This is a genomic window from Ralstonia sp. SET104 (genome assembly GCF_003851545.1).
GTDB lineage: Bacteria > Pseudomonadota > Gammaproteobacteria > Burkholderiales > Burkholderiaceae > Ralstonia.
Window position 1 is genome coordinate 1 of sequence record NZ_BHVX01000015.1, and the last position, 57428, is coordinate 57428.

Sequence of the window (57428 nt, forward strand, 5' to 3'; positions counted from 1 at the left end):
CTCGCTGTACCTGTACATGAAAACACCCCAAAAGTTGGTGTCCAACTTTTGGGGTGCAGTTCACAACAGCGTGCTTTTTTCGTTACGCCGGAAGAATAACCGTCGATCAGGCCACGCGCTCGTCACTGACGCTGGCGCTGCGCACCACCGTGCGCTCTGGCGGAAATATGGCGCGGAAGGTGCTGCCCTTGCCGTGCTCGCTGGTCACCTGCAGCTCACCGCCGTGGCGCGACAGTACGTGCTTGACGATCGCCAGACCCAGCCCGGTGCCGCCCGTATCACGCGAACGGCTGCGATCAACGCGGTAGAAACGCTCGGTCAGACGCGGAATATGCTCGGGCGCAATGCCGATCCCCGTATCGGTGACGGAGTACACCGCGTGCCCGTCCCGCACAGCCCAGTCGAGGCGAATTTCACCGCCATCTGGCGTGTAACGCACCGCGTTGGAGGCTAGATTGCTGAATGCAGAAAGCAGTTCCAGCTCGGCGCCGCAAACGCTCACAGCGGGGTCGCACGTCATGCTGACGGTGTGCCGGCCGGCGGATAGCGCCTCGATATCATGCTGGAGTTGCAGCATCATGCGCTGCATCGGCACCGGCACGACTGACGGCGGCTCGGAATTGCCTTCCAGTGTGGCGAGCGCCAGCAGGTCTTCCACCAGATGCTGCATGCGCATGGCCTGCGTATGCATCATGTCCAGGTAGCGCTTCTTGTCTTCTTCCGGCAATGGAATGTCGCGCACCGTTTCCAGAAAGCCTGAGAGCACAGTCAGCGGCGTCTTCAGCTCGTGCGAGACGTTTGCTACAAAATCGCGGCGCATCGCCTCGGTGTTCTCCAGCTTGGTGATGTCCTGCGACACCAGCAGCTTGCGGTCTTCGCCATACGGCAAGACCTGTGCGGAGATGATGCTTTGCTTGTGCGGGCCCACGTCATGCATGGTGAGCGGCTCCTCAAACTCCCCGCGCGCCAAGTAGCGCACGAACTCCGGCCGGCGGATCAGGTGGGTAATGCGTTGGCGCAGGTCACGCTTGGCAGACAAGCCGAAGTGCTCTTCAGCCACGGCGTTGCACCATTCGATCTGGTCTTCACCGTCGAGCATCAGCACGCCGTTGGGCGACGCCTGAATGGCCTGAATGAAGCGGCTGTGCTGTTGCTCAACCTGCAGCACCTGGGTGCGCCAGCCCTTCATCAGCCGATGCAGGCGGTAGTAGACCTCGCCCCACAGGCCGAGCGCGCTGGGGATCTCGCCGTAGGCCGGCGAATCCAGCACGCGCCACAAGCGTTGGATCTGATAGATGTAATACAGGAGCATCGCCAACAGCATTGCACTGAGCAAGGCCAGCGCAACGACATGGTCGACGAAGATATACAGGCATGCCGTGACGATGCCCATCAGGGCGGCGAAGACGGCAAAGCGGGTCCAGAAGACGTTCATGAGGGCATTCTAAGCGCTGGACCGCGAGGATCGTATGCGTGCGGCGTGTGAACGCGCGCCAGGCAAGACCGATGCGCGCGTTCAATCAGAAGATGTTATTGCCCAGGGTTGCGTGCTAAACGATAGCCGCTGCCGCGCACGGTTTCGATCATGTTGCTGTAGCCACCGGGAGCCAGTGCCGCGCGCAAGCGCTTGATGTGCACGTCCACCGTACGCTCTTCCACAAACACGTGGTCGCCCCACACCTGATCGAGCAACTGCGAGCGGCTGTGCACGCGCTCCGGATGCGTCATCAGGAAATGCAGCAGGCGGAACTCGGTCGGGCCGAGGTCCAGCTTGATCGGGTTTTCCGCCTCGATGTTCATCGCCGTCACGCGGTGCGTGGCCGGGTCCAGCTTCAAACCGTTGATGGCCACCACGTCATCGGTCAGCTGCGGCGCGCGCCGGCGCAGCACTGCCTTGATGCGGGCCAGCAATTCCTTGGGCGAGAATGGCTTGGTGACATAGTCGTCCGCGCCGCTGTCCAGGCCCATGATCTTGTCCTGCTCTTCGCTGCGGGCGGTCAGCATGATGATCGGAATCTGGCGCGTGCGCTCATTGGCGCGCAGCTCCTTGGCGAACATCACGCCCGACTTGCCCGGCAGCATCCAATCCAGCAGGACGAGGTCGGGCAACACGTCGCTCATCAGCGACAGCGCCTGCTCGGCGTTGTACGCGCGGATCGGGTAATGCCCCGCGTGCTGCAGGTTGACAGCGATCAGCTCAGCGATCGCCGGTTCGTCTTCCACGACCAGAATACTGCTCGGCATACTCACGTCTCCAATCCTGCCTTTTATTCGCCCTCGCCCAGGATCTCGCGCTCCAGCGTCTCGCGCGAAGCGTGCCGGACGTCGGTTCCCTTGACGATGTAGATAATAAACTCGGCGATGTTCTTGGCGTGATCGCCAATACGCTCGATAGCCTTGGCAATGAACAGCAGATCCAGCGCCACCGAGATCGTGCGCGGGTTCTCCATCATGTACGTGATGAGTTCTCGCATGAAACCGCGGAATTCCTCATCGATGGCCTTGTCTTCCTGCAGGATCGACACAGCGGCAGCCGTGTCCAGGCGCGCGAAGGCGTCCAGCGCATGGCGCAGGATGGTCGCGGCCATCTCGCCCGAGCGCTCCACGGCAGCGTAGTTCAGTGCGTGTGCCGACGGGTCCTGCATGATGCGCTTGGTGCGCTTGGCGATCTTCTCAGCTTCATCGCCGGCGCGCTCGAGGTTGGTGATGGTCTTGGAGATGGCCATCACCAGGCGCAGATCGCGTGCAGTCGGCTGACGGCGCGCGATGATGTTGTTGCAGTCGCCGTCGATCTCGATTTCGAGCGCGTTGACTTCCAGCTCCACAGCCATGACCTGATCGCACATGGCGGTGTCGAAGTTGGCCAGGGCGCGCATCGCACGGGCGATCTGTGCTTCGACCAAGCCGCCCATCTGCAGCACCTTGGTGCTGATGGAGGTCAGGTCGGTATCAAATTGCGATGACAGATGTTTCTCGGACATCGTTTTCTCCTTGTCGTTTTAGCGTGGCAGATCAGCCAGGATCAGCCAAAACGGCCGGTGATGTAGTCTTCCGTTTCTTTGCGCTGCGGCTTGATGAAGATCTTTTCGGTGTCGCCGAATTCGATCAGCTCGCCCAGGTACATGTATGCCGTGTAGTCGGAGCAACGCGCCGCCTGCTGCATGTTATGCGTCACGATGACGACCGTATAGTCATCCTTCAGTTCGGCGATCAGCTCTTCAATCTTGCCGGTCGAGATCGGATCCAGCGCCGAACACGGCTCGTCCAGCAGCAGGACTTCCGGGCGGATGGCAATGCCGCGTGCAATGCACAGACGCTGCTGCTGACCACCCGACAGGCCGTAGCCCGACTGGTTGAGCTTGTCCTTCACTTCGTTCCACAGCGCGGCCTTGGTCAGCGCCCATTCCACGCGGTCGTCCATTTCGGAACGCGACAGGCGCTCGAACAGCTTCACACCGAAGGCGATGTTGTCGTAGATCGACATCGGGAACGGCGTCGGCTTCTGGAACACCATGCCCACCTTAGCGCGCAGCAGGGCGATATCCATGTTGGACGTCAGCAGGTTCTCGCCGTCCATGTTGATCGCACCTTCTGCACGCTGCTCGGGATACAGCCCGTACATCTTGTTGAACGTACGCAGCAGCGTCGACTTGCCGCAGCCGGAAGGGCCGATAAATGCCGTTACCTGCTTCTCGGGAATCTGCAGCGAGATGTTCTTCAGCGCGTGGAACTTGCCGTAGTAGAAGTTCAAGTCGCGAACGTCGATCTTCGGGTTCTGCGTGCGCACTTCGAGGGACGTAGCAGTCATGGTCATTTCTTCGTGAACAAGGCACGCGCGAGGATATTCAGCCCCAGCACACCCAGCGTAATCAGGAACACCCCGGCCCAGGCCAATTGCTGCCACTCGGGGAACGGGCTCATCGCAAACTTGAAGATCACGGTCGGCAGCGTGGCCACCGGCTGATTCAGGTCCAGACTCCAGAACTGGTTGTTCAACGCAGTGAAGAGCAACGGCGCGGTTTCGCCGGCAATACGGGCCACGGCCAACAGCACACCGGTAATCACGCCGGCGTACGACGCCTTGAGCGTGATCGACAGCACCATCTTCCACTTGGGCGTGCCAAGCGCCATGGCCGCTTCGCGCATCGCGTTGGGCACCAGGTTCAGCATGTTCTCTGTGGTGCGCACCACGATCGGGATCTGCAGCAGCGCCAGCGCAAGCACACCGGCAATGCCCGAGAAATGCTGCACGCGCGCCACCACGACGGCATACACGAACAGGCCGATCACGATGGACGGCGCTGACAGCAGAATGTCGTTGATGAAGCGCGTGGCGCTTGCGAGCATCGACGTCTTGCCGTACTCGGCCAGATAGATGCCGGCCAGGATGCCCAGCGGCGTGCCGATCAGCGTGGCCATGCCAACCAGCAGCAACGATCCCGCGATGGCGTTGGCCAGACCGCCTCCCGGCGTATTGGGTGCCGGCGTCATCTCTGTAAAGAGCGACATCGACAGCCCGCCCACACCCAGCGAGAGCGTGGTCCACAGAATCCACGCCAGCCACACCAGGCCGAAGGCCATGGCAGCAAGCGAGAGTGCCAGCGCAATGCCGTTGACGTTGCGGCGGCGGGCCTGCAGGCGTGCCTTGATCTTCTCAGAGTCGGCGCGAACGGCAGGGATCGAAGACGTACGCATGGTGTTGGGTCTCATGGCACTGGTCGGAGCATGCGATAGGTCGCGTTGGTTCACTTCTGGCCCTCGCCCTTCTGCAAGCGCAGAAGCAGCAGCTTGGACGCCGCCAGCACGATGAACGTGATAACGAACAGGATCAAGCCCAGCTCCATGAGCGCCGCGGTGTGCAGGCCCTGACCCGCTTCCGCAAATTCATTGGCCAGCGCCGAGGTGATGCTGTTACCCGGCGAAAACAGCGATGCATCGGACAGCAGATTGGTGTTGCCGATCACGAACGTCACGGCCATGGTTTCGCCCAGCGCACGGCCCAGGCCCAGCATCACGCCGCCTATCACGCCGGCCTTGGTGTAGGGCAGCACCACGTTCCACATGACCTCCCACGTCGTGCAACCCACACCGTAGGCCGATTCCTTGAGCAGCGTCGGCGTGATTTCGAACACGTCACGCATCACGGCCGAGATGTACGGGATGATCATGATCGCCAGGATCACGCCCGCACACAGCAAGCCGATACCGATCGGCGCGCCCTGGAACAGCACCCCGATCACAGGGATCTTGCCGACGGTCGCAGCCAGGGGCTTCTGAAAGTACTCGCCGAAGATCGGCGCAAACACGAGCAGGCCCCACATGCCGTAGACGATGGACGGCACAGCAGCAAGCAGCTCGATGGCGGTACCCAGCGGTCGGCGCAGCCACGCTGGCGACAGCTCGGTCAAAAACAGGGCAATGCCGAAGCTCACAGGCACGGCAATGATGAGCGCGATCAGCGAGGTGACCAGGGTGCCGTAGACGGGCACCAGCGCGCCATAGATGTCGGAGGGCGGATCCCACTCCGTGTTCCACAGGAACGACAGGCCGAATTTCTGAATCGTGGGCCAGGAGCTGATGATGAGCGAGACGATGATGCCGCCTAGCAGCAGCAGCGTAACGATTGCGGCAAGGCGGGTCAGACCACCAAACACCAGATCGCCGAAGCGGCTGGGTGCTCGCATACGGGAAGCGCCGGAAGAATCAGAGAGCGTGGCCATGAGGGAAACCGGTCAGCCGTGAGAGAAGCTTTTGAAATGGTGCGGGCGGCCGATTCGTACCATCCGCCCGCACCTTGTGCTGCACTTACTTACGAGCCCTTATGCAGCAGGCACCAATCAGTGGTTGTAGACAACCTTGCCCGATGCATCCTTCACGCTCGACTTCCACGTTGCGCGGATCTGGTTCTTCACAGCGTCCGGCAGCGGCACGTAGTCCAGGCTCTTGGCAGCATCGTCGCCACCCTTGTAGGCCCAGTCGAAGAACTTCATGACTTCAGCGCCCTGCTCCGGCTTGGCTTGCGTCTTGTGCAGCAGGATGAACGTTGCACCAGCGATCGGCCATGCATCCTTGCCCGGCTCGTCCGTCAGGATCTGGTAGTACGTCTTGCTCCACTCGGCGCCAGCAGCAGCTGCCTTGAAGGCTTCAGCGGTCGGCTGCACAGTGGCACCCGCCTTGTTCTGCAGGTTCACGTACGTCATCTTGTTCTGCTTGGCGTAGGCGTACTCAACGTAGCCGACTGCGCCACCCAGACGCTGCACGAAGGCGGCCACGCCTTCATTGCCCTTGCCGCCCGTACCAGTCGGCCAGTTCACGGTCGTGCCTTCGCCCACCTTGCTCTTCCACTCGGTATTCACCTTCGACAGATAGTTCGTGAAGATGAACGACGTGCCCGAGCCGTCAGCACGGCGCACCACCAGGATGTCCTGGTCCGGCAGCTTTGCCTTCGGGTTCAGCTTGGCGATGGCCGGATCATTCCACTTCTTGATCTTGCCCAGGTAGATGTCGCCCAGCAGTTGACCGTTCAGGGTCAGCTCGCCCGGCTTCACGCCTGGCAGGTTGATCACGGGCACCACGCCGCCGATCACGGTCGGGAACTGGATCAGGCCATCCTTGTTCAACTCTTCGTCCTTCAGCGGCATGTCCGATGCGCCGAAGTCGACGGTCTTGGCAGTGATCTGCTTGATGCCACCCGACGAACCGATACCTTGGTAGTTCACCTTGGTATTGGTCGCCTTGTTGTAGTCGGCAGCCCACTTGTTGTAGACCGGTGCCGGGAACGTTGCGCCTGCACCAGTAATGTCAACGGCAAATGCTGCACCAGCGAAAGCCAACGCAGCCACGCCAGCGATAGCGGTTTGGACCAGTTTCATGAGTTCTCCAGAGGAGCGGTTGAGCGATGACAGATTTTTGACACCCGAACTTTAGGCCGCTCAAATGACAGTTCCGTGACAACACGAAAACTTCTCATAACTGACCTGCAAGCCACGAAAGTCGACTCGCGCGCATAAAAAAAGCGGCCCAGAGGCCGCTTTTCTGCTTTTTTTGCTTGATCTGGCAACAACTTACTGCAACGTCGAAGCGAGCCGCTCAGCATGCTGGTTGGCCAGTTCGGCGTCCTGCGCTTCGACCATCACGCGGACGACCGGCTCTGTGCCCGACGGGCGAATCAGCACACGCCCTTTGCCATCAAGCTCGGCCTCACTGGTCTTGAGCGCAGCCTGCAGGCCCGGGTGTGATTTCCAGTCGAAACCCTTTTCGACCCGCACGTTGATGAGCTTTTGCGGGAACAGGCGAACGCCGTCCAGCATCTGATCCAGCGTCTGGCCACTGCGACGCAATGCCGCCAGCACTTGCAGCGCCGAGATGATGCCGTCGCCGGTGCTGTGCTTGTCCAAGCAGAGCAAGTGGCCCGAACCTTCGCCACCCAACAGCCAGCCGTTTTTCTTCAGTTCTTCCAGCACATAGCGGTCGCCCACCTTGGCCCGGACAAACTTAACGCCCTGCGCCTTCAGCGCCAGCTCCACGGCCAGATTGGTCATGAGCGTGCCGACTGCGCCCTGCACCGGCTGGCCCGCAGCGCGGCGCGCCTGCACCATCACGTAGAGCAGCTCGTCGCCGTTATACAGGCGGCCGTTGCGGTCCACCACCTGCAGACGATCGGCATCGCCATCGAAGGCCAGGCCGATATCGGCACCATGTTCGCGCGTGGCTTCGACCAGCTTACCTGGCGCGGTCGCGCCATAGCCATCGTTGATGTTGCGGCCGTTCGGCTGGTTACCGATCGACACCACGTCAGCACCCAGTTCATGGAAGACGTGCGGCGCAATGTGATAAGCCGCGCCATGCGCACTATCCAGCACAACCTTCATGCCGAACAGATTCAGGTCGCTCGGGAATGTGCTCTTGCAGAATTCGATATAGCGGCCGGCAGCATCCTCAATGCGGCGGGCACGACCCAGCGCGTCGGAGGCAGCGTACTCCATTGGCTTTTCCAACTCAGCTTCGATCTGGAGTTCGGTCTCATCCGGCAGCTTGTCGCCGGTAGCCGAGAAGAACTTGATACCGTTGTCGTAATACGGATTGTGCGACGCCGAGATCACCACACCCGCCGAAAGCCGCAGCGCGCGCGTGAGGTACGCGACGCCAGGCGTAGGTAGCGGCCCGCTCATCAACACGTCAACGCCAGCAGCAGTAAAGCCTGCTTCCAGCGCGGCTTCCAGCATATAGCCCGACAGGCGCGTGTCTTTGCCGATCAGCACAGTGGGCCGGCCATGGCCGTGCGCTTCACCGCCGTGAGCCAACACCCGGCCGGCAGCATAACCAAGGCGCAACACGAAATCCGGCGTGATCGGGCTTTCACCAACACGCCCGCGGATACCGTCAGTGCCGAAATACTTCCTGGACATTGGGAGTCTCTCCTGGAGAATGTTTCTTTCTTTGTTTGTAAGGCGACGGCCACTGCCGGGCAATCGTCTGTTCGCTCGACCCCCGGCCGCGTGAGGCCCGGCTGTGTGAGAGTGCTATGGCCGTCACGCCAGTGGCGGATTCACGCGTTCGTGGCGCATCGCCCACCAGATTTGAATCGCCTCCACGGTCGGCTGCACATCGTGCACCCGCACGATGAAAGCACCCCGTTCCGCTGCCAGCAGCGCTGCCGCCACACTGGCAGTAACGCGCTCGGCCGGCGGTTTGCCACCCAGCACCGCGCCCAGCGTCGACTTGCGCGACAAGCCAGCCAGCAGCGGCAAACCGAGCCGCTCGAACTGGGCTAACCGGTTGAGCATGGTCAGATTGTGATCCGGCGTCTTGCCAAAGCCAAACCCCGGATCGAGCGAGATACGCTCGACTCCCACGCCAGCGGACATCAGCGCCTCTGTCTGCTTGCGCAGGAAAGCTTCCACTTCGCCCATCAGGTCCGTATAGCTCGGCGCTTCCTGCATCGTTTCGGGGTCGCGCTGCATGTGCATCACGCACAGACCTGCGTTTCCCTCGACCACCGCCTCAATGGCACCCGGACGACGGAAACCCCAGATGTCGTTGATCAGGTCAGCGCCAGCATTCAGCGTGGCGCGCATTACCTCGGGCTTGTAAGTATCGATCGACAGCGCTTTGCCGCAATCGCGCAGCGCCTCGACGATCGGCATCACGCGGTCCAGCTCGGCCTGCAGACTCAGCGGCTCGGCGCCGGGGCGGCTCGATTCGCCACCGATGTCGATCATGTCGACGCCTTCAGCGATCAGCTGCTCGGCGTGACGCAATGCTGCATCGCGGGTGACGTGCTTGCCGCCGTCGGAAAACGAATCGGGCGTGACGTTGAGAATGCCCATGACCAATGGGCGCTGATTACGTGCGTAGCGGAAACGTCCGCACTGGAAATGCGTAGTGGTAGGGATGGAGGCAGACACGATAGCTTGATGAGAATGCAGCGCGGGACCGGAATGTTACGCCAGACGTGCAAAAAAAGGCGCCCACAAAAAAGCCGGTGCGTTTGCACCGGCTCCTCTGCGTTGCCGCCCAAGCGACAAATCAAGCAGTCATCAGGCCGTAGCCGGAACGTTGCCCGGGTTCGCGCCGGCCGGAGTACCGCCGCCCGGCGGGGTGCTGCCACCGCCGGTCGAACCGTAACGCGGCGGGCGCGGCGGCTTGCCATCCATGATGTCGTTGACCTGGTCGGCGTCGATGGTTTCCCATTCGAGCAGCGCGGCAGTCATGGCTTCCACCTTGTCGCGATTCGATTCCAGCAGGCCCTTGGCCAGCGCGTACTGCTCGTCCACGATGCGGCGGATTTCCGCGTCAACCTTCTGCTGGGTCGCCTCAGACACCGTCTTGGATGCCATACGGCCGAAGAAACCGTCCTGCTCGGTATCGACGTACACCATGGTGCCGAGCGTGTCGCTCATGCCGTAGCGCGTCACCATGTCGCGGGCCATCTTGGTGGCACGCTCAAAGTCATTGGACGCCCCAGTGCTCATCGCGCCCAGGAACACCTCTTCCGCAGCACGACCGCCAAACAGAATCGCGACCTCTTCAAGCATCGTGTCCTTATAGGCGTAATGCTTATCGTGCTCCGGCAACTGCCAGGTCAGGCCACCAGCCCAGCCGCGCGGCATGATCGTGACCTTATGCACCGGATCGGCCTTCGGCAGCAGCTTGGCGACCACCGCATGGCCTGACTCGTGATATGCCGTCGCCTTGCGCTCTTCCTCACGAATAACCGCCGACTTGCGCTCCGGCCCCATGTAGATTTTGTCCTTCGCGTCTTCGAAGTCCTGCATGTCGACCACGCGCTTGTTGCGGCGTGCGGCAAACAGCGCAGCTTCGTTGACCAGGTTGGCCAGATCCGCACCCGAGAAGCCCGGCGTGCCGCGTGCCAGCACCGATGCATCCACATCGTTGCCAATCGGCACCTTGCGCATGTGAACCTTGAGGATCTGCTCACGGCCGCGGATGTCCGGCAGGCCCACATAGACTTGGCGGTCAAAACGGCCCGGACGCAGCAGCGCCTTGTCGAGCACATCAGCGCGGTTGGTTGCCGCAATCACGATGACGCCGGAGTTGGCCTCGAAGCCATCCATCTCGACCAGCATCTGGTTCAGGGTCTGTTCGCGCTCGTCGTTGCCGCCACCCATGCCGGCGCCACGATGGCGGCCGACCGCATCGATTTCGTCGATGAATACGATGCAGGGGGCTTGCTTCTTGGCATTCTCGAACATGTCGCGCACGCGGGCTGCACCCACGCCAACGAACATTTCAACGAAGTCCGAGCCGGAGATGCTGAAGAACGGCACTTTGGCTTCACCCGCAATGGCACGTGCCAGCAGCGTCTTACCCGTACCTGGAGGGCCGACCAGCAGTACGCCGCGCGGGATACGCCCACCCAATTTCTGGAATTTCTGCGGGTCTTTCAGGAAGTCGACCAGCTCGACAACTTCCTCCTTCGATTCGTCACACCCTGCCACGTCAGCAAACGTGACGCTATTGTTGTTCTCGTCGATCAGACGTGCGCGGGATTTGCCGAAGGAGAAGGCACCACCTTTCCCGCCACCTTGCATCTGCCGCATCATGTAGAACCAGAACACGATGATCAACAGCGTGGGACCGAGGTAGTAAAGCGCAGTGAGGAGCACACCTTGCTCTTCTTCCGCCTTGCCGGTCACTTGCACACCGTACTTCATCAGATCGCCGACCATCCAGATGTCGCCCGGCGAGATGATGGAATACTTGTTGCCCTCGTTGGGCGTGACCAACAGCGTACGACCCTGGACCTCGACACGCTTGACCTTGCCGCCCTTCGCGTCATCCATGAATTGCGAGTACGTCACGCCCTCTTGGGCGCGCGGCTTGTCGAACTGCTTGAAGACGGTGAACAGCACCAAGGCAATCACCAGCCAGATGGCCGCCTTCTGAAACCAGTTGTTATTCAAGGCGAGACTCCTTTAGAAATGCCTTGACGGGATGCTTGGCATTGTAATGCACGGACACCGCCGCGGGTTGATTGCCCGCAAGACCGCAAGACCACCGCTTCACCCGGGGGCCCCTTCCTGGGTATCGTCCGTCAGCCGGGATGCTTGAGCTGGCGGCCCAGCAGAAACGTTTCGGACGATTTGTCGCGGGAGGCTTTAGGCTTGCGCGGCGCCACGATCTTGAAATGGCGCTTGAACATCTCGACGATCTGACTATAGCCGCTGCCGTGAAAACATTTGATCAGCAGCGCGCCTTCAGGTTTCAGGTGCGCCATGGCAAATTCCACAGCCAGCTCGGCGATGTGCTCCATGCGCGCGGCGTCTGCCGACGCCACACCTGAGAGGTTGGGGGCCATATCGGACAAAACAAGGTCCACTTTGCCCCCACCGGTGGCCTCTAGCACGATTTCTTCCAATTGGCGGAAAACATCGTCCTCGCGAAAGTCACCCTGGATGAACTCGACGTCCGCAATGGCTTCCATGGGGAGAATGTCAATGGCAACGATGGCGCCATCAATGCGACCGTCCTTGGCGCGCGGTGAGGCGGCCAGCTTGTTGCGCACATACTGACTCCAACTGCCCGGCGCAGCGCCCAAATCAACGATGACTTGACCCGGCTTGATCAGCTTGTCCTGCTCGTCGATCTCTTTGAGCTTGTAGGCAGCGCGCGCGCGATAACCCTCGCGCTGCGCCAGCTTTACATATGGATCGTTGATATGGTCGTGCAGCCACGACTGATTGAACTTGTTCTTTGCCATCGAATTGGTTGCACGAATTGGTTGCAATTTCGCCCAAATGCAGCGCCAAACATGGCGGCCAGGACTGATTTTGGCGGATAATACGCGCCGTTTGTCTTTTTGCGCGATCCCGCCCTTATTTATGCCCGCCCTTATCCTCACCCCTGCCCAACGATCGGAACTGCGCTCGGAAGCGCACGCGTTGAACCCGGTCGTCATCATCGGTGCGGAGGGCCTGACCAAGGCCGTTCTGGCCGAAATCGACCGCTCGCTGGCGGCCCACGGGCTGATCAAGATTCGCGTCTTTGGCGATGACCGCGAAGCACGTATCGAACTCTATGACACCATCTGCGCCCGCCTGCAGGCCGCACCCGTGCAGCACATCGGCAAGCTGCTGGTGATCTGGCGTGAAGGTCCGGCCTACCTGAAGGAAAACCAGCCGCGAGACCTCAAGCCGCCGCGCAAGACCACCATTGGCGCAGGCCCGCGTTCGGTCACCGTGCGCAAGCCGAACCCGAACAGTGCTCGCCGCCCGAAGCCGGTTCGCCTGAGCGTGCTCGGCAACGAACGTGTCACGGCCGGTGGCAACGTCAAGCGTGCCAAACCCCGTCAAGCCAGCCAGAAGAAGAAGGCGCTGTCCTGATCTGACTCAGAGCCCGTACAGAAAACGACCGGCTTTTCAGCCGGTCTTTTTTTTCGCCCTCAAGCGGTTTGCCGTACACCTGCTGTCTTCCAGATCAGCGCCAAGCCAAGCAGGCTTTGCGCCAGATAAAACACGCTCGACACACCATGCAGCAGGCCAAACTGCGCACGGTAAGGCGAATCCCCCACCGCTACGCCGAGCGCATCGGCCTGTTGGCGCAGCGAAGCCATGAACGGCTGCAGGCCGAAATACCCCACTAGCACGCACAACAGCATCGCCAGCACCAGCCAGCGTAGCCGCTTGTAACCCGCCTGCCCGCGCCGCACCAGCGCTGTGGCCGCCAGCAGCAACAAACAGCCAGTCGCAAGGCCGATCCATGCCTCGGCATGAAACAACCGGCCGGCAATCGCGCCGGCCAACTGGCGATCATCGAGCGTGGCAAACAGCGTCGGCGCGACGATGTAGCCAATGGTCCAGAGCGATCCGCACCATACCGTGGCAAGCAACTGGAAGAAGCGCTGCGGCATGGCGGTCGTCTCGGCTTGGGTTAAAGGTACTTGACGGCCAGGACTTCGTATTCGCGCTCACCGCCAGGGGCGACCACGGTGGCGACGTCGCCTTCGAACTTGCCGATCAGCGCACGGGCGATCGGAGAGCTGATGGAGATCTTGCCGGTTTCCAAGTCCGCCTCGTCATCGCCGACGATCTGATAAGTGACAGGCTTGCCCGAATCGAGGTCTTCCAGGTCAATGGTGGCACCAAAGACCACGCGGCCTTCGGCATCGAGTTCGGACGGATCGATGATATTCGCGGCCGACAACTTGCCTTCGATTTCCTGGATGCGGCCTTCGATGAAACCCTGGCGCTCCTTGGCGGCATCGTAATCGGCGTTTTCAGACAGGTCGCCTTGGGCACGTGCCTCGGCGATGGCGTTGACGACGGCCGGACGCTCCTTGGTCTTCAGACGTTGGAGTTCGTCTTTCAGCATCTCGGCACCGCGCTTGGTGATCGGAATGGTGCTCATGTTGAATAATTCAGAATCACAAAAAAATCAGCCGCTGCGAAGCGGGAGGGCGCGTAGCGCACACCCGCCTGACGGCGGCTGTCGTTGTTTTGACACGGACGCTCTAGTGTAGGCGAACCGCCCGGAGGCGGCAACTGCCTCACTCCGGGCGGTTCAGCGCGACGCTATGCCGCGTCGCGGGGCCCTGATGATGGGCTTACAGCGTCGCGTGCAGGCCCTGCAGGTCATACACATCCAGGTGTTGCATGTGCTTCAGACCTTCCACTGCGGCGCGCGCGCCAGCAATGGTCGTGTAGTACGTCACACGCTGGGCCAGCGCGGCCTGACGGATGGAACGCGAGTCGGCAATTGCGGCACGCGTCTCGTCAACGGTCGTGAACACGAGGGCGATCTCGCTGTTCTTGATCATATCGACGATATGCGGACGGCCGTCCTTCACCTTGTTGACCACACGCACCGGAATGCCTGCGGCTTCGATGGCCGAGGCCGTGCCGCGCGTCGCCACGATCGGGTAGCCCAGCGTGTGCAGCGCACGGGCGACTTCCACCGCTTGCGGCTTGTCGCTGTCCTTGACCGTCATCAGCACGGTGCCCTTCTCGGGCAGGCGCGAACCAGCGGCGAGCTGGCTCTTGAACAGCGCCTCGCCGAAGGTCTTGCCGACGCCCATCACTTCACCGGTCGAGCGCATCTCCGGTCCAAGCACCGGGTCCACGCCCGGGAACTTGTTGAACGGGAACACGGCCTCCTTGACGCTGTAGTACGACGGCACGACTTCCGTTTCGATGCCTTGCGAATCGAGCGACTGGCCAGCCATGCAGCGCGCGGCCACCTTGGCCAGCGAGATGCCGGTTGCCTTCGACACGTACGGCACCGTGCGCGAGGCGCGCGGGTTCACTTCGAGCACGTAGACAATGTCTTCGCCGCCCTTCTGCTGGATGGCGAACTGCACGTTCATCAGGCCAACCACGTTCAGGGCCTTGGCCATCGCGGCGGTCTGGCGCTTGAGTTCGTCAACCGTGGCTTGCGACAGCGAGTACGGCGGCAACGAGCAAGCGGAGTCGCCCGAGTGCACGCCCGCCTGTTCGATGTGCTCCATCACGCCGCCGATAAACACGCGCTTGCCGTCAGAGAGGCAATCCACGTCGCATTCGATGGCGTCGTTCAGGAAGCGGTCGAGCAGCACCGGGCTGTCGTTCGACACCTTCACGGCCTCGCGCATGTAGCGCTCGAGATCGCGCGGCTCGTGCACGATTTCCATCGCACGGCCACCCAGCACGTACGACGGGCGCACCACCAGCGGGTAGCCGATTTCTTCGGCCAGCTTGAGCGCTTCGTCTTCGGCGCGCGCCGTGCGATTGGGCGGCTGACGCAAGCCCAGCTCGTGCAGCAGCTTCTGAAAGCGCTCGCGGTCTTCAGCCGCATCGATCATGTCCGGCGACGTACCGATGATGGGCACGCCGTTGGCTTCCAGGTCGAGCGCGAGCTTCAGCGGCGTCTGGCCGCCGTACTGCACGATCACGCCGACCGGCTTTTCCTTGTCGACGATCTCGAGCACGTCTTCGAGCGTGACGGGCTCGAAGTACAGGCGGTCGGACGTGTCGTAATCGGTCGAAACTGTTTCCGGGTTGCAGTTGACCATGATGGTCTCGTACCCGTCTTCGCGCAGCGCCAGCGCGGCGTGCACGCAGCAGTAGTCGAACTCGATACCCTGGCCGATCCGGTTCGGGCCGCCGCCCAGCACCATGATCTTCTTGTTATTGGTGGGCTCGGCTTCGCACTCGCCGTGCTCGGCCTCGTAGGTCGAGTACAAGTAAGCCGTATTGGTGGCGAACTCGGCCGCGCAGGTGTCCACGCGCTTGTAGACCGGGCGGACCTTCTCGGCGATACGCTTCTCGCGCACGGCCTTCGCCGTCGTCTTCATCAACTTGGCCAAACGACGGTCGGAGAAACCCTTCTGCTTGAGCAAACGCAGTTCGGCAGCCGACAGGCTATCGAGCGCGCGCGCCTTCACCAGCGTTTCAGTCTTGACGATGTCCTCGATCTGCGCGAGGAACCACGGGTCCACAGCCGTCTCGGAGTAGACCTCGTCAATCGACAGGCCCAGGCGGAATGCGTCACCCAGATACCAGATGCGGTCGGGGCCGGCTTCGCCGATCTCCTCGATGACCTCGTCGCGGTCGGCGGATTTCTCATCCAGCCCGTCCACGCCGACTTCCAGGCCGCGCAGCGCTTTCTGGAACGATTCCTGGAAGGTACGGCCCATGGCCATCACCTCGCCCACCGACTTCATCTGCGTGGTCAGGTGGCTGTCGGCCTGCGGGAATTTTTCGAACGCGAAACGCGGCACCTTGGTGACCACGTAGTCGATCGACGGCTCGAACGACGCCGGGGTCGCGCCGCCGGTGATCTCGTTCTTCAGCTCGTCCAGCGTGTAGCCCACGGCCAGCTTGGCGGCAACCTTGGCGATCGGGAAACCGGTGGCCTTCGAGGCCAGCGCCGACGAACGCGACACGCGCGGGTTCATCTCGATCACGATCATCCGGCCATCTTGCGGATTGATCGAGAACTGGACGTTCGAGCCGCCGGTATCGACACCGATTTCACGCAGCACAGCCAGCGAGGCGTTACGCAGGATCTGATATTCCTTGTCGGTCAGCGTCTGCGCCGGGGCCACGGTGATGGAGTCACCGGTGTGGATGCCCATCGGGTCGAGGTTTTCGATCGAGCAGACGATGATGCAGTTGTCGGCGCGGTCGCGCACGACTTCCATCTCGTATTCCTTCCAGCCGAGCAGCGATTCTTCAATCAGCAGCTCGTTGGTCGGCGAGAGGTCCAGGCCGCGCTTGCAGATCTCTTCAAATTCTTCGCGGTTGTAAGCGATGCCGCCGCCCGTGCCGCCCAGCGTGAACGACGGACGGATCACGATCGGGTAGCCGCTGGTGCCGGTTTCCTTGGCGATTTGCGACTGCACGGCCACGGCTTCGTCCATCGAATGCGCAATGCCCGACTTGGCCGAACCCAGGCCGATCTTGGTCATTGCATCCTTGAACTTCTGGCGGTCTTCGGCCTTGTCGATGGCCTCGGGCGACGCACCGATCAGTTCGACGTTGTACTTGGCCAGCACGCCGTGGCGGTGCAGGTCCAGCGCGCAGTTCAGCGCGGTCTGGCCACCCATGGTCGGCAGAATCGCGTCCGGGCGCTCCTTGGCGATGATGCGCTCGACCACTTCCCAGGTGATCGGCTCGATGTAGGTCACATCGGCCGTGCTCGGGTCGGTCATGATGGTGGCCGGGTTGCTATTGACCAGGACCACCTTGAAGCCCTCCTCGCGCAGCGCCTTGCAAGCCTGCGCGCCGGAGTAATCGAATTCACACGCCTGGCCGATGATGATCGGACCTGCGCCGATGATCAGGATGGTTTTGATATCTGTACGTTTTGGCATAACCCGCTCGATTCGATTAATTCAGTGTGGCCGTCGCCAGCTTGGCGGAAAAGCCGATAAACATGGCGCCGACGCCGCTGCTCATACCGGCAGACAGTCGTCGTCGCGCGCGGAACGCCGCGGCCAGCCGCGCGCCCACGAAGATGATGGTGGTCAGGTACAGGAAGCTGCAGACTTGGCAGACCAGCCCCAGCACGACGAACGACACCACCGGCAACGCGAAGTGCGGATCGACGAACTGGATGAAGAACGAGATGAAAAACAGGATCGCCTTCGGGTTCAACAGGCTGATGATCAGCGCCTTCTTGAACGGATTCGCTTCGTCTCGCTCGGTTGCCACTGCGCTCTGGTCAACCGCGCTGCCCTGTTGGCGAGCTCGCCAGTTGCGCACGGCACCTCGCAGCATCTGCAGGCCGATCCACGCCAGATACGCCGCACCGATGTACTTCACGGCGTAAAACAGCGCCGGGCTCGCCTTCAATAGCGAAGCCACGCCCGCTGCCGACAGCACCATCAGAATGGCGTCGCCCAGAAACACGCCGCACGCGCCCTGGTAGCCCGCGCGCACACCGCGGCGGGCCGCCACCGACAGCACGTACATCGAATTCGGCCCCGGCAGCAGCACGATGAAGATCGTGCCGAGCAGGAAGGTCCAGAACTCGGTGACGCCGAAGTGGGCGAGCATGAAGGCGTTCATGGGGATGCGTTCTCGTTTGTGTTACTGCTTCGCTGCGTCCATCGCTGCAGTGAAGCGGTCGAACAGGTACGCGATGTCGTGCGGACCGGGCGACGCTTCCGGGTGACCCTGGAAGCAGAACGCCGGGCGGTCGGTCAGTTCGAAGCCCTGCAGCGTGCCATCAAACAGCGAGACGTGCGTCACGCGTGCATTGGCCGGCAGCGATGCCGGGTCCACCGCAAAACCGTGGTTCTGCGAGGTGATGACCACGCGGCCGTCCTGCAAATCCTTGACCGGGTGGTTGGCGCCGTGGTGACCGGTCTTCATCTTGAGCGTCTTGGCGCCGACGGCCAGGCCCATGATCTGGTGCCCCAGGCAGATGCCGAACGTCGGGATGCGGCGCTCAAGGAACGCCTTCGTGGCGGCGATGGCGTAATCGCACGGCTCCGGATCACCAGGGCCGTTGGAGAGGAACACGCCGTCCGGGTTGTGCGCCAGCACATCGGCGGCACTGGTTTGCGCCGGCACCACCGTCACGCGACAGCCGCGCTCGGCCAGCATGCGCAGGATGTTGAACTTGACGCCAAAGTCATACGCAACCACGTGGTACTTCGGAGCCTCCTGCTTGCCGTAGCCGCGGCCCAGCGCCCATTCGGTCTGGGTCCACTCGTACGGCTCTGCAACAGACACCACTTTCGCCAGATCCATGCCCGACAGGCCCGGGAACGAGCGCGCCAGGTCGATCGCCTTCTGCACGTTGTCTTCGCCGGCCAGGATGCAGCCGTTCTGGGCGCCCTTCTCGCGCAGGATGCGCGTCAGCTTGCGGGTGTCGATGCCGGCAATGGCAACGACTTTCTCGCCCTTCAGGTAGTGCGAGAGCGAATGCTCCTTGCGGAAGTTCGACGCGAGCAGCGGCAGATCCTTGATGATGAGGCCGGCGGCATGGACTTTCGTGGCTTCGACGTCCTCACGATTCACGCCAACGTTGCCGATATGCGGGTACGTAAGCGTGACGATCTGGCGCGAGTAGCTCGGATCGGTAAGGATTTCCTGATAGCCGGTGATGGCGGTGTTGAACACCACTTCGCCGATCGTATGACCGGCCGCACCGATGGAATAGCCACGAAAGACCGTGCCGTCTGCAAGCGCGAGAATGGCGGGCGGGAAAGACGGCAACACGGGTAGCTCCTGCTGGATTCACCCTGTGCCGACCTGAACACCTTGGCGCCGAAGCGGAATTCCGGCTGCGCGGAATCCGGGCCGTTTGCGCGTCGGGACTGGGGCAAAACTCACCAAGAAACGAGGCAGACGGGGCGGTAGGCGGGAGGTAGGAAGCGGTTGGCGCTAGGGTGATGGGTTTCTGAACTCAAACCTGACGATTATACCCGCGCACCGCAAAAAACTCAATAAAAGGAAGGACTTAACGCCGAGTACCGCGTGAATTGTGACGTCCCGCAGTGCTCGCGAAGCCAGTTCCCGGCTGGCGAAAACGTCACTTTCTCCGGCCTTACTCCCCGCGCAACGCCGCCCGCACCTGCGCCAGCGCGGTGGGATCTTCAATGGTCGTCAGGTCACCCGGATCGCGCCCCTCCGCCACCGCCTGCATCGCGCGGCGCAGCAGCTTGCCGGAACGCGTCTTGGGCAACGCCGCGACAAAAAACACGCGTGAAGGCCGCGCCACCGCGCCCAACTGCGCCTCGACCGTGCGCATCAGTTCGCCCTCCAGCGCCAAGCGGTCTTCCGGATTGGCAACGCGCGACGCATCACGCACGATGGCAAACCCCATTGCCACCTGCCCTTTGAGTTGATCGGCCACGCCCACCACCGCCACCTCGGCGACAGCGGGATGCGACGACAGGCTCTCTTCGATCTCACGCGTACCCAGGCGGTGGCCCGCTACGTTGATCACATCATCGGTGCGACCGAGAATGGTGACGTAACCCTCTGCGTCGCGCACCCCCCAGTCAAAACTCGAATAGATGTGCCGGCCGGGGAACGCAGACCAGTATGTGTTCAGGAAGCGCGCGTCGTCTCCCCAGACGGTGGTCATGCAACCTGGCGGCAGCGGCGCGGCGACGGCCACCAAGCCTTTCTCGCCGGGGGTACAGGGCTCACCGGTCGCCTCATCCAGGATGTCGAGCTTGTAGCCGTAGACCGGAAAACCGGGCGAACCGATCTTCTGCGTCGATGGCTCCACGCCCTGAGGGATGGCAAGCATCGGCCAGCCAGTTTCGGTCTGCCAATAGTTATCGACGATGGGCTTGTGCAGGGCTTCGCCGATCCAGTGTGCGGTCGGCTCATCCAGCGGCTCACCGGCCAGGAACAGGCGTCGCAGGCTCGACAGATCATGCCGCTGCAGCAGCGCCGGGTCCTGCTTCTTGAGCACGCGAATAGCCGTCGGCGCGGTGAACATCACATTCACGCGGTACTGCTCGACGATGCGCCACCAGATCGCGCCGTCAGGGCGAATCGGCGTGCCTTCGTACATAACCGTCGTCAGGCCTGCAAGCAACGGCGCATAGACGATGTAGCTGTGCCCCACCACCCAGCCAACATCCGACGCCGTAAACATCGTGTCGCCGGCCTGTGCGCCGAAGATGAGCGGCACGGACGCGGCCAACGCCACCGCATAGCCGCCGGTGTCGCGCTGCACGCCTTTCGGTTTGCCGGTCGTGCCCGAGGTGTAGAGGATGTACGAAGGCTCGCTCGCTTCCATCCATTCGCACGGCACATCGGCATCAGCGTGCTGCGCGGCGAGCGTTGCGTAATCGGCATCACGCGCGGCGTGCTGCACTGGCGCGAGATTGCGATTCACCATCAGCACGCGCTCGGGCTTGTGCGCCGCTAAATCGATGGCCGCGTCGAGCAGCGGCTTGTACGCCACCACCTTGCCAGCGCGCGAGCCCGCGTCCGCGCTGATGATGACGCGTGGCGTCGCGTCGTCGATGCGCGTGGCGAGGCTGTTGGACGCGAAGCCCCCGAACACCACCGAATGAATCGCCCCAATACGTGCACAGGCCAGCATGGCGAATGCGGCCTCGGGAATCATCGGCAGATAGATCAGCACGCGATCACCGCGCTTGACGCCCAGCGCCTGAAGGCTGGCGGCCATGCGGTTCACCTCGCGATAAAGCTGGCGATACGTGAACGAGGTCTCGACCCCTGTTTCGGTGGAGACATACACAAGCGCCACCTGCTCGCCGCGCGTGGCGAGATGCCGGTCGACGGCGTTATGGCACAGGTTGATACGCCCGCCCACAAACCACCGCGCAAACGGAAGGCGCGAATCATCAAGGACAGCGGAATACGGCGTTTGCCACTCGACGCGCCGGGCCTGCTCACCCCAAAAGCCAGCGGGATCGTCAATGGAACGCTGATACAGCGCGCGGTATGCGGCGGACATGGGCATGACGTTGTCTCCTGGCCATCGTGTGCGACGGCTCAATCTTGGGTGTGCTCGATGCGACTACTTTGCGATCGTCAACTTACGCAGGTCTTACCGCCGCCCCAAAACAAAACGGCGCCCCGCAGGACGCCGTTTCTCATGCCAGCCTTAGCGCTTCTTGCGCTTGACCGAGGTCGATGAGGCTGCCACCGGTTTAGCTTTGACCACGGGTTTGCCGGCCACCTTCGCGGTCGGCACGCGTGTGGTTGCCGCGGTGGCACGCGACGTTGTGGCTGACACGCGCATCACGCGCACACGTCCGCCGCGACCGCCACCGCTCGCTTGCGGCAGCATCAGCACGACGCTGCGGCCCTTGGGAATGGCGTCGCCGGGCAACTGATTCCAGGCCCGGATCTGTGCGACCGACACGCCGTAGCGCCGCGACAGGCCGGCAACCGTGTCGCGCTTGCCCGCGCGCACCACCACCTTTCTCAGGTCCGGCATGTCGGGCTCGACCGCCATGGTGGCGTTCTCAGCCAGCTCGGGGCTGATGTCGGGCGCGTTTTCCTGGGCGCCGTCGGCACGGGGCACCACCACGGTGGACCCGGCCTTCAGACGCATGCCCTTCGGGATGCGATTGATCTCGCGAATGGTGTCGGGGTCGACCTTCAGGCGTGCCGCCAACGCTTCCACACGTTCGCGATTGCCAACCGTCACGGCCGTCCAGCTGGACAGACCTCCACGATAGGTATTCAGGTTGTATTGGAACGTTTCCGCGTTGTCGTACGGCAGCAGGATCTGCGGGTTCGACGCCCCCAGGATGACCGGCCGGTTGAACGACGGATTCAACGCCTTGAATTCGTCCATCGGCAGGTTGGCCAGTTTGGCCGCCAGCGTCACATCAATGTCACGCGAAGTGGTGACGGTGACAAAGTATGGATGGTTCGGGATCTCCGGCAACGTGACGCCGTAACGCTCCGGGTTGGCAATGATGTTTTTCACTGCTTGGAGCTTGGGCACATACATGCGCGTCTCGGCGGGCATATTCAGGTTGACGTAATCCGTCGCCAGGCCCGCGGCCTGGTTGCGCGCAATCGCCCGCGCGACCGCGCCCTCGCCCCAGTTGTAGGCGGCCAGGGCAAGTTGCCAGTCGCCAAACTGGTCGTGCAACTTGGAAAGATAGTCAAGCGCAGCGTCGGTCGAGGCCAGCACATCGCGGCGTTCGTCCTGGAATACGTTCTGCTTGAGGTTATAGGTTTTGCCTGTGCTCGGGATGAACTGCCACATCCCGGCGGCCTTGGCGCTCGACACAGCCTGCGGGTTGAACGCGCTTTCCACGAACGGCAGTAGCGCCAGCTCGGTGGGCATATTGCGCCGCTCCAGCTCTTCGACGATGTGATACAGGTAGCGATTGGAGCGATCCACCATGCGGCGGAAGGCGTCCGGGCGCTGCGCATACCAGTCGGTACGATCGTCCACGGCCGAGCTTTGCAGATCGGGCATGGAGAAACCCTGGCGAATGCGCGCCCAAAGATCCTTGGCTGGCCCTTTCAGGGAAGCCACGGCCTGCTGATCGACATTGACGACCGGCGCAGAAGCCTGGCCGGCGAAAGTGGAGGCGCCAGTGCTGGCTGTGTCGGCATTCGGCCCGGGGGCCGTAGCACAGGCCGCGAGGAGCAGACTGAGCACAGTTGCCGCAAGAAGTCGCACGGATCGCATCAAGTTCTGAGGGGTTAGGGCTAAAAATTGCCCCAGATAGTAAGAAACGCATCCAACCGCGTCAACCCACGTTCACCCGGCGTTGCACCTGCCGAATGCGTCACATCGGGCTTCGTCATCGCCCACGCGCCGAGCATTCTCAACGGAAATCGTTCTTCCACTGGCGCAACGCGGCGAATACCGTAACCGGATCCGCGTCATCAATACCGGCATGGCGCGCCACGGCCTGCGTCACATTGGCGTCATCCGATCGCATGAAGGGGTTGGTCGCAAGCTCGTGGCCAATGGTGGTGGGCACAGTCGAGCGGCCCTCGGCCCGCAACGCCGTTACCTCATCCTCCCAGGCCGCCAGATCGGCGTTGCCAGGTTCGACTGCACGCGCAAAGCGCACATTCGATGCAGTGTATTCATGCGCGCAATAGACACGCGTATCGGGCGCCAGCGCCGCCAGCTTGGCCAGCGACGCCCGCATCTGCGCAGGCGACCCTTCAAAAAGCCGGCCGCAACCGGTGGCGAAGAGTGTATCGCCACAAAACAGGCTCGCCGATGCGGCTTTACCCTGAAGGTGCCCCACATAAGCGACGTGTCCGCTGGTATGACCGGGCACATCGATCACCCTGAACACGGCGGCTGGCTGCATGAGCGTAACGACGTCGCCTTCGCGCACGGCGTGCGTGCGGCATGGAATCGATTCACCCGCCGGGCCGATCACCTGCAGCGGCGCACCCTCGGGATTCTCCGGATACGCCGCAAGCAGTTCGCGCACCCCGCCGACGTGATCGCCGTGATGATGTGTGATTACAATGGCACCGAGCGCGAGCCCGCGTTCCTTCAGGAAGCGCAGCACCGCTTGCGCGTCGCCTGGATCGACGACCGCAGCCACACGGCCATCGTGTAGTGCCCAAATATAATTGTCGGCAAACGCAGCGATCGCCTCGACCTCAAGCGCCCCACTACGCGGCACACCGCCCTGGACCATGTCCGACTCCTCTAACGATCGTCGCATTATAGATTGGCACCACTGGCTGGCTTCGCCCCCCGGGCAATACGTCCTGCGCTGGGAGCAGGCCCAGTTCGATCGCACGGTGGCTGACATGTTCGGCTTTCACGCATTGCAGCTTGGCCACCCTGGTTTTGGCGCGTTACGTGAGAACCGCATCCCGCTGATCGCCCGCGTGGTGGACGACATCGACCCCACTGCCCCGACCGAAACACTCGACCCGATGGATGGCGATCCGGCTGAACCCGCCGATACGGGCGACGGCCAATCCGACGCCAATACGCCGCAGCGCCAAGCCACGCCGCGCGTGATTTGCCGCTACGACGAGTTGCCCTTCGCCTCGCAAAGCATCGACCTCGTCGCCCTGCCCCACGTGCTTGAATTTACTGACGACCCGCACGAAGTGCTGCGCGAAGTGGCGCGCGTGCTGATGCCCGAGGGGCGGCTGATCATCACGGGCTTCAATCCGTTGAGCCTGTGGGGCATGCGCCAGGGCATGCGACGCCTGGGCACGGAATCGTTCCTGCCCGCGCAGAGCCAGATGATTGCGTTCACGCGCCTGAAAGACTGGCTCAAGCTGCTCGGATTTGATATCGTGCGCGGCCGTTTCGGCTGCTACTGCCCGCCCAATCGCTCGGACAAATGGCTGCAGCGCACTGCCTTCATGGAGAAGGCCGGCGACCGCTGGTGGCCGATCTTCGGTGCGGTCTACATGCTGCAGGCTGTCAAGCGCGTGCGCACCATGCGCCTGGTGGGCCCGGCGTGGAAGACGCGCAAGTCGCCGGGGCTGGTACCGGCCGGCACTCCGGTCGCAACGCCTTCGGGCTCGCACTCCACCAAGGCGCCATCGGCCACGGCGCGCGACGGCAAATCGGGCGCCTGAGCGCGGCCGCTTCACTCACTGATCACCCATCGTTTCTTAATGCAGGAAGTCACCGTTTATTCCGATGGCGCATGCAAGGGCAACCCCGGCCTTGGCGGCTGGGGCACCGTGCTCGTCTCGGGCAGCCACGAAAAAGAGCTCTTCGGCGGCGAAGCGCTTACCACTAACAACCGCATGGAGTTGATGGCGGTAATCGAGGCCTTCCGCGCGCTCAAGCGTCCGTGCCGGGTGCAGGTGTACACAGATTCGCAGTACGTGCAGAAAGGCATCAGCGAATGGCTGGCCGGCTGGAAGGCGCGCGGTTGGAAGACCGCAGACAAGAAGCCGGTCAAGAACGACGACCTCTGGCGCACGCTCGACGAACTTGTTATTGGGCATGACGTGAGCTGGCACTGGGTCAAGGGCCATGCCGGCCACCCCGGCAACGAGCGCGCGGATGCGCTGGCCAACAAGGGCGTCGAAATGGCGCGCCAGGCAGGCGCCTGACGCGGCCAGGGTCACGCTCACTTGCCCGCGCAGCGCTGCGTCTGGATCTGCGGCGCATTGGCGGCGGTGGTGGTGACGTACTGCGGCTTGCCGTCCTGCGCATAGATCAGCCGCAGCGGGCCGCGCTTCGAAAGGCCATCGTCAATATCCGCCTGCAGCAGCCCAGCCTGTGCCCATGAATCGCCACCGATGCTGCGCTTCTGCATCATGGCGGGGCGGTTAGTGCCCGGTTCCCAGTTGGCCTGGCGCTCCGGTACGTACCGGTTGGGCAGCGTGCCGTATGCGTAGAGCTGATTCAACGTATCAGCCAGATACCGCGCGGCTTGATCGTTGAAAGTCGGCAGCTCCTGGTTTCCGAGTTCGGTGCGGACGCGCTGAGCCTCTGCTGCGCAACTGGGTGCGGCATTGTCGGCTGCGCGGGCGTAAGACATGCCAATCGCAATGGCTGCGGCGGCAAGCCATGTCAGTGCGCGATACAGGCGGCGCGGGCGGGTGGTGGGAATCACAGACATCGGTTCGGTATGCATGCGAGCTTCTCCGTTGAAGTAACGTGCTTGTGAATCAGGACAGGAACAACTTGCGCTCGGCCTGCCGACGTTTCGTCAGCCCCTTGAGCGGCTTGCCGCCAGCCTTGTCCCACAGCAGGAATTGGTTGGCCGCGCCGGCGTAGTCGCCCGCGTTGAGCTTGCGCAGCAGCGTCGACGAACGCAGCCGCCCCGCCCCCAGGTTGAAGACGAACGACGCCAGCGCGTCAAACTGCCCCTGCGTTATCGACACGCGCACGGCTTTGGCGATGCCCTGCTCGGTGTCAGCCAAGTCCTTGCGCAGTAGCGCTTCCGCCTGCTGCTGCGAGATGGGCCCCTTGAAGGTTTCGCCAGGGCGGATCAGGTGGCCGTAGCCGATGGTCGGCTTGCCCACGGCATCCAGATACGTCGACAGTCGCAGCCCTTCCGATTCCTTGATTAAGGCGAGGCCTTGCTCGCCGGTGGTGCGCGGGTTGTGCTCAGTGCTCATCGCGCTTCTCCTGGGGTGTGCCGGTTGCATCGGAGCCGGCGGCATGCGGCTGCACAGGCCTTGGCACCAGCCGATTCGTGTATTCGTCAATCAGCCGCATCACCGCCTCGGGCGGCGGCAGCGCGGTGAACTTCATCTCGATGTCGATGTGCTCGCTGTCGCGGCCGGTGTCACGCTTGGAATGCGGTGCAAGCGAGACGTAGAATCGGCCAACGCCGCCAGTGCCCTCGCCGTGCGCGGGCAGCGTCTCGGCGATGTCGCTGCGCACGGTCATGTTCACCGTCATTTCCTCCAGCGCCAGGCCACGCGGCATTGCCAGCGACACCAGCGGCAGCGCCAGCCGGTGTTGGCTGTCGAGCGCAAGCTCCACTTCGCGGGCGACCAGCGTGCCGCTGTCATCCGCGTCGAAGAACTGATCGAGCAGCGCGGTGTACTGCTGCGCAAGCATCTGGTTGGCAGAAGCGGCGGCGTGCTGCATGCCGCGCGTGATGTCGTCGAGCGTCAAGCCATTCAAGCCCGGATGATCGTGGCTGTGATTGCCGCCGCCCGCGCCGCTTCCAGGCGGTGATGCATTGGGCGGCGACGGCGGAGACGCATCGGGTGCGGCCTCAGGAAACGGCGCTGTTGCGGAAGGCGCTGCGGGCTGCGCTGATGCAGGCGGCACCCTCACGGCGGGCGCCGATGGTGGGGCAGGCGTTGACGACGCTCGGTCGTCATCACGCCGGCGGCGGCTGAAGAGTTTGAACATGGTGTCGGGTCGGTCGGGTCGATCAGATCAACAGGCGGCGCGCGGCAAGGCGCGCACCGATCAGGACACCGGCCGTGGGGAGCCCGGCCGGCGTTCATTGCCTTGGCTGCTTAGGGGTTGGCAGGGGCCGGGGCTGGTGCGTTACCACCCGACGGCACCTTCTCGCCGACCATCGTGCCGTCGGTCGGCGTGGCGGGCAGCGGCTTGACGTCCTTCTCCTTGCCCTTGACGACCACCGGTTTGGTTGCCGCGTCAGTCAAGAACTCCATCACGCGCATCAGTGCTTCCGGCGGGTTCTGGCGCTTGACCTGGGTATGGAACGAGTACTTGGCACGCGTATCGGTGCTGCGCGTCTGTTCAGACTTGTGCGAGGCTCGGCCCGACACAGACACGCTGAACGGCCCCCAGCCGAGCTTGGCCTGGAACGACCCTTCCGCCTCGGTGCTGGACGACGATTTCTCCGACTGCGAAATCTCCAGCTCGAAGTCGATCGTACCTTCTTCGATGGCGATTACCGGATGCACAACCGCGCACAGCAGCGGAATACGCATGGTCTTCTGAATCGTGCCCTGCGACACACCCTGCTCATCGACCAGGGTTTCGTCGTAATCAAACTGCACGGCAACCGCCTTGCCGTTCTGAATACACACCTGCAGCAGAAAATCTGCATAGGATTTTGCCGCTGACGTTTGCGCCGCGATCATGGCTTGCAGCGGCGCGGAGATCATCTTGTCGATCGGCAGCGCATTGATAACCGATCCGATAAATCCGGTGTCCATTTAAAACTCCTCACATTGAATTATTTGGACGCACAGGCCTGTGCGCCGGAATCCAAAGTAAGCGCTTTTTCTACGCGGTTCGATGCCTCAAAAGTCCCAGCCAAGGCCACGGAGCAGTGGCCCAGAACGTATCAATAGGCTGCCCGTGACTTTCGGCACTGAACTTCGGTTTCAATGCATCCGGATCGATCCCGCCCTACAAAACAATCAGTTTCACTGAAAATAATTAACTGAAGTACGAGGGGTCGATGAATATTCTTGTAATCGATAGCTTGCCGCTTTTTGCGGCAGGTGTGTCCAATGTATTGAATGCACTCGACGCGCAGGGTGTGTTTATCGATACGCATTACGCTACGCAAATCGGACCGGCTTGCAGGGAAGCTGAACCGAGAGCCGTCGTGATGGAATGGAGCGCGCAAGACGACGACGCGCGACAGCGTTTGTCGGAGTTGAAAGCGGCGCTGCCCGAAGTGCCGGTCTTGCTGACCGTGCAAGCCGTTGGCCGGCACGTGGTGGGCGATGCGCTGCGCTTTGGCGCCGCCGGAGTGGTCGACCGGCAGGCCACCGCCGACATTCTGCTCGAAGCCCTGCAGCGCATCACCTCGGGTGCGGTCTACTTGCCACCGATCAGCAATCTCTCCCCCGACGACCCGCGTCAAAGCTCGGGAGAAAGCCCGGCCGAGCTCTGGCGCCGTCTCACACCGCGACAGCATGAGGTGCTGCAACTGCTTGCAGAAGGCAAATCCAACAAGCAAATCTGCCGCGTGCTGAACGTGGCGGAGGGCACGATCAAAAACCATCTGTACGCCTTGTTCCGGCAAATTGGCGTCAACAACCGCACCGAGGCTGCGCTCTGGCTCTCACGCTGCAGGGCGAGCCTCGTCCGCCTGCAGATGTGCGCGATATAGCGCCGCGCACTGCGCTTGCCCGTGACTTCCGGCAGCTTTGTCAGACGTCACGGGCCAGGCGCCACCATCGTCCCGTGAAAACATCGAGCCGCCTACATTGCATTCACGCGACTACGCCATACACTGGTTGAAAGGCGGCGCACGGCGCATCGCCGTTTTTTCATGGAGGCCGGCCATGGAAATCATCGAGTTCCACACCAGCCCGCCACGCTATTGCGCTGCGGATCTCACCCTCACCTGCACCGCAAGTGTCGACGGCATCTTCGCCTGCTACGCGGTGACGGCCGAAGCGCTCGAAGAGCATTTCGGCGCGCGCTCGTGGCGGCAGGAAGATCTGCTGCAAGCCATGGAATCGCATCGCGGCACCATTGAAGACATGGCGCGGTCGCTGTTCAAGCTGACCGACTCGCACAACATCGTGCTACGCAGCGGACACTTCCGCTTCGGCATGTAGTTGCAGTTGAACTATGGGCACCATGGGCACCATGGCCGACACTCACGTCTGATGCCGACAAAAAAGGCCAGCGCAATGCTGGCCTTGTGCAAGCAGACACGTGCTAGTCAGGCTTGCATTCGTGCTTCATCTCGCGTCGCCCATCTTCGTAGACCACCTCCAGCCGGCACGTAAAGCCCCACAGGCGCACAACGTGCCGGAGCATCTCTTCGTAGTTGGGCCCCAGAGGCCGGCGGCTGCTTTGCAAGTGACGCAGCGTCATTGAGCGATCGCCTCCCACATCAACGTTCGTCACCTGGATATTGGGCTCGATGTTTGACAGGTCGTACTGCCCTGCCAGCAACTCGCGGATCTTGCGATAACCGTCATCGTCGTGGATCGCGGTGACGCGCAGCTTGGCATCACGGTCGTCATCCAGCACGGAGAACAGCTTCAACTCGCGGATCACGCGCGGCGAAAGGAACTGCAGCAGGAAGCTCTCGTCCTTGAAGTTGCGCATGGCAAAGTCGAGCGTCGTCTGCCAATCGCTGCCGGCAATTTCGGGCGCCCAGCGGTAGTCCTCTTCTTCGGGCGATTCGCAGATGCGGCGGATGTCCTGGAACATCAGGAAACCCAGCGTGTACGGGTTCAGGCCGCTGTAGTAGGGGCTGTTGAACGGCGGCTGATAGATCACGTTGGTGTGCGCCTGCAGCAGTTCGAGCATGAACGCATCGTTGACGAGCTTCTCGTCGTACAGCTTGTGCAGGATGGTGTAATGCCAGAACGTGGCCCAGCCCTCGTTCATCACCTTGGTCTGCCGCTGCGGATAAAAGTACTGCGCGATCTTGCGCACGATGCGCACGATCTCTCGTTGCCACGGCTGCAATTTGGGCGCGTTCTTCTCAATGAAGTACAGCAGGTTCTCTTCCGGCTCAGGCGGAAATTGCGGATCGGGCTCGGGGGTGTCGTCCCTGGTTGCCAGCGCATGCGAACGGTGCGTGGGCAGCGTGCGCCACAGGTCGTTCACCTGCGCTTCCAGGTATTTCTCCCGTTCGGTCTGGCGGGCCTGTTCCTCATTGATCGACAGCTTCTTGGGCCGTCGGTACCGATCCACGCCGTAGTTCTGCAGTGCGTGGCACGAATCGAGCAACAGCTCCACCTCCTGCTCGCCGTAACGCTGCTCGCACTCGGCCACGTAGTTCTTGGCAAAGAGCAGGTAGTCGACGATCGCGTCGGCGTTCGTCCATGTGCGGAAGAGGTAATTGCCTTTGAAGAAGGAGTTGTGGCCGTAGCACGCGTGCGCGATGGTCAGCGCCTGCATCGGCATCGTGTTCTCCTCCATCAGATAGGCGATGCAGGGGTTGGAGTTGATGACGATCTCGTAAGCGAGCCCCATCAGGCCGCGTTGGTAGCCGCGCTCGGATGCGAGGAAATGCTTGCCGTACGACCAGTGGTTGTAGCCCAGCGGCAGGCCAGACGAAGCATAAGCATCGAGCATTTGCTCTGCGGTGATGATCTCGATCTGGTTCGGATAAGTGTCCAGGCCGAAATTGGCAGCAATGCGGGCGATGCTTTGGTCGTAGCACCTGATCAGCTCGAAGGTCCACTCCGAGCCCGTAGATAGGTAGGCCATGCTCGTTCCCGTTGGTCCATCACACAGGGTCACAGGTCGCGTGTTTGCCATGGCACGCTCTGCCACCGATCAGCGATCAGGCGGCACGCTTCTGAAACAGTTCGTGCAGCACCGGATAGATCTCATCCGGCTTGAGGATGCGCTGCATCGCGAAGTTCTCGTGCCCAGCCTTCAACGTAAGATACTCCTCCCACAGGTTCTGCGGCTCCGTGGAGACCACCTCGACATAGGCGTAATACTGCGTCAGCGGCAGGATCGTTTCGCGCAGCAGCTTGGCGCAGAGTTCCGAGTCCCCTGCCCAGTTATCACCGTCCGAAGCCTGCGCGCAATAGATGTTCCATTGGCTCGGCGGATAGCGCTCCTGCATCACTTCCGCCATCAGTTTGAGTGCGCTCGACACGACAGTGCCGCCGGATTCACGCGAGTGGAAAAAGTCCTCTTCGTCCACCTCTTTGGCCACGGTATGGTGGCGGATGAAGACGACGTCGATGCGCTCGTAATTCCGCTTCAAAAACAGATAGAGCAGCATGAAGAAACGCTTGGCGAGATCCTTGCGCGATTCGTCCATCGAGCCGGACACGTCCATCACGCAGAACATCACCGCCTGCGCCTGCGGGCGCTTGCGCAGCACGCGATTGTTGTAGCGCAGGTCGAGCTTTTCAATAAACGGCACGCGATCGAGGCAGGAACGCAGATGGCGCATCTCCTTCATCAACTCTTGCGCGCGTGCGGTGTATGGGCCGTCGTTCTCCAGTTCTTCGTTGTACTCCCGCTCGAGCTCACGCAAGCGACGCTGATACGGACTGGACAAAGCGATGCGGCGGCCGAGCGAGCTGCGCATCGTGCGCAGAATCGACAAGTTGGAGGGTGTGCCGTCGAGCGAAAAACCGGCGCGCACCTTGCGCACCTCCGCGATCTTGGCCAGGCTGCGCTTGGCTAAGTCTGGCAGCGCCATGTCTTCAAAGAAGAAGTTGAGGAAGTCCTCGCGCGAGAGTGTGAAGATGAAATCGTCTTCGCCTTCGCCCGAGTCGCTGGCCTGTGAGCCCGTTCCGCCGCTGCCCTGCTGCGGGCGGTCAAAGCTGTCGCCGCGAATGAACTCCTTGTTGCCCGGGTGAACGCCCTCGCGGCGCCCGCCCGAGCCATGGTGAAACATGGGCTCGGAGATATCCTTGACCGGAATGGACACCTGCCCGCTCTGCTCGATGTCCATGATCTTGCGGCCGGTCACCGCCTTGGCCACCGCACGGCGGATCTGGTCCCGGTAACGCTTGATGAAGCGTTGCTTGTTGACGGTGCTCTTGCCGCCACCGTTCTCCCGCCGATCGATGATCGTGCCCATGTGACTGCCCTCGTTTGGAAGTGGTCCGCCGGGTCGCGCCTGCCCTCCTTAAGACGACTTCCTAACGCGCAGGTACCACTCTACGAGCAAGCGCACCTGCTTCTGCGTATAGCCTTTCTCAACCATACGGTTGACGAAGTTTTCATGCTTCTCCTTGTCGTCATGCGAAGACTTGGCGTTGAACGAGATCACAGGCAGCAAGTCTTCCGTGGTTGAGAACATCCGTTTCTCGATCACCGCGCGCAGCTTCTCGTAACTCGTCCAGACCGGGTTCTTGCCTCCGTTCTTGGCCCGCGCGCGCAGCACGAAGTTGACGATCTCATTGCGGAAATCCTTCGGGTTGGAAATGCCCGCCGGTTTTTCCACCTTCTCCAGTTCGTCGTTCAACGCACCGCGATCAAGAATCTCGCCAGTGTTCGGATCACGGTATTCCTGATCCTGGATCCACAGATCGGCAAACACCACGTAGCGGTCGAAGATGTTCTGCCCGTACTCGGAATACGACTCCAGGTAAGAGGTTTGTATTTCCTTGCCAATGAACTCCACATATGGCGACGTGAGGTATTCCTTGATGTAGGACATCAGCCTGGATTCCGTCTCCGGCGGAAACTGCTCGCGCTCGATCTGCTGTTCAAGCACGTACAGCAAGTGCACCGGATTGGCCGCCACTTCCGTTCCATCAAAGTTGAACACCTTCGACAACACCTTGAACGCAAAGCGCGTCGACAGCCCAGTCATGCCCTCGTCGATGCCGGCAAAGTCGCGGTACTCCTGATATGACTTGGCTTTGGGGTCGACATCTTTCAGGCTCTCGCCGTCGTACACGCGCATCTTCGAGAAGATGTTGGAATTCTCGGGCTCCTTGATGCGTGTGAGTACCGCAAACTGGCCCATCATCTTCAGCGTGTTCGGCGCGCACGGTGCTGCTGCCAGTGAACTGTTGCGCAGCAGCTTGTCGTAAATCTTCACCTCGTCCGACACGCGCAGGCAGTACGGCACCTTGACGATATAGATGCGGTCGAGAAAAGCCTCGTTGTTGCGGTCAGACTTGAAGCTCTGCCACTCCGCCTCGTTCGAGTGCGCGAGGATGACGCCATCGAACGGGATCGCACCAAAGCCTTCCGTGCCCTTGTAGTTGCCCTCCTGCGTGGCCGTCAGCAACGGGTGCAGCACCTTGATCGGCGCCTTGAACATCTCGACGAACTCAAGCAAGCCGCGGTTGGCCAGGCACAGCCCGCCCGAATACGAATATGCATCCGGATCATCCTGCGGATAGTCCTCCAGCTTGCGAATGTCGACCTTGCCCACCAGCGACGAAATGTCCTGATTGTTTTCGTCGCCCGGCTCCGTCTTGGAAATCGCAATCTGCGACAGCACCGACGGATGCAGCTTCACCACCCGGAAACGCGTGATATCGCCATTGAACTCATGCAACCGTTTGACCGCCCACGGCGAGGCAATCGAGTTCAGATAGCGCTTCGGGATACCGTAGTCTTCCTCCAGAATCTTGCCGTCTTCGTCGGGTGAGAACAGCCCGAGCGGGGACTCGTGAATGGGCGAGCCCTTGAGCGCGTAGATGGGAATTTGCTCCATCAACGCCTTCAACTTCTCGGCAAGCGAAGATTTGCCGCCGCCCGGAGGCCCAAGCAGGTAGAGGATCTGCTTGCGTTCTTCAAGACCCTGCGCGGCATGCTTGAAGAAGGAGACGATCTGCTCGATCGTGTCTTCCATGCCGTAGAACTCCCGGAAAGCCGGGTAGATCTTGATGACCTTGTTGAAGAACAATCGCGACAGCCGAGGATCATGGTGGGTGTCCACCAGTTCTGGCTGACCGATCGCTGTGAGCATGCGCTCGGCGGCAGTCGCATAGGCGGTCGAGTCCTTCTTGCAGATATCCAGGTACTCCTGGATGCTGTACTCGTCCTCTTTGCGAGCTTCAAAACGCGTTGCGTAGTGGCGGAAAATATCCATATCTCCCCCGTAGACGCTTCCTCATCCCGACATGGCTGCCGACGAGAGGTTAGTTGTGACGTGCGTTAAGTGCGGTAGTGATTCCACTGTAGACCAATCAGCCGTTTGCACAAGCGTCGCGTAAGAAAACAGCGATCCGCGAAAACCCGCTTCCAGCGTACGTTAGCGCTCGATGCCTTGCAGTGCTAACGCCCTCTGCGCCTGCCGACCTTCGCCACAGTCCACGCGTGCTCAACCACCCGCACGCTCTCACTAAACAACGAATCTGCGCTGCAGCACAACATCCACGCAACGCCATCGAGTCGATTGCGACACAGCAGAAACCATACCCGTGCCGCTGCGCATTCCACATCCGTGTGCTTGCCGGTTGGTATGTAACCAGTCCGTGCGAGTTCCCACGCTCGTTCAGATGAATGATTCGTGCGATGTGGGTACGGCGGTGGCTGCCAACAAAGCGGTGCCGATCCTCGCGCTGACAGCCGCGTGCGCCGACAATATCCGCTGGTTCTCGCAACGGCCAATTGCGTGATTGGTGCACGAACCGTCTGTTCGGTGCATATGGATCTTTGCGATCCGTCTTTGATGCGGGAGGAGCGTGCGGCAACCTCTGTTGTCGCTTTTGTGCAAAAGGATCAACTGAAGCAGTCGAAGAAAGTACGAGAGACAAAGAAAAAGGCCCTCGGCATCTGCCTGAGGGCCTTTTAAGCGATTGCTCGCCAGTTTGGTGGGTGGTACAGGGATTGAACCTGTGACCCCTGCCGTGTGAAGGCAGTGCTCTACCGCTGAGCTAACCACCCGAATGCGGTGAAAACGAGATTATGTCGAAAAGACACTGCCGTGTAAATACCTTGGCCGCACTTTTTTTGATCAGGCAACTGGTGGCGGCGCTTCCACGGCTTCGCGCGTCCAGACGGTCTTGCCCCCGCTGGCCTTGTCGATCTCTTTAAGCACGCCTGCGTGCGCGTCGGCTTCGGCTTCAGTGGCCAGCAGCACCGGCAACTGCAGCGCGCTCAGGTCGACGGCAACAGTTTGGGCCGATGCACCCTCACCCGACTCCAGCATGTCGATCACCAGCGTGTTCTGGCCACGCGTCATGGCCAGGTACACCTCGGCCAGCAGTTCCGCATCCAGCAATGCGCCGTGCAGCGTACGGTGCGCATTGCTCACGCCCAGCCGGTCGCACAGCGCATCCAGCGAGTTGCGCTTGCCCGGGAACATCTGGCGCGCCTCGCGCAGCGTGTCGATATGGCCAGACAAATGCTCACGGAATGTCGGCAGCCCCAAGCGCTGGAATTCCATGTCCAGAAAGCCCAAGTCAAACGCCGCGTTGTGAATGATTGCCTCGGCGCCCTGCACGTAGTCGCGAATCTCATTCACGACCTCCGCAAACTTCGGCTTGTCGGCCACGAACTCGTTGGTGATGCCGTGCACTGCCATCGCGCCCGCGTCGATCTCGCGCTCGGGGTTGAAGTAGAAATGCAGATTGCGGCCCGTCAGGCGCCGGTTGACCATTTCCACGCAGCCGATTTCGATCACACGGTCGCCGGTGGCGGCATTCAGGCCGGTGGTTTCCGTATCCAGGATGATCTGTCGCATCGCGTGCCCCCTACTCTGATTGCATTACTTGAAGACGACGGTCTTGTGGCCGTTGAGCAGAATGCGATGTTCCGCATGCCATTTCACGGCACGGGCCAGCGCCACACATTCCACGTCGCGGCCGACCGCGGTGAGCTGCTCTGGGTCCATGCTGTGGTCTACGCGCTCGATTTCCTGTTCGATGATCGGGCCTTCGTCCAGGTCAGCCGTCACGTAGTGCGCCGTCGCACCGATCAGTTTCACGCCGCGCTCATGCGCCTGATAGTAAGGCTTGGCGCCCTTGAAGCTCGGCAGGAACGAGTGGTGGATGTTGATGGCACGGCCTTCCAGCTTGCGGCACAGGGCGTCCGAAAGAATCTGCATGTAGCGCGCGAGCACGACCAGATCGATCTGCTGTTCCTGCGCAATTTCCCAGATGCGGGCTTCCTGCTGCGCCTTCTGCGCGTCCGTGCCCTGCAGCAGCGGCAGATGCATGAACGGCACGTCGTACGACGCGGCCAGTTGGTAAAAATCGCGGTGGTTCGAAACGATGGCGGCGATCTCGATCGGCAGTTGGCCGGCGCGGGCGCGGAACAGCAGGTCGTTCAGGCAGTGGCCGATCTTTGAGACGAGGATCATCACGCGCGGCTTGACAGCGGCATCAAACATGCCCCACTGCATGGAGAAGCGCTCGCCGATGGGCGCAAAGCGGTCGCGCAATGCAGCAAGGTCGAGCGGCTGACCCTGCGGCACGAAATGCACGCGCATGAAGAAGCGGCCCGTGAATTCGTCACCAAACTGGTCCGAATCGAGAATATTGCAGCCCTGCTCAAACAGCAGGCCGGACACGGCGTGAACAATGCCGGGCTGGTCCGGGCACGACAGGGTGAGAATGAAACCGGAGTGACTCATGAAGCGTTTTATGTATTGTTGTCGGGCGCAAACCGCTGCGGCGCATGGGACGAATTCAGGCGCCCCAGGGCATCGAGGGTGACGAGCGTGGCGTCGACCGTCATCGTGAAGTCCGCCATGATATCAAGCGCCGCGTCGGGGCTGGCGCGCAGGTGGCCGGCCACCTCACCGTCCTGATTGGCGGGGACGAAGCTGGCGGGCAGTGTCAGGTCGAAAGCGAAGAGCGTTTCGCACTGGATGCCTTCGGGCACTTCGCGCAGCACATCCAGCGTGCCCCGCGGCACCAACCGGGCCGCCAAACTGGCGCCAATACCAGCCTCTTCCCAGCACTCTTTCTCCAGCGCGCCGCGCGCATCGAAGCCATGTCCAATGCCGCCGGCGACGAGGTTGTCCCACATGCCCGGGTCGATCGGTTTGGTTTGGGCACGGCGGGCCAGCCAGAGCGCCGGCCCAGCTTCATCAGCGCCGTCGATCAGGCCGTTCATGTGCGCTGCATACGTGCGGATGCCGAAGAAACGCGCAGCAGCGCGTTCGATGAGCGCCAGCGTGGGTGTGCCCCAGCCCGTGTTGACGGCGAAACGCTCGTCGCGCCAGCCGCACACGTGACCGTCTTCAGCCAGACGCGCGATCACTTCAGTCAGCGCGGCGGTGCGCTCGGCTTCAGTGGCCAAGGTATTGCGCAAATCGACCCGGTGCGCCGACACGTCAAACCACTGCGGCCAGCGCGCAAGCAGCGAAGCGCGCTCGTGACTCAGCCAGCCAACGCGTTGGCCGGCAACAATCCACGGAACCAGCGCGTCGGCATTAAACGCTTGCCGAGCGGCCAGGCCGTCCCGTATGCGCTGCACGCGGGGGTCTGTCATATCAGCGCCTCATCATATCGGGCCTGCATTGTGCTTTCCGTGCGGCACGGGCCGCGCGATAATACGCCGTTAATACAAGCCGTCATCAGACTGGAGAAACAAGGATGGATGAAATCGACGAGCTGTCGGACCTGCCGACCCCGCGCTTTATTTGGGGCTTCGCCATTGCCGTCACACCGTCCGGCGAAGTGTCGCACGATGAATTTGAGTATCTGACGCACACCCGCGCACCGCGCTTCACCTGTCGCGTGGTCGAACTCGAAGACGCACCGGCCGAGCCGGAAGACGAAGGCGACATCGATGGCCGCATCGTCCACTTCGACAACCCGAAACGGATGTTTTACATCACAGACCTGGGCCTGGCGTTGATGAACTTCACGCTGTTCGACAAGGTGGATAACAAGTCCAAGCTGAAGAGCGCCTGCGACCAAGCCATCGCCGACTGGCTCACCCGCCGTGAATTCCTCGACTCCGAACCGGACGACGACGAGGATTGATCGCTTGATCGTTCAGCCCTGAACCCCGACGCTGCGATCCTCGGTAAATCGCAGCTCGGTCAGGCGCACATCGGCGTAGGCGCGCCCCGCATCCAGCAGGGCCGAAACCTGCGCCTTCACTTGCTCTTTCTGCGCGCGCAACGCCCGCGGCGGTACGGTCGAATCCTGGCCGGTGTGGTGCAGATACAGCATCTTGTAGGTGAGTTGGCTCACCATCCATTGCCGCAGCACGCGGCGCCGGCCGGCGTGGTCGGCTTCCAGTCCATCGATCTGCCCCAGCAACGCGGAAAACGCCCGCGCCATAGCTGCCGGCTCAAGTACCTCGCCGGCGATGCAGCGTTCGGCCAGGGCGCGCGCTTCGGACGGCAACATGGTGTTATCCGTTTCAACAAAACGCTCTGCGGCCGGCTTCGGGCGCGATGCCGGTGGCCGACTGGCCAGCCGCGCGGACACCGCGGACAGTGCTTCCTGCGCACGGCGGATGGACGCTTCCAGCGATTCCGCATTGCCCGGCACGATGCCGATGGTGGTCGGCATCTCGCTGGGTTGTTCGGCGCGTTTTTTGACGTCCATCGTTCCCTCCGGTGATCGCCCTCAGCCAAGCTGCGTGGCGGACGAAAGCAGAATTGTAGAACGCGGCGCACATTTTTCGACAGTTCAACACAGCGGTTCCATATTGCAAAGACGGCGCAAACGGTAACGTGGCGTCACAAAACCACGGTGCAATGTTGGCGGCCTTTCGCGCCGGGGCGGCCTCGCCACGGGTAAAATGCCGGATTGCGCTGCCAGCGCAAGCACTCAATTGCTGACCGCCTCCGCGCGGCAAGGAAATCGCCTTGATCAAGTGGATTATCGTGGCCCTCTATCTGGGCTCCATTCTGTATGTGCACTTTCGCGGCAAGGTGCGCCTGAAATTCTGGCGCCAGATGTTCGACCACTCGGCCGTGGTCGCGCCGGTCAACTGCTTTATGTATGCGTTCTCGGGCGTGCCGCAGACGCCATATGTGCCGGTCGAGCGCTTTCCAGATCTGGAAAAACTGCAGGCCGCGTGGCCGCAGATTCGTGACGAAGGCCTGGCGCTCATCAACCTGCGCAAGATCAAGGCCGCCGAGAAGAACGACGACGCCGGCTTCAACTCGTTCTTCAAGAATGGCTGGAAGCGCTTCTACCTGAAGTGGTACGAGGCACATCACCCGTCAGCCGAACAGCTCTGCCCGCAGACCGTCGCGCTGCTGCGTGATCTGCCCAGCGTGAAGGCCGCAATGTTTGCCGAGCTGCCGCCGGGCGGCAAACTGAACCCGCATCGTGACCCGTTTGCCGGCTCGCTGCGCTATCACCTGGGGCTTGCCACACCCAATGACGACCGCTGCTTTATTGAGGTCGATGGCGAGCGCCACAGTTGGCGCGACGGCCAGGGCGTGGTCTTTGACGAGACCTACCTGCACTGGGCTGAAAATGCCTCCGACAAGGACCGCCTGATCCTCTTCTGCGACATCGAGCGCCCAATGAAATTCGGCTGGGCGCAGCGCATCAACAAGTGGCTCGGCCGCAAAGTCATGACCGCCGCCAGCTCGCCCAACGATGACGGCGACCAGACCGGCGGCATCAACAAGCTGTTCCGCTACGTCTGGGCGATGGGCCAGTACCGGCGCCGCTTCAAGGCGTGGAACCGCAAGGTCTACTACGTGGTGAAGTTCGGCCTGATCATTGGCGTGGCAGCGTTGATCGTCTGGATCTGATCCCACGCCCTGCTGTACCTGCCCCGCACAAAAACCGGCCTGAAGCGCCGGTTTTTTGTTGGGTATAAAAAAGCGACTCGCATTGCAGTCGGCTTGCGTTTTTACAAAGCAGAGAGGTAAAAGCGCCACATCCGGCACAAATCTCGCCTAATGTCAGGAATTGAACGCTCCGGCGCTCATGCGATATGGCGGGCACGCCGCTTGCTCCATCTTGGTCGACACCCCTGCCAATGGCATGGGATCGAGTCAGAGCCGGGACGCGCGCGTGCCTGCGTTCCTCGTCAACATCAGAGACAGTGAGATCGATCGCCATGAAAAAAAACCTCATCAGCCGCCGTACTGCTGCAACGCTTGCCGCCGTCGCACTGCTCGGCACCCAGATTGCGGCCTGTACCACCACCAGCCCGAATGCGCAGGGCTCCGACGTGATGTCGTCGACCAACAAGCACGCCACCACCAACTCGCAGGCCGATTCGGTGCTCTCGCGCCTGTACACCACGGCCAGCGGCTCACGTGAGCTGGTTGGGCGCGCCAAGGGCGTACTGGTGTTCCCGTCGGTGCTCAACGCCGGCTTTGTGGTGGGCGGCCAATATGGCGAAGGCGTACTGCGCACGGGCGGCGGCCGGCCGCTGGGCTACTACAACATCGCCTCGGCGTCAGTTGGCTTCCAGGCCGGTGCGCAATCGCGTGCACTCATCATTCTGTTCATGACGGACGAAGCGCTGCAGAAATTCCAGAACAGCCAGGGCTGGACGGCCGGCGTGGATGCCACCGTGGCGTTGGCGAAGATCGGCGCAAACGGCGCCGTGGATACCAACACTGCGCAGCAGCCGATCATCGGCTTCAACTTGACCAATGCGGGCCTGATGGCCGGTGCGTCGGTCGAAGGTACGAAGATCACGAAGCAGAACAACTGATCTGCACACTGGTTACTGCCAATACCGCCGTCTCGCACGGCGGTTTTTTTTGCGCGGAACCTGCGTGAAGCGTTGCGGCAATGTTGCAGCCCCAGGGAAATCCGGAGGGGGCGGCGCAAGGCTTCTCGGCTAGCATCGTTCGGCCGATGCTGCGGTGCGTGCTGCGGTATCGGCCACACAGACAAAACAACCACCCAGAAGAAGGGAGAGACATGACAGGTCGCAACGCCGCTTTGCGTGGCGCCATCGTATGCGCGTGGCTGTCGGGGCTGTTGCTGGCGCCTGGCCAAGCGATGGCTGAACCGGGCATCACCGACAACAAGATCGTCATCGGCCAGACTGCGGGCTTCACCGGCCCTGCCGGCGAACAGGTCAAGGAGATGACGCAAGGCGCCAATCTCTATCTCGATGCGGTGAACCGGGCCGGTGGCGTAAACGGACGCAGGATCGAGCTGATTTCTGAAGACGACGGCTTTGACGCGACCGCTTCCAAGAAGCAGGCGCATACGCTGCTGACGGACAAGCAGGTCTTCGCCCTCTTCCTGCCGCGCGGCACGCCGAATACCGAGGCGGTCATGACAGAGGCCCGCCCGCTGGGCGCGCCGGTGGTGGCGCCTTCAACCGGCGCCTCGGCGTTCTTCGATCAGCCCGACCCGCTACTCTTTGTGGTGCGCGCGAAATACCAGTCGGAGATTGCCGAGCTGGTGCATTACTTCGACACGCTGGGCCTGCGCCGCCTGGCACTCGTCAACGTGAATGACACCTTCGGCAAGGACACCGAAATCGGTTTCAACAACGCGACAAAAAAGCTGCCCGCCGACGCGCACACCATCTTCACCGTCGATCGCCTGAAGCCGGACATCGCCAAGGCCACGGCTGACGTGGGCAAGTTCGCGCCACAGGCGGTGATCCTGGCCTGCCCCGGCACGACAGCGCGCGCGATGATCGAAGCGCTCAACAAGCAAGGCACGGTGACGCAGATTGCGGCACTGTCCAACAATGCCGGCCTGGCCTTTGCGAAGTCGCTCGGCGCGCTGGGGCGCGGCGTGGTGATTTCGCAGGTGATGCCCTCGCCGGTGCGCTCCACTTCTTTGCTGGGCCGGGAGCTGGCGTCCAGCGCCAAGTCGGCCGGCGTCGCGCCGTCGTACGCCATGATGGAAGGCTACGCAGCCGCGCGCGTGCTGGTTGAAGGGCTCAAGCGTGCAGGCAAGTCGCCCACGCGCGCCAGCTTTATCTCGGGGCTGGAGTCCGCCGGCACGATCGACCTGGGCGGCCTGGACGTCCGCTATGGCCCGAACCTGCGCAAAGGATCGAACTACGTCGAGTTGACCGTGATCGGCCCGAACGGCACCTTCGTTAAATAGCGGCAGGTACGCGCTGCGGCGGAGCCTGCCGCGGCAATTTTTGCACCGCACGAAATAGGGGTTGCCCGCGCCAAACGCATGAGTACATAAGAAAATACTATTTGGAATTCACATACTGCCTCTACCAGAATGCACAAGTCACATGCATGACCGGGATCAATCAGGCTGATGGAACTCCGACAACTCGAAGCGTTTGCCGCGGTCATGTCGACCGGCAGCGTCACTGCGGCGGGCAAGCTGCTGGGCCGTTCGCAGCCCGCAATCAGCCGGCTCATCCAGGATCTGGAAGCCGAGATCGGCTATGCCCTGTTCACGCGCGCGGGGCCGCGCGTCTCGCCCACGGAGCAGGGTTTCCTGTTGTACGAAGACGTTGAGCATACGCTGATCAGCGTACGTCAGATCCGCGCCCGCGCCGAAGAAATCGCGCGCGGCGAGGCACGGCCGCTGCGCCTGGCGGCCACGTCCGCACTGGCGGCAGGCTTGCTGCCCGCTGCGCTGGCCGACGAGTCGGAACTGGCGCAGCACGTGCAGATTCGCAGCGCCTCGCCCGAGCAGGTCGTGCACGCGGTGCTGACCGGCGCCGCCGACCTTGGCCTCAGCAGCCTGCCGCTGGAGCATCGCGGCGTGACGGTGCATTGGATTGGTGAGGCCGCGTGCGTGGCTGCCATGCAGACGAGCGACCCGCTGGCCGTTGGCAAGCGTGTGGCATTGGCCGATTGCGCGGGGCGCCGCATCGTCACGATGCACAACCCGTATCGCCTGCGCCGCCGCTTGGACCAAGCGTTGGCAAAAGCCGGCGTGGAACCCGTCTCGCTCATCGAGACCAATGCGTCGCTCAATGCGTTGACTGCCGTGCGTGCGGGGCTGGGCGTGGCGTTGCTGGAGCCGGTCACGGCATACGGCGTGCCAATCGACGGCGTGGCCGTGCGCCCGATCGACGCCGATATCCCCTTCTTCTTTGGCGTGATCACCCCCGAGGCAAAGCGGCCGTCGGCAGCGGTGCTCTCGCTGACCGACGCGCTTTCTCGCGCGGCACAGCGCCTGCTGCCGGACTGCAAGCTGCACGATCCGGCACGCCATGCCAGCATGCTGCAGGTGCTGTACGGCGAACCCATCAACGAAACCGAAGGCGCGTCCGCATGACCGCTGCACAACAAGACAATGCGCCGCAGGTCACTGGGCTCGCAGCGCTGGAAGCGCGTTTGCACCAAGACCTGTCCTGGCTTGAACTCCCTGCAAAAAATTGGACGCTGCCGCATACGGTAGACGGCCAACCCGTGCTGGATGTGGCCGTCATTGGTGGCGGCATGGCCGGCCTGGCGGCAGCGGCGTCGCTCAGGCATCTGGGCATCGGCGTGGTGGTGTTCGACCGCGCCCCGTTTGGCTTCGAAGGCCCGTGGGCGACGACGGCGCGCATGGAAACGCTGCGCTCGCCCAAGCAACTGACCGGCCCTGCGCTTGGCCTTCCGGCGCTGACGTTTCGCGCGTGGTTTGAAGCGCAGTTCGGCACCGATGCGTGGGAGGTGCTCGACAAGATCCCGCGTCTGCAATGGATGGATTACCTGCGCTGGTACCGACGCGTGCTGCAGCTCGACGTGCGCAACGACCACTGCGTGCAGACGATCCACCCGCGCGAGGACGACGCCGTTGCATTGCTGATCGACGCACCGGGGCAGCCAACCCAGCGCGTGTTTGCACGCCGCGTGGTGCTGGCTACCGGACGTGATGGACTCGGCGGTGCGTCGGTGCCGGACTTTGCGCACCAGTTGCCGCGTCGCTGGTGGGCGCATTCATCCGACGAGATGGATTACGGCACACTGGCCGGCAAACGCGTGGGCGTGATCGGCGCCGGTGCATCGGCCATGGACTCGGCCGCGACGGCGCTGGAAGCCGGCGCCGCCAGTGTTGACATGCTGATCCGCCGCCCTGACCTGCCGCGCGTGAACAAGGGCAAGGGTGCCGGCAGCCCGGGCCTCGTGCACGGCCACCTGCATCTGCCCGACGCGTGGAAATGGCGCATCCGCCATTACATCAACGTTGAGCAAGTGCCGCCACCGCGCGGCAGCACGCTGCGCGTGTCGCGCCACCCGAACGCACGCTTCAACCTAGGCTGCGGCATCCTGGGCGTGGACGAACACGACAACGTGCTGCATGTGGCCACCACCAAGGGCGTGTTCCAGTTGGACTTCCTGATCTTCTCGACGGGCTTTCGCACCGATTGGGCTGCGCGCCCCGAGTTCAGTGCGCTGGCACCGCACATCCGCCAATGGCGCGACCGCTATACGCCGCGCCCCGGCGAGGAAGATGCGGAACTCGCCGATTCACCCGACCTCGGCCACGCCTTCGAATTTCGCGAGAAAACGCCCGGCACGCTCCCCGGCCTGTCGCGCGTGCATTGCTTCTGCTACCCGGCGTCGGTCTCGCACGGCAGCGTCTCGGGCGACATTCCCGCCATCAGCGAAGGCGCGAAGCGCTTGGCGCAAGGCATTGCCGGGCTGCTGTATCAGGAAGACATCGACGCGCACTACGCTGCCATCCAGGCCTATGCCGAGCCGGAAATCTTCGGCGATGAATGGACGCCTGCATCGCCGCCAGGCATAGAAGCGCAAGCCACACCGCGCCAGGAGGCCGCACGATGACGGGCTGGTTCGGTTGGCTAGTAGGCCGCATCGGCCAGGCACTGCTGGTCGTGCTGGTGATGACGGTGATCGTTTTTGTTGGCTTGCACGCCATCGGCAATCCCGTCGACATCCTGATCGGCCAGGACGTGGATCAGGTCGACCGCGCACGCATCATCGCCGAGCTGGGTCTGGACAAACCGCTATGGGAGCAATACCTCGCCTTCCTGAACGGCGCGCTGCACGGCAATCTGGGCAAGAGCTTCGTCTACAACGAGCCCGCCATCCTGCTCATCCTGCAACGCCTGCCGGCCACGCTGGAACTGGCGTTTTCAGCGCTGATCATCGCGGTGGTGATCGGTGTGCCGCTGGGGTTGTTCGCGGGGCTGTATCCGCGGCACCCGGTGTCGCGGCTGCTGATGACTGGCAGCGTGGTGGGCTTCTCATTGCCGACGTTCTGGGTCGGGCTGATGCTGATCATGGCGTTCAGCGTGAGCCTTGGCTGGCTGCCCGCCAGCGGGCGCGGCGAGACGGTACGCGTGTTCGGCATCGAATGGTCGTGGCTGACGGTGGATGGCTTGCGGCACCTCGTGCTGCCGGCGGTCAACCTGTCGCTGTTCAAGCTGTCGCTGGTGCTGCGGCTCACATCTGCCGGTGTGCGCGAGGTGCTGCCGCAGGACTTCGTGAAGTTCGCACGCGCCAAGGGCTTGTCGCCGCTGCGGGTGGTGCTGGCGCACGTGCTGCGCAACACGCTGATCCCGCTGGTGACGGTGCTGGGGCTGGAACTGGGTTCGACCATCGCCTTCGCGGTGGTGACGGAGAGCATCTTTGCGTGGCCCGGTGCAGGCAAGCTGATTCTCGACAGCATCAACGCGCTGGACCGCCCAGTCATCGTTTCCTACCTCATCGTCGTGGTGTGCCTGTTCGTGTCACTCAACCTGATCGTTGACATCCTGTATCGGATGCTGGACCCGCGCGTGCGCGCGGCGGATAACGCGCAGGGGGCGTTATGAGCAGCAAGCAGAAGCCCCGCGCAGCCAGGAGGCGCGCGCCCGCGAATGCTGCCCGCCACCGGCACCAGCGGCGCACATTGATCGGCACGTTCCCGAAGGTGGCTGCATGAATACGACTTCGCAATCTACGGTGCGTGCAGCACGCGCACCGCGCAAGCAATCGCCCTGGCGGCGCGTGCTGTCGGATTTCCTGGCTTCCAAGGTTGCTGTCTTGGGGCTCTTGGTTGTGGTGGTGCTGATACTGGCTGCGCTGGCCGCGCCCTGGATCACACCGCAAAATCCGTACGACCTGATGCAGCTCGACGTGCTGGATTCGCGCCTGCCGCCGGGCTCGCCCAACGGCACGGGCACATTCACCTATTGGCTCGGCACCGACGGCCAAGGGCGTGATCTGTACTCCGGCATCCTTTACGGTCTGCGCATCAGCCTGGGCGTGGGGATCGGCTCGGCTGCGGTGGCCGCCGTTATCGGCACGCTGCTCGGGTTGATTGCGGCATACGCCGGCGGCCGCGTCGACAGCATCGTCATGCGCACGGTCGACCTGCTGCTGTCGTTCCCGTCGGTGCTGGTGGCGATGATGATCCTCGCGTACCTCGGCAAGAGCATCAGCAATGTCGTGCTGACGCTGGTGCTGCTGGAGTGGGCGTACTACGCGCGCACGGTGCGCGGGCAGGCGCTGGTCGAGCGCCGCCGCGAATATGTGGAAGCCGCGCGCTCGCTCGCCCTGCCCGGCTGGCGCATCGCGCTCAAGCACATCCTGCCAAACTGTCTGCCGCCGCTCATTGTGGTCGGCACGCTGCAGGTGGCGCGCGCCATCACGCTTGAGGCAACGCTTTCGTTCCTGGGGCTGGGCGTGCCGATTACCGAGCCTTCGCTGGGCTTGCTGATTGCCAACGGATACCAATACATGCTGTCTGGCCAATACTGGATCAGTTTTTATCCGGGCATCGCGCTGTTGTCGGCGCTGGTGGCCATCAACCTCGTGGGCGATCGCCTGCGTGAAGTGCTGAACCCGAGGACGCAACGATGAGTGCGTCCGGCACGGCTTCAACAAGCAGCACAACGCTGGAAGTGCGCAACCTGCGCACGCATTTCTTCACGCGCGAAGGCGTACTGCCGGCGGTGGACGACGTATCGTTCTCGCTGGCGCGCGGGCGCATCCTCGGGCTGGTGGGCGAGTCGGGCTCGGGCAAATCCGTCACCGGTTTCTCGATCATGGGCCTGGTGGATCCGCCTGGCCGCGTGGTCGGCGGCGAGATCATCTACCAGGGCCGCGACCTCACCAAGCTCGCTCCGCGCGAACTGCGCAAGCTGCAGGGCAACCGCATCGCCATGGTCTTTCAAGACCCGATGATGACGCTCAACCCCGTGCTGCGCATCGACGCGCAGATGACCGAGGCCGTACGCGCGCACAGCAGCATGAGCCACAAGCAAGCCCGTGAACATGCACGCGACACGCTCGGCCTGATGGGCATTCCCAGCCCGGAAGAACGGCTGCGCGCGTATCCGCATCAGCTCTCCGGCGGCATGCGCCAGCGCGTGGCGATTGCCATTGCGATGCTGCATCGGCCCGACCTGATCATTGCCGACGAGCCGACTACCGCACTGGACGTGACCATCCAGGCGCAGATTCTGTCCGAGGTGCAGAAGCTCGCGCGCCAGCACGGCACCGCGCTGATCTGGATCACGCATGATCTGTCTGTCGTGGCTGGCCTTGCCGATGAAGTGGCCGTGATGTATGCCGGCCGCATTGTTGAACACGGCCCCGTGGATGCCGTGCTCGACGCCCCGCTGCACCCGTACACCATGGGCCTGATCGAAAGCCTGCCAAGCGAGAACCGCCGCGGCCAGCGCCTGCGCCAGATTCCGGGCATGACGCCGAACCTGCTGTCGCTGCCGGCGGGCTGCGCGTTTGCAGCGCGCTGCCCACGTGTGACCGAAGCCTGCGGCGTGCGCCCCGAAATCACCCAACCGGTGCCAAGTCGACTCGTCCGCTGCTTCCATCCGGGCGCGCTGCAAGCCTCCCCTCGGGAGCTCGCATGAGTACGCCACTGGTAGAACTCAAGCAGGTGAGCAAACGCTTTGGCGATCGCAAGAGCGGCGCGGGTGACCGCCTGTTGCAACGCGTAGGCCTGACACACCCGCCCGCAGTGGTGCGCGCGGTGGATGGCGTCGATCTCGCCATCCAGCCCGGTGAAGTCGTCGGCCTGGTAGGAGAATCGGGCTGCGGCAAATCCACGCTCGGCCGCATTGCAGCGGGCTTGATGCCGCCATCGGCGGGTGAGGTACGCGTGGACGGCAAGAGGGTCGAACAGCTTTCTGCTGATGAAGCCCGCGCGGCCCGCCTGAAGATCCAGATGATCTTCCAGGACCCATACGCCAGCCTCAACCCGCGCTTGCGCGTGGAAGAGATCGTCGGCGAGGCGGCGCGTGTGCATGGGTTGACGGACCGCGCCAACTTTGCCGATTACGTGGCCGCGCAGATGCAGCGCGCGGGCCTGGACCCGGCTTTGCGCGATCGCTATCCGCATCAGTTCAGCGGCGGCCAGCGGCAGCGCATCGGCATTGCGCGTGCGCTGGCCGTGCAGCCGTCGATGCTTGTCTGCGATGAAGCGGTAGCGGCGCTGGATGTGTCGATCCAGGCGCAGATCCTGAACCTGTTCATGGACCTGCGCGAGCAGCTCAACCTGACCTACCTGTTCATCAGCCACGACCTCGGCGTGGTGGAACACCTGTCGGATCGTGTGGTGATCATGTACCTGGGCCGCGTGGTGGAATCCGCGCCGGCCGAGGAAGTTTTCCGCCGCCCGAACCATCCGTACACGCAGACGCTGCTGGCGGAAATTCCGCGCCTGTCAGCCCGGCACAAGACGTTCACGGCCATCCAGGGCGAGATGCCAAGCCCGCTGCACCCGCCCACCGGCTGCCACTTCCACCCGCGCTGTCCGCACGCCATGCCCCGCTGCAAGATCGAAACGCCGACGCTGCGCGGCATTGCGGTCAACCACATCAGTGCGTGTCATTTGAACGACGTTCAATAAGCCAACGATTTAAAAAAAAAGGGAAAAGGGAACCCACGTGAAACGCCTCCTAGCCTCGTCGCTTGCTGTTGCCTTGTTTGCTGCCGCCGCAGTGGCCACACCTTCGGTTGGCGCACAAACGCTGAACATCGCCTTTGCCGATCCCCTGTCGTCACTCGACCCGCAACTGAACAACCACGCAGGTGACCGCTCGGTCGATGTGCATTTCTGGGATCTGCTGGTCGAAAACAAGTGGAACAAGCTGCAGCCCGGCTTGGCGCTGTCGTGGAAGACGCTGGACCCGAAGACGTGGGAATTCAAGCTGCGCCCCGGCGTGAAATGGCACGACGGCCAGCCGTTCACGGCGGATGATGTCATCTTCTCGTACCAGCGCGCGCGCAGCGTGCCGGGCAGCGTGGCGACGTTCGCGGGCTACCTGCGCACGGTGGAGTCCGTTTCGGCCCGCGACCCGCTCACGCTCGTCATCAAGACGAACATCCCGAACCCGGATCTGCCGCTGAACCTCGCCTCCGTGCACATCGTCAGCAAGCACGTGGGCGAAAAGGCCGCCACGGAGGATTACAACGCCGGCCGCGCCGTGGTGGGCACGGGCCCATACAAATTCGTCTCGTACGTGCCCGGCGATCGCGTGGTGATGGCGCGCAACGATAACTACTGGGGCAGCAAGCAACTCTGGGAGAAGGTCAACTACCGCTACATCAACAACGCTGCTGCACGCACAGCCAACCTGCTCTCGGGCGAAGTGGACGTGATTGACAAGGTGTCGGTGTCTGACCTCGCACGCCTGCGCCAATCACCCAACGTGAAGGTGTTCGCCTACCCTGGCCTGCGCGTGATGCTGCTGCAGCCAAGCTTGCGCAAGGGACCAAACCAATACATCACCGACAACGATGGCAAGCCGCTGGCCAACAACCCACTGCTGGATGTGCGCGTGCGCCAGGCGCTGTCGCTGGCGATTGACCGCAAGGCCATCGTCGATCGCATCCTGCAAGGCGCCGCCACCGTCGCCAACCAGTGGATGCCTTCGGACACCTACGGCTACAACCCTGAGGTGAAGAACATTGCCTACGACCCGGCGCAGGCCAAGAAGCTGCTGGCCGATGCCGGTTTCCCGCAGGGCTTCAGCCTGGTGATGCACGTGCCGAACGACCGTTACCCGCAAGGCCCGGAAACGGCCCAGGCGGTGGCGCAGTTCTGGACGCGCATCGGCGTAAAGGCACGTGTGGAGGTGGTGCCCTGGTCGGTCTACTCGGGCCGCGCCAATAAAAACGAGTATGCGATGAGCATGCTGGCGTGGGGCAACGGCACGGGCGAGGCGAGCTATGCGCTGGTCAACGTGCTGGCCACCGTCGACACCAAGAAGGGCCTGGGCGCCTCCAACTGGGGCCATTACAGCAACCCGGCGGTGGACAACGCACTGAACGCCTCCACCGAGGAATTCAACGTCGAGAAGCGCGCGGCCATTCTGCGCCACTCGGTCAAGCTGGTATCGGACGACGTGGGCGTGATGCCGCTCTTCCACTACCAAAATGTGTGGGCCGCCAAGAAGGGCCTGAAGGTGACACCGATGACCAGCGACCGCACCGCCGCGCAGATGGTCACCAAAGACGGCAAGTAAGCCCGCCATGGCTGCATTCACGCTCAGCGTTACGCCAGCAGATGATCTGATCGACGTATCCCGCCAGATTGTCGTGACGGGGCTGGCGCCCGGCGCGCAGGTCGGCATCGTCTCGCAGACGCGTCGCGGCGGTCACAGAAATACGGGCGTACTTTGGCACGCGCGCGCCGCATTCGTTGCCGATGCGCAGGGCACCGTCGATCTGACCCGTGATGCGCCCGTCTCGGGTGACTACGGCGGCGTCAGCGCGATGGGTCTGATCTGGAGCCAGCGCCCCGAAGACGGCAAGGCGCGCGATGTCTTTCCGCAACCCGCGACCGAGCCACTGACGACCACGCTCACGGCCACGGCCAATGGCGAGTCGGTCCACGCGAGTTTCGTGCAGCGCCTGGCCGCACCGGGGGTGACACGCCAAGAGGTGCGCGCGGTGGACAATGAGGAGGGCCTGGTCGGCACCCTGTATCAGCCCGACCCATATGCACACCCTGGCCCACGCCCTGCCGTGCTGATCCTCAATGGCTCGGGCGGCGGCATCAACGAGCCGCGCGCAGCGCTGTATGCCTCGCACGGCTATGCGGCGTTCGCACTGGCGTACTTCAAGGCACCGGGGCTGTCGGATTACATCTCCAACACGCCGCTGGAGTATTTCGAACGCGCCCTCGCGTGGCTGCGAAAGCGTGTGCAACCGCTGCACGACTTCGTTGCCGTGAGCGGCCAGTCGCGCGGCGGAGAGCTAGCGTTGCTGTTGGGCGCGACGTTTCCCGAGGCAGTATCTGCGGTGATCGGCTATGTGCCGGGCGCGGTGGTGCACAGCGGACAAAACGCCGCCGCCCCTGCGGTCGGCCGCGAGGGCCCGACGTGGTTGTATCGCGGCCAGCCGCTGCCGCATCTGTGGGAAGGCAATCGCACGGCCACGTGGGCGCCATTTGACGAAGGCCCCGCGCCGCATCGGCACGAACGCGCCATCCGCACCACGCTGCAGGATGCCGATGCCGTGGCGCGTGCGCGCATCCGCATTGAACGCGCGCGTGGGCCGGTGCTGCTGCTCTCTGCCACCGACGACGGATCGTGGCCCTCGGGCGATTACTCGCGCATGGTCACCGCCAAGCTGGCCGAGGTGCGCCACCCCTACCCCGTGCAGCATTTCGACTATGAAGGCGCGGGCCACGCCATCGTCTTCCCGTACATACCAACCACGCAGCTCGTCTATGCGCACCCGGTGTCGGGCCGCATCAGCACCGGTGGCGGCGAGCCGCGTGCCAATGCCCGCGCCGATGCCCAGTCGTGGGCCGCGGTGCGACGCTTCCTCGCCAGCGCGGTGGCCGCGCGCGGCGCGTCCGTACCCGACTCCCGGAGCCTTTCATCGATGGATTTCACGCCCGCACAGGATGTTGTCGATCAGGTCGCTGGCCTGAACAACGGCAGCGCCACGCACGCACTGCGCCACACCCGCGAGAAGGTCGCAACGGCGACACAAGGTAGCTACGACGCGTTGTTTGACGCGGCGCTGCCCGGTCTCACACTCGGTGAACGCCTGCTCGTGGCGCTGTATACCTGCCGCCTGACGCCCGCACCCGAACTGGCCGAACACTACCGCGCACGCCTGACAGGCACGCCGGTTGACGCCAGCGCCCTGCAAGCCGTCGACCAGGGTGACGCGGACGCGCTGGCCGACACACGCCTGCGCGCCATCCTCGCCTTCACGCGCACGCTCGTCGAGCGCCCCATCGAAGGCGACCGCGAAGCGCTGCTGCGCCTGCCCGCCGCGGGCCTTGCCACTGCCGACGTTGTCACGCTCGCGCAGCTCATTGCCTTCCTGTCTTATCAGACGCGGCTGGCGGTCGGCCTGCGCGCGCTGAACGCACTCAACGGTGCCAACACCCCCACCACCCCCACCACCCGCACGGAAACCGCAGCATGACCGAGATCATCCGCGCCCACGGCTTCACCAACGAATCGCTGGAATGGAAAGCGTGGCTCGATGTGATCGACCTCGACCGCGCCACGCCCGAGCAGATCGCCGTGCTGGAAGAGAGCCACCCAAAGGCGAAGACGTCGGACTACTACCGCTTTCTCGTTCATCAGCCGGAGATCCTGCGTCAGCGCTCGGCGGCGTTCAACGCGATCATGTACGCGCCGGGCGGCCTGTCGCGTGCCGAACGTGAACTCGCCAGCACGGTGGTATCGCGCGTGAACGGCTGCGTGTACTGCGCTTCGGTGCATGCGCAGCGCTTCGAGCAGCTTGCCAAGCGTAACGACGTGATCAAGCAGGTCTTTGAAGACCCGCACATCGCGGGCACAAATGCGCGCGAGCGGGCCATCGCGCTGTTCTCGATCGACCTGACCCTGCACCCCGGCGACGTGCGTGGCGAAGACCTGCAACCACTCAAAGCCGCAGGGCTGACGGATGCGGAGATTCTTGACCTGATCCACGCCGTGGCGATCTTTGCGTGGGCGAATCGACTGATGCTGAATCTGGGTGAGCCGGTGTTTCCGGACGCGGCCTGAGCGTTGTGGCCTCGCCGCAAAAAAGAAAAAACCGCAGGCGCAAACCTGCGGTTTTTCTGTTTCAACGCAAGCGGCGTCACACCATCGGCAACTGCCGCACAGGCTTGCCAGTCAACTGCGCCACGGCATGCGCCACGGCCGGTGCGATCGGTGGCACGCCAATCTCGCCCACACCGGTGGGCTCGGCCGTGCTCGGCACGATGTGCGTTTCGATGAGGGGCGCCTCGGCCATTTTCAGCGCCGGATAATCCGGGAAGTTCGATTGCACGACCCGCCCGTCCTTGATGTCGATCCGCCCATACAACGCCGCCGTCAGGCCAAAGATGACTGCGCTTTCCATTTGCTGCGCAACGATGCCCGGGTTGACCACCGTGCCGCAATCGACCGCGCACACCACGCGGTGCACGCGCGGCTTACCGTCCTTCAACGACACCTCCACCACTTGCGCCACCACAGAGCCGAAGCTCGGGTGCAGCGCAATACCGCGCGCACGCGGTGCGCCATCTGGGGCCGGTGCCAGCGGTTGGCCCCAACCTGCCGCCTGCGCTGCTGTGTCGAGCACCTTCAGCTCGCGCGGATGCGCCTTCAGCAAGTCACGCCGCATCGCCAGCGGGTCGAGCTTGGCCGCCGCCGCCACGTCGTTGAGGAAGCCCTCCATGAAGAAGCCGTTGTATGAGTGGCCGACGCTGCGCCAGAACCCCACGGGAACGGGCAAGTCGACCGCCACGTGCGCGATGTGCTCGTGCTCGATCTCGTACGGCAGGTCGAACAGCCCTTCCGCGGTGTAGCGATCGATACCCGCCGAGGGCGCACCGAACAGGCGGTCCAGCTCACCCGCCAGAATCGATTGCCCGGCGCTGCGCGAGGCAATGGCCGTGATCTTGCCGTTCTCCACCCGCGCCTTGAGCCGGGCAATCGCGTGTGGGCGGTAGAAGTCGTGGCGAACGTCCTCTTCACGCGACCAGATGACCTGTACCGGCTTGCCTTCGGTCTTGGTAGCGATGGTCACGGCTTGGCCGATGAAATCTGACTCCAGCCGCCGCCCGAAACCGCCGCCGATGAGCGGGATGTCGATGCGAACCTTGTCGCCGCTCACACCTGCCGCGCGTGCGGCCACCAGTTGCGCCAGCGTGGCGACCTGCGTGGGCGCCCAGAGGTGCACACCGTCCTGCGTCACCTGCGCAGTGCAGTTGATCGGCTCCATTGTGGTATGCGCGAGATACGGCGCGGTGTATTCGGCTTCAACCAGGGTGGCGCCGTTGGCCTGATTGGCTTCACTGAACGCCTTCAAACCGTCACCGAGCGAGCGATAGGTGAATCCGCCCTTGTCGCTGTCCAGCGCGCTGACGAGCTGCTGCCGGATGCCCACAGAATCGAGCGTGGCATGCGGGCCGTTGTCCCACACAGGCTCGACTGTTGCCAGAGCTTGACGCGCCTGCCAGTAGTGGTCAGCCACCACCGCCACGCCGGGTGCGCCACCAGCAGCGCCTTCAAAGGGCACCACGTAACGCACGCCTGGCATGCCAAGTGCCGCTTTCGACTGGAACGACTTGAGCTTGCCGCCAAACACCGGGCACATCACAACGGCCGCATACAGCATGCCGGGCAGACGTGTGTCGATAGAGAAGCGCGCGCTGCCATCCGTCTTGGATGCCAAGTCGTTGCGCTGCGCCGGCTTGCCGATCAGTTGGTATTGCGAAGCCGGTTTGAGCGTAACGCTGGACGGCGCAGAAATGCCGCGCGCCGACTTTGCCATGCTGCCAAACGTTGCCTGTTTGCCGCCAGGGCCGATCAGTTGGCCATCGCGGATGCTCACTTGCGCAGCCGACACATTCCATTCGCGTGCTGCCGCTTCCACTAGCGCAGCACGCGCCGTGGCGGCAGCTTCGCGCACAGGCTGCCAGCCATCGGCCGTGCTGCTGCTGCCACCCGTGATGATGAGACCGATCTCGCGCGCGCTCTTGGCCATGATCCAGTGCAGTGCGCGCGCCCAGGTTTTGTCAGCGCTATCGGGATGCAGCGGCAGCGAACTGTCACCCATGGCGACCACGTTGCCGTAGATGCGTTCTACCGGCGAGCTTTCGATGCGCACGCGCGTGAGCGGAATATCCAGCTCTTCCGCCGCCAGCATCGACAGCGCGGTGTGAATGCCCTGCCCCATTTCCACGCGCGGCATGGCAAGCACAACGTCGCCGTCGGGCGTGATCTTGATCCAGCCGTTCAGCGCGATCTCGCCATTGTGTTCAGGAAAGATTGCCGGATCACCCAGGCGGCTGCGCGGCGGCATCACGCCCCAACCCACCACAAGTGCGCCCCCGATACCAAGCGCGCCCAGCAAAAAACGGCGGCGCCCCGAACGCACCTTCGGCAGTTTCGTCGCGTTGGCGTTCATGCCTGCCCCTCCCGCAGTGCCTTGGCGGCGCGCTTGATGGCGACACGCACGCGCGGATACGTGCCGCAGCGGCAAATGTTGGTCATGGCCGCGTCGATGTCGGCGTCGCTCGGGTCCGGGCTCTTGGTCAGCAGATCAGCGGCAGCCATCAGCATGCCGGATTGGCAGTAGCCGCACTGGGGCACCTGCTCGTCCACCCAGGCTTGCTGCAACGCGTGGCGCTTGCCTTCGCCACCGGCCAGCCCCTCGATGGTGGTGATGTGCTTGCCGGCCACGGCTGCCACAGGCAGCACGCAGGACCGCACAGCCGCGCCGTCTACATGCACCGTGCATGCGCCGCACGCCGCAACGCCGCAGCCAAACTTGGTGCCGGTCAGGTTCAGGTGATCACGCAGCACCCACAAGAGGGGCGTGGCCGGGTCGCAATCAACGCTGACCGGCTTGTGGTTGACGTCCAAATCCATGGGGTGAAGGTCTCCGGATATCGTTATTTTTGTGACTTTTGTGCGGCAGAGCGTACGTTCAAACGCCTGCGCGCCGCAAGAGAGACGCCCCTCTGGTTTTATCGTGCTGGAGGCTGGCGTGTAACACGAGCGCTGGGGGCTTGGCGGCCCTGCACGGTGTGCTACAATCGCGGGCTTCCGGAGAGATGGATGAGTGGTTGAAGTCGCACGCCTGGAAAGCGTGTATAGGTTAATAGCCTATCAGGGGTTCGAATCCCCTTCTCTCCGCCAGAATTGCACACAAAGCCCTGATTTTTCAGGGCTTTTTCTTTTTGCGCTGATGCAACCCACTTTGCTGCCCATATTGCGGGGGAGTAATAGCTGGTCATTCGCCCGACAAGTTGGGCAGGCGATCAAGAAACAGCTGACATGGCTGCGGGATGCGTGCTTCAACGCGGTCAATGCCCGCCAGCAACAGGCGACGTTGCACTGTGGCGTTTTCCCTTGCAAGCGCCAAGCAAGCCCAATGCAAGCGTATCGAAGGCGCCAAGTCCCACTTCGCCTTACGCAGCCTGCATCCCTCTCGAAGCTCAATGGAGCGTGGCTGGCGTCTTCTCCATCAGCAGCGTCTGCGTAACCTGATCGCGAATCGACTGTGCTTTGAGCAGCAGGCGCAACGCGATATCGGCGCCGCGGCTATTGGCGACGTGTTCGATAAAGGCGGTCCGTGCGCGTTCGTTCAGTGTGGCAACGTGCGCGGCTTCGGACCACACCCGCCACGCGGCAGGCTGACCGGCAAACTGCTCGCGGCGGCGCAGCAAGTCTGAGTCGATGGCTGCGGCAATCTCGAGGTCTTGAATAGTGCGATTCATGATGGCCCCCTTTCGGTCTGTGCTGGTTTTGCTGTCTGTACGTGGCGCCCTGTGCCGGGCCTGCCCAGCCTGACTCTGCAACGTCCATGCCAATGCCAATGCGCCGCCCACCGCGCGTCATGTGCATGCATGCGTTGTCGTTTTGATCTGTTTGAAACGCCCTGTGGGCGGGGGTTGGCGGGTAGCGCCCCTACGTTGGTGGGGTGCAAAATCCTCATCCGAAAACCGCCGCGCCAGACCGCCCGTTACGGGGAACGTTACGTAACGTGGGCTGCGTTCCACGCCCCGGCACACTTGCTACATCGCCATACAGCGCGCCGTACAGCGCCACCTGTGGGCGACATGTCGACAGGCATGCTTGGTGCTTTATCCGTGCGCCCAAGCCCGCTGGCGCGTGGTCGGCCGTGTCACCCACCCCTCTTCTGCGCTGGCATCGTCGCTTGTTTCGCTTCCTGACCGGCAGCGATCGGCCGGGTGCCGCCACCCTCGGCGCCGCCGGCCATTCCCCCCATACACAACAAAAGCATTCAAGAGGAGACACCCCATGCAAATGGGCAACCCACGCATGCGGCACAGCTGCATCCTGATGTCGGCGCTACTGTGCGCGGCGCTTTCGCTTTCGCTTCCGCTGTCGGGCTGCGGCGGCGATGGCGGCTCGACTGTCGCCACCCCTTACGGCAGACCCACCGATTCAAACACCACGATGCAGCCAATGCAGCCGGTACGGCCTGCCGCCGCCAACTGGACCACGCTCGGCACACGTGCCACGCC

Annotated in this window: 52 protein-coding genes and 2 tRNA genes (1 of these 54 running past the window's edge); 20 read left to right on the forward strand and 34 right to left on the reverse strand. The window is 62.8% G+C overall.

The features are described from left to right. Nucleotides 1-106: 106 nt before the first annotated feature. The 11 genes from phoR to PSUB009319_RS17835 form a co-directional block, all read right to left on the reverse strand. Nucleotides 107-1435 (reverse strand): phosphate regulon sensor histidine kinase PhoR, encoded by a 1329-nt coding sequence (gene phoR / locus PSUB009319_RS17785; RefSeq protein ID WP_124383527.1) that lies wholly within the window; start codon nt 1433-1435, stop codon nt 107-109. Nucleotides 1436-1530: 95 nt separating this feature from the next. Beyond that, the gene (gene phoB / locus PSUB009319_RS17790) at nt 1531-2244 is read right to left on the reverse strand and encodes a phosphate regulon transcriptional regulator PhoB (RefSeq protein ID WP_124383528.1); all 714 of its coding nucleotides are present in this window, start codon (nt 2242-2244) and stop codon (nt 1531-1533) included. A 23-nt stretch (nt 2245-2267) separates the two neighbouring features. Beyond that, nucleotides 2268-2981, reverse strand: coding sequence for a phosphate signaling complex protein PhoU (gene phoU / locus PSUB009319_RS17795; RefSeq protein ID WP_124383529.1), 714 nt, complete (start codon nt 2979-2981; stop codon nt 2268-2270). 41 nt (nt 2982-3022) lie between these two features. Beyond that, the gene (pstB, locus tag PSUB009319_RS17800; protein ID WP_374704212.1) at nt 3023-3814 is read right to left on the reverse strand and encodes a phosphate ABC transporter ATP-binding protein PstB; all 792 of its coding nucleotides are present in this window, start codon (nt 3812-3814) and stop codon (nt 3023-3025) included. After that, nucleotides 3811-4695: a phosphate ABC transporter permease PstA gene (gene pstA, locus PSUB009319_RS17805; RefSeq protein WP_124383531.1), complete on the reverse strand. Its 885-nt coding sequence runs from the start codon at nt 4693-4695 to the stop codon at nt 3811-3813. The genes pstB and pstA overlap by 4 nt, the downstream gene beginning before the upstream one ends. A gap of 50 nt (nt 4696-4745) precedes the next feature. Next, the gene (gene pstC / locus PSUB009319_RS17810) at nt 4746-5720 is read right to left on the reverse strand and encodes a phosphate ABC transporter permease PstC (RefSeq protein ID WP_124383532.1); all 975 of its coding nucleotides are present in this window, start codon (nt 5718-5720) and stop codon (nt 4746-4748) included. Between the two features lie 117 nt (nt 5721-5837). Next, nucleotides 5838-6872 carry a phosphate ABC transporter substrate-binding protein PstS gene (gene pstS, locus PSUB009319_RS17815; RefSeq protein WP_124383533.1) on the reverse strand — a complete coding sequence of 345 codons (1035 nt, stop codon included), beginning with the start codon at nt 6870-6872 and terminating at the stop codon, nt 5838-5840. Nucleotides 6873-7064: 192 nt separating this feature from the next. Beyond that, nucleotides 7065-8408 carry a phosphoglucosamine mutase gene (glmM, locus tag PSUB009319_RS17820; RefSeq protein WP_124383534.1) on the reverse strand — a complete coding sequence of 448 codons (1344 nt, stop codon included), beginning with the start codon at nt 8406-8408 and terminating at the stop codon, nt 7065-7067. A 123-nt stretch (nt 8409-8531) separates the two neighbouring features. Continuing rightward, nucleotides 8532-9395 carry a dihydropteroate synthase gene (gene folP, locus PSUB009319_RS17825; protein ID WP_148090235.1) on the reverse strand — a complete coding sequence of 288 codons (864 nt, stop codon included), beginning with the start codon at nt 9393-9395 and terminating at the stop codon, nt 8532-8534. Between the two features lie 144 nt (nt 9396-9539). After that, nucleotides 9540-11426, reverse strand: coding sequence for an ATP-dependent zinc metalloprotease FtsH (gene ftsH / locus PSUB009319_RS17830; protein WP_124383535.1), 1887 nt, complete (start codon nt 11424-11426; stop codon nt 9540-9542). Between the two features lie 131 nt (nt 11427-11557). After that, nucleotides 11558-12223, reverse strand: coding sequence for an RlmE family RNA methyltransferase (locus PSUB009319_RS17835; protein WP_124383627.1), 666 nt, complete (start codon nt 12221-12223; stop codon nt 11558-11560). Nucleotides 12224-12344: 121 nt separating this feature from the next. Here PSUB009319_RS17835 and PSUB009319_RS17840 point away from each other — a divergent pair, with 121 nt between their 5' ends. Beyond that, nucleotides 12345-12845 (forward strand): YhbY family RNA-binding protein, encoded by a 501-nt coding sequence (locus PSUB009319_RS17840; RefSeq protein WP_124383536.1) that lies wholly within the window; start codon nt 12345-12347, stop codon nt 12843-12845. A gap of 59 nt (nt 12846-12904) precedes the next feature. On the opposite strand, the gene PSUB009319_RS17845 is transcribed toward PSUB009319_RS17840, so the two are convergent. From PSUB009319_RS17845 to gloB, 8 genes are all read right to left on the reverse strand, one after another. Next, nucleotides 12905-13372 carry a DUF4149 domain-containing protein gene (locus tag PSUB009319_RS17845; RefSeq protein WP_124383537.1) on the reverse strand — a complete coding sequence of 156 codons (468 nt, stop codon included), beginning with the start codon at nt 13370-13372 and terminating at the stop codon, nt 12905-12907. 20 nt (nt 13373-13392) lie between these two features. Then, complete coding sequence (greA, locus tag PSUB009319_RS17850; RefSeq protein ID WP_124383538.1) at nt 13393-13869, reverse strand: transcription elongation factor GreA; 477 nt, start codon at nt 13867-13869, stop codon at nt 13393-13395. A gap of 196 nt (nt 13870-14065) precedes the next feature. Continuing rightward, complete coding sequence (gene carB / locus PSUB009319_RS17855) at nt 14066-17311, reverse strand: carbamoyl-phosphate synthase large subunit (RefSeq protein WP_124383539.1); 3246 nt, start codon at nt 17309-17311, stop codon at nt 14066-14068. A gap of 16 nt (nt 17312-17327) precedes the next feature. Continuing rightward, the gene (leuE, locus tag PSUB009319_RS17860) at nt 17328-18008 is read right to left on the reverse strand and encodes a leucine efflux protein LeuE (RefSeq protein ID WP_124383540.1); all 681 of its coding nucleotides are present in this window, start codon (nt 18006-18008) and stop codon (nt 17328-17330) included. A gap of 21 nt (nt 18009-18029) precedes the next feature. Next, nucleotides 18030-19166, reverse strand: a complete 1137-nt coding sequence (gene carA / locus PSUB009319_RS17865) for a glutamine-hydrolyzing carbamoyl-phosphate synthase small subunit (RefSeq protein WP_124383541.1) — start codon at nt 19164-19166, stop codon at nt 18030-18032. A 328-nt stretch (nt 19167-19494) separates the two neighbouring features. Continuing rightward, nucleotides 19495-21396, reverse strand: a complete 1902-nt coding sequence (gene prpE, locus PSUB009319_RS17870) for a propionate--CoA ligase (RefSeq protein ID WP_124383542.1) — start codon at nt 21394-21396, stop codon at nt 19495-19497. 144 nt (nt 21397-21540) lie between these two features. Further along, complete coding sequence (locus PSUB009319_RS17875; RefSeq protein ID WP_124383543.1) at nt 21541-23091, reverse strand: transglycosylase SLT domain-containing protein; 1551 nt, start codon at nt 23089-23091, stop codon at nt 21541-21543. Between the two features lie 139 nt (nt 23092-23230). Beyond that, nucleotides 23231-24070 (reverse strand): hydroxyacylglutathione hydrolase, encoded by an 840-nt coding sequence (gloB, locus tag PSUB009319_RS17880; protein WP_124383628.1) that lies wholly within the window; start codon nt 24068-24070, stop codon nt 23231-23233. 115 nt (nt 24071-24185) lie between these two features. On the opposite strand from gloB, the gene PSUB009319_RS17885 reads away from it, so the two are divergent. Further along, the gene (locus PSUB009319_RS17885) at nt 24186-24974 is read left to right on the forward strand and encodes a class I SAM-dependent methyltransferase (protein WP_124383544.1); all 789 of its coding nucleotides are present in this window, start codon (nt 24186-24188) and stop codon (nt 24972-24974) included. 39 nt (nt 24975-25013) lie between these two features. After that, nucleotides 25014-25460, forward strand: coding sequence for a ribonuclease HI (gene rnhA / locus PSUB009319_RS17890; protein ID WP_124383545.1), 447 nt, complete (start codon nt 25014-25016; stop codon nt 25458-25460). Nucleotides 25461-25477: 17 nt separating this feature from the next. On the opposite strand, the gene PSUB009319_RS17895 is transcribed toward rnhA, so the two are convergent. From PSUB009319_RS17895 to PSUB009319_RS17910, 4 genes are all read right to left on the reverse strand, one after another. Then, nucleotides 25478-25987 carry a hypothetical protein gene (locus PSUB009319_RS17895; protein ID WP_124383546.1) on the reverse strand — a complete coding sequence of 170 codons (510 nt, stop codon included), beginning with the start codon at nt 25985-25987 and terminating at the stop codon, nt 25478-25480. Nucleotides 25988-26021: 34 nt separating this feature from the next. Continuing rightward, nucleotides 26022-26474 carry a lysozyme gene (locus PSUB009319_RS17900; protein ID WP_124383547.1) on the reverse strand — a complete coding sequence of 151 codons (453 nt, stop codon included), beginning with the start codon at nt 26472-26474 and terminating at the stop codon, nt 26022-26024. Next, nucleotides 26464-27222, reverse strand: a complete 759-nt coding sequence (locus tag PSUB009319_RS17905) for a DUF2589 domain-containing protein (protein WP_124383548.1) — start codon at nt 27220-27222, stop codon at nt 26464-26466. The genes PSUB009319_RS17900 and PSUB009319_RS17905 overlap by 11 nt, the downstream gene beginning before the upstream one ends. Before the next feature lie 110 nt (nt 27223-27332). After that, complete coding sequence (locus tag PSUB009319_RS17910) at nt 27333-28001, reverse strand: DUF2589 domain-containing protein (protein WP_124383549.1); 669 nt, start codon at nt 27999-28001, stop codon at nt 27333-27335. Nucleotides 28002-28249: 248 nt separating this feature from the next. Here PSUB009319_RS17910 and PSUB009319_RS17915 point away from each other — a divergent pair, with 248 nt between their 5' ends. Together PSUB009319_RS17915 and PSUB009319_RS17920 are read left to right on the forward strand one after the other, a co-directional pair. Beyond that, nucleotides 28250-28909, forward strand: coding sequence for a response regulator transcription factor (locus PSUB009319_RS17915; RefSeq protein ID WP_124383550.1), 660 nt, complete (start codon nt 28250-28252; stop codon nt 28907-28909). Nucleotides 28910-29084: 175 nt separating this feature from the next. Next, nucleotides 29085-29363 carry a DUF1488 domain-containing protein gene (locus tag PSUB009319_RS17920; protein ID WP_124383551.1) on the forward strand — a complete coding sequence of 93 codons (279 nt, stop codon included), beginning with the start codon at nt 29085-29087 and terminating at the stop codon, nt 29361-29363. A 103-nt stretch (nt 29364-29466) separates the two neighbouring features. On the opposite strand, the gene PSUB009319_RS17925 is transcribed toward PSUB009319_RS17920, so the two are convergent. The 7 genes from PSUB009319_RS17925 to PSUB009319_RS17955 all read right to left on the reverse strand — a co-directional run bounded on the left by PSUB009319_RS17925 (nt 29467) and on the right by PSUB009319_RS17955 (nt 37635). Continuing rightward, nucleotides 29467-30975 (reverse strand): SpoVR family protein, encoded by a 1509-nt coding sequence (locus tag PSUB009319_RS17925; protein WP_124383552.1) that lies wholly within the window; start codon nt 30973-30975, stop codon nt 29467-29469. A 76-nt stretch (nt 30976-31051) separates the two neighbouring features. Beyond that, entirely contained in the window at nt 31052-32314 is a 1263-nt protein-coding gene (locus tag PSUB009319_RS17930) for a YeaH/YhbH family protein (protein WP_124383553.1), read from the reverse strand. Between the two features lie 48 nt (nt 32315-32362). Continuing rightward, nucleotides 32363-34285, reverse strand: a complete 1923-nt coding sequence (locus tag PSUB009319_RS17935; protein WP_124383554.1) for a PrkA family serine protein kinase — start codon at nt 34283-34285, stop codon at nt 32363-32365. A 722-nt stretch (nt 34286-35007) separates the two neighbouring features. After that, a tRNA-Val gene (locus PSUB009319_RS17940) sits at nt 35008-35082 on the reverse strand. 70 nt (nt 35083-35152) lie between these two features. Next, nucleotides 35153-35881 (reverse strand): DNA polymerase III subunit epsilon, encoded by a 729-nt coding sequence (gene dnaQ, locus PSUB009319_RS17945; RefSeq protein ID WP_124383555.1) that lies wholly within the window; start codon nt 35879-35881, stop codon nt 35153-35155. A gap of 24 nt (nt 35882-35905) precedes the next feature. Continuing rightward, nucleotides 35906-36772, reverse strand: coding sequence for a formyltetrahydrofolate deformylase (purU, locus tag PSUB009319_RS17950; RefSeq protein ID WP_124383556.1), 867 nt, complete (start codon nt 36770-36772; stop codon nt 35906-35908). A gap of 8 nt (nt 36773-36780) precedes the next feature. Continuing rightward, entirely contained in the window at nt 36781-37635 is an 855-nt protein-coding gene (locus PSUB009319_RS17955; protein WP_124383557.1) for an NUDIX hydrolase family protein, read from the reverse strand. Between the two features lie 104 nt (nt 37636-37739). Between PSUB009319_RS17955 and PSUB009319_RS17960 the strand changes: the two genes are divergently transcribed. Continuing rightward, complete coding sequence (locus PSUB009319_RS17960) at nt 37740-38132, forward strand: hypothetical protein (RefSeq protein ID WP_124383558.1); 393 nt, start codon at nt 37740-37742, stop codon at nt 38130-38132. A 12-nt stretch (nt 38133-38144) separates the two neighbouring features. On the opposite strand, the gene PSUB009319_RS17965 is transcribed toward PSUB009319_RS17960, so the two are convergent. Further along, entirely contained in the window at nt 38145-38705 is a 561-nt protein-coding gene (locus PSUB009319_RS17965) for a hypothetical protein (protein WP_124383559.1), read from the reverse strand. A 263-nt stretch (nt 38706-38968) separates the two neighbouring features. Between PSUB009319_RS17965 and lpxO the strand changes: the two genes are divergently transcribed. The 12 genes from lpxO (at nt 38969) to PSUB009319_RS18025 (ending at nt 52950) form a co-directional block, all read left to right on the forward strand. Continuing rightward, a complete protein-coding gene (gene lpxO / locus PSUB009319_RS17970) occupies nt 38969-39871 on the forward strand; it encodes a lipid A hydroxylase LpxO (protein ID WP_124383560.1) in 903 nt (300 codons plus the stop codon). Nucleotides 39872-40182: 311 nt separating this feature from the next. Next, nucleotides 40183-40788, forward strand: coding sequence for a YSC84-related protein (locus PSUB009319_RS17975; RefSeq protein ID WP_124383561.1), 606 nt, complete (start codon nt 40183-40185; stop codon nt 40786-40788). A gap of 212 nt (nt 40789-41000) precedes the next feature. After that, complete coding sequence (locus PSUB009319_RS17980) at nt 41001-42152, forward strand: ABC transporter substrate-binding protein (protein WP_124383562.1); 1152 nt, start codon at nt 41001-41003, stop codon at nt 42150-42152. Between the two features lie 168 nt (nt 42153-42320). Beyond that, nucleotides 42321-43295 carry a LysR family transcriptional regulator gene (locus tag PSUB009319_RS17985; protein ID WP_124383563.1) on the forward strand — a complete coding sequence of 325 codons (975 nt, stop codon included), beginning with the start codon at nt 42321-42323 and terminating at the stop codon, nt 43293-43295. Further along, nucleotides 43292-44791, forward strand: coding sequence for an NAD(P)/FAD-dependent oxidoreductase (locus tag PSUB009319_RS17990; RefSeq protein ID WP_124383564.1), 1500 nt, complete (start codon nt 43292-43294; stop codon nt 44789-44791). Before PSUB009319_RS17985 ends, PSUB009319_RS17990 begins: the two co-directional genes overlap by 4 nt. Then, the gene (locus PSUB009319_RS17995; protein WP_124383565.1) at nt 44788-45783 is read left to right on the forward strand and encodes an ABC transporter permease; all 996 of its coding nucleotides are present in this window, start codon (nt 44788-44790) and stop codon (nt 45781-45783) included. The genes PSUB009319_RS17990 and PSUB009319_RS17995 overlap by 4 nt, the downstream gene beginning before the upstream one ends. Nucleotides 45784-45889: 106 nt before the next feature. Next, complete coding sequence (locus PSUB009319_RS18000; protein ID WP_124383566.1) at nt 45890-46813, forward strand: ABC transporter permease; 924 nt, start codon at nt 45890-45892, stop codon at nt 46811-46813. Beyond that, nucleotides 46810-47826: an ABC transporter ATP-binding protein gene (locus PSUB009319_RS18005; RefSeq protein ID WP_124383567.1), complete on the forward strand. Its 1017-nt coding sequence runs from the start codon at nt 46810-46812 to the stop codon at nt 47824-47826. The genes PSUB009319_RS18000 and PSUB009319_RS18005 overlap by 4 nt, the downstream gene beginning before the upstream one ends. Beyond that, the gene (locus PSUB009319_RS18010) at nt 47823-48824 is read left to right on the forward strand and encodes an ABC transporter ATP-binding protein (protein ID WP_124383568.1); all 1002 of its coding nucleotides are present in this window, start codon (nt 47823-47825) and stop codon (nt 48822-48824) included. The genes PSUB009319_RS18005 and PSUB009319_RS18010 overlap by 4 nt, the downstream gene beginning before the upstream one ends. Before the next feature lie 37 nt (nt 48825-48861). After that, the gene (locus PSUB009319_RS18015; RefSeq protein WP_124383569.1) at nt 48862-50442 is read left to right on the forward strand and encodes an ABC transporter substrate-binding protein; all 1581 of its coding nucleotides are present in this window, start codon (nt 48862-48864) and stop codon (nt 50440-50442) included. A 7-nt stretch (nt 50443-50449) separates the two neighbouring features. Further along, a complete protein-coding gene (locus PSUB009319_RS18020; RefSeq protein WP_124383570.1) occupies nt 50450-52363 on the forward strand; it encodes a CMD domain protein in 1914 nt (637 codons plus the stop codon). Continuing rightward, complete coding sequence (locus PSUB009319_RS18025; protein WP_124383571.1) at nt 52360-52950, forward strand: peroxidase-related enzyme; 591 nt, start codon at nt 52360-52362, stop codon at nt 52948-52950. Before PSUB009319_RS18020 ends, PSUB009319_RS18025 begins: the two co-directional genes overlap by 4 nt. A 76-nt stretch (nt 52951-53026) precedes the next feature. Here PSUB009319_RS18025 and PSUB009319_RS18030 read toward each other — a convergent pair whose 3' ends face one another. Together PSUB009319_RS18030 and PSUB009319_RS18035 are read right to left on the reverse strand one after the other, a co-directional pair. Further along, nucleotides 53027-55342 carry a xanthine dehydrogenase family protein molybdopterin-binding subunit gene (locus tag PSUB009319_RS18030; RefSeq protein ID WP_124383572.1) on the reverse strand — a complete coding sequence of 772 codons (2316 nt, stop codon included), beginning with the start codon at nt 55340-55342 and terminating at the stop codon, nt 53027-53029. Further along, nucleotides 55339-55806, reverse strand: coding sequence for a (2Fe-2S)-binding protein (locus PSUB009319_RS18035; RefSeq protein ID WP_124383573.1), 468 nt, complete (start codon nt 55804-55806; stop codon nt 55339-55341). The genes PSUB009319_RS18030 and PSUB009319_RS18035 overlap by 4 nt, the downstream gene beginning before the upstream one ends. A gap of 179 nt (nt 55807-55985) precedes the next feature. Between PSUB009319_RS18035 and PSUB009319_RS18040 the strand changes: the two genes are divergently transcribed. Then, nucleotides 55986-56076, forward strand: a tRNA-Ser gene (locus PSUB009319_RS18040). 299 nt (nt 56077-56375) lie between these two features. Here PSUB009319_RS18040 and PSUB009319_RS18045 read toward each other — a convergent pair. Continuing rightward, on the reverse strand, nt 56376-56657 hold the full coding sequence (locus tag PSUB009319_RS18045) for a hypothetical protein (protein WP_124383574.1): 282 nt from the start codon (nt 56655-56657) through the stop codon (nt 56376-56378). Nucleotides 56658-57201: 544 nt separating this feature from the next. Between PSUB009319_RS18045 and PSUB009319_RS18050 the strand changes: the two genes are divergently transcribed. Beyond that, nucleotides 57202-57428: the 5' portion of a CocE/NonD family hydrolase gene (locus tag PSUB009319_RS18050; RefSeq protein WP_124383575.1), read on the forward strand. The gene runs 1798 nt beyond the window's last position; only the first 227 of its 2025 coding nucleotides appear in the window; its start codon is at nt 57202-57204; the stop codon falls past the right edge of the window.

Coding starts and splice junctions, on each gene's coding strand:
- PSUB009319_RS17985 (WP_124383563.1), top strand. CDS start 42,321: ATGGAACTCCGACAACTCGAAGCGTTTGCCGCGGTCATGTCGACCGGC.
- PSUB009319_RS18035 (WP_124383573.1), bottom strand. CDS start 55,806: ATGGATTTGGACGTCAACCACAAGCCGGTCAGCGTTGATTGCGACCCG.
- pstA (WP_124383531.1), bottom strand. CDS start 4,695: ATGCGTACGTCTTCGATCCCTGCCGTTCGCGCCGACTCTGAGAAGATC.
- greA (WP_124383538.1), bottom strand. CDS start 13,869: ATGAGCACCATTCCGATCACCAAGCGCGGTGCCGAGATGCTGAAAGAC.
- pstB (WP_374704212.1), bottom strand. CDS start 3,814: ATGACCATGACTGCTACGTCCCTCGAAGTGCGCACGCAGAACCCGAAG.
- PSUB009319_RS17910 (WP_124383549.1), bottom strand. CDS start 28,001: ATGGACACCGGATTTATCGGATCGGTTATCAATGCGCTGCCGATCGAC.
- PSUB009319_RS17990 (WP_124383564.1), top strand. CDS start 43,292: ATGACCGCTGCACAACAAGACAATGCGCCGCAGGTCACTGGGCTCGCA.
- glmM (WP_124383534.1), bottom strand. CDS start 8,408: ATGTCCAGGAAGTATTTCGGCACTGACGGTATCCGCGGGCGTGTTGGT.
- PSUB009319_RS17875 (WP_124383543.1), bottom strand. CDS start 23,091: ATGCGATCCGTGCGACTTCTTGCGGCAACTGTGCTCAGTCTGCTCCTC.
- PSUB009319_RS17840 (WP_124383536.1), top strand. CDS start 12,345: ATGCCCGCCCTTATCCTCACCCCTGCCCAACGATCGGAACTGCGCTCG.
- PSUB009319_RS17885 (WP_124383544.1), top strand. CDS start 24,186: ATGTTCGGCTTTCACGCATTGCAGCTTGGCCACCCTGGTTTTGGCGCG.
- PSUB009319_RS18000 (WP_124383566.1), top strand. CDS start 45,890: ATGAATACGACTTCGCAATCTACGGTGCGTGCAGCACGCGCACCGCGC.
- phoU (WP_124383529.1), bottom strand. CDS start 2,981: ATGTCCGAGAAACATCTGTCATCGCAATTTGATACCGACCTGACCTCC.
- leuE (WP_124383540.1), bottom strand. CDS start 18,008: ATGAACGCCTTCATGCTCGCCCACTTCGGCGTCACCGAGTTCTGGACC.
- PSUB009319_RS17930 (WP_124383553.1), bottom strand. CDS start 32,314: ATGGGCACGATCATCGATCGGCGGGAGAACGGTGGCGGCAAGAGCACC.
- PSUB009319_RS17955 (WP_124383557.1), bottom strand. CDS start 37,635: ATGACAGACCCCCGCGTGCAGCGCATACGGGACGGCCTGGCCGCTCGG.
- carB (WP_124383539.1), bottom strand. CDS start 17,311: ATGCCAAAACGTACAGATATCAAAACCATCCTGATCATCGGCGCAGGT.
- PSUB009319_RS18025 (WP_124383571.1), top strand. CDS start 52,360: ATGACCGAGATCATCCGCGCCCACGGCTTCACCAACGAATCGCTGGAA.
- PSUB009319_RS17845 (WP_124383537.1), bottom strand. CDS start 13,372: ATGCCGCAGCGCTTCTTCCAGTTGCTTGCCACGGTATGGTGCGGATCG.
- PSUB009319_RS18005 (WP_124383567.1), top strand. CDS start 46,810: ATGAGTGCGTCCGGCACGGCTTCAACAAGCAGCACAACGCTGGAAGTG.
- PSUB009319_RS18045 (WP_124383574.1), bottom strand. CDS start 56,657: ATGAATCGCACTATTCAAGACCTCGAGATTGCCGCAGCCATCGACTCA.
- PSUB009319_RS17980 (WP_124383562.1), top strand. CDS start 41,001: ATGACAGGTCGCAACGCCGCTTTGCGTGGCGCCATCGTATGCGCGTGG.
- rnhA (WP_124383545.1), top strand. CDS start 25,014: ATGCAGGAAGTCACCGTTTATTCCGATGGCGCATGCAAGGGCAACCCC.
- PSUB009319_RS17905 (WP_124383548.1), bottom strand. CDS start 27,222: ATGTTCAAACTCTTCAGCCGCCGCCGGCGTGATGACGACCGAGCGTCG.
- PSUB009319_RS17965 (WP_124383559.1), bottom strand. CDS start 38,705: ATGGACGTCAAAAAACGCGCCGAACAACCCAGCGAGATGCCGACCACC.
- PSUB009319_RS17915 (WP_124383550.1), top strand. CDS start 28,250: ATGAATATTCTTGTAATCGATAGCTTGCCGCTTTTTGCGGCAGGTGTG.
- PSUB009319_RS18020 (WP_124383570.1), top strand. CDS start 50,450: ATGGCTGCATTCACGCTCAGCGTTACGCCAGCAGATGATCTGATCGAC.
- purU (WP_124383556.1), bottom strand. CDS start 36,772: ATGAGTCACTCCGGTTTCATTCTCACCCTGTCGTGCCCGGACCAGCCC.
- pstC (WP_124383532.1), bottom strand. CDS start 5,720: ATGGCCACGCTCTCTGATTCTTCCGGCGCTTCCCGTATGCGAGCACCC.
- PSUB009319_RS18010 (WP_124383568.1), top strand. CDS start 47,823: ATGAGTACGCCACTGGTAGAACTCAAGCAGGTGAGCAAACGCTTTGGC.
- PSUB009319_RS17895 (WP_124383546.1), bottom strand. CDS start 25,987: ATGCATACCGAACCGATGTCTGTGATTCCCACCACCCGCCCGCGCCGC.
- PSUB009319_RS17835 (WP_124383627.1), bottom strand. CDS start 12,223: ATGGCAAAGAACAAGTTCAATCAGTCGTGGCTGCACGACCATATCAAC.
- prpE (WP_124383542.1), bottom strand. CDS start 21,396: ATGCCCATGTCCGCCGCATACCGCGCGCTGTATCAGCGTTCCATTGAC.
- phoB (WP_124383528.1), bottom strand. CDS start 2,244: ATGCCGAGCAGTATTCTGGTCGTGGAAGACGAACCGGCGATCGCTGAG.
- dnaQ (WP_124383555.1), bottom strand. CDS start 35,881: ATGCGACAGATCATCCTGGATACGGAAACCACCGGCCTGAATGCCGCC.
- PSUB009319_RS18030 (WP_124383572.1), bottom strand. CDS start 55,342: ATGAACGCCAACGCGACGAAACTGCCGAAGGTGCGTTCGGGGCGCCGC.
- pstS (WP_124383533.1), bottom strand. CDS start 6,872: ATGAAACTGGTCCAAACCGCTATCGCTGGCGTGGCTGCGTTGGCTTTC.
- phoR (WP_124383527.1), bottom strand. CDS start 1,435: ATGAACGTCTTCTGGACCCGCTTTGCCGTCTTCGCCGCCCTGATGGGC.
- PSUB009319_RS17900 (WP_124383547.1), bottom strand. CDS start 26,474: ATGAGCACTGAGCACAACCCGCGCACCACCGGCGAGCAAGGCCTCGCC.
- PSUB009319_RS17960 (WP_124383558.1), top strand. CDS start 37,740: ATGGATGAAATCGACGAGCTGTCGGACCTGCCGACCCCGCGCTTTATT.
- PSUB009319_RS17920 (WP_124383551.1), top strand. CDS start 29,085: ATGGAAATCATCGAGTTCCACACCAGCCCGCCACGCTATTGCGCTGCG.
- gloB (WP_124383628.1), bottom strand. CDS start 24,070: ATGGTCCAGGGCGGTGTGCCGCGTAGTGGGGCGCTTGAGGTCGAGGCG.
- PSUB009319_RS17935 (WP_124383554.1), bottom strand. CDS start 34,285: ATGGATATTTTCCGCCACTACGCAACGCGTTTTGAAGCTCGCAAAGAG.
- PSUB009319_RS17925 (WP_124383552.1), bottom strand. CDS start 30,975: ATGGCCTACCTATCTACGGGCTCGGAGTGGACCTTCGAGCTGATCAGG.
- PSUB009319_RS17995 (WP_124383565.1), top strand. CDS start 44,788: ATGACGGGCTGGTTCGGTTGGCTAGTAGGCCGCATCGGCCAGGCACTG.
- PSUB009319_RS17975 (WP_124383561.1), top strand. CDS start 40,183: ATGAAAAAAAACCTCATCAGCCGCCGTACTGCTGCAACGCTTGCCGCC.